Source organism: Paraburkholderia sp. EG304 (assembly GCF_046543485.1).
Taxonomy (GTDB): domain Bacteria; phylum Pseudomonadota; class Gammaproteobacteria; order Burkholderiales; family Burkholderiaceae; genus Paraburkholderia; species Paraburkholderia youngii.
Genome location: NZ_JBKGUA010000015.1, coordinates 115,344 through 172,617, shown reverse-complemented (window position 1 = coordinate 172,617; position 57,274 = coordinate 115,344). Strand labels below are relative to the sequence as shown.

52 protein-coding genes and 1 tRNA gene (2 of these 53 only partly in view) are annotated in these 57,274 nt (G+C 63.0%); 21 read left to right on the top strand and 32 right to left on the bottom strand.

The features are described 5' to 3' along the window. Together ACLFKU_RS19700 and ACLFKU_RS19695 are read left to right on the top strand one after the other, a co-directional pair. On the top strand, positions 1-1,046 hold the 3' portion of the coding sequence (locus ACLFKU_RS19700; RefSeq protein ID WP_410850197.1) for an aminotransferase class V-fold PLP-dependent enzyme. Its footprint begins 151 nt before the window's first position; only the last 1,046 of its 1,197 coding nucleotides appear in the window; its start codon lies off the left edge, out of view; it ends in the stop codon at positions 1,044-1,046. 73 nt (positions 1,047-1,119) lie between these two features. Further along, on the top strand, positions 1,120-2,139 hold the full coding sequence (locus tag ACLFKU_RS19695; protein ID WP_410850196.1) for a D-cysteine desulfhydrase family protein: 1,020 nt from the start codon (positions 1,120-1,122) through the stop codon (positions 2,137-2,139). Positions 2,140-2,250: 111 nt separating this feature from the next. Here ACLFKU_RS19695 and ACLFKU_RS19690 read toward each other — a convergent pair. Continuing rightward, positions 2,251-2,335: transfer RNA gene (locus ACLFKU_RS19690), tRNA-Leu, on the bottom strand. Between the two features lie 195 nt (positions 2,336-2,530). On the opposite strand from ACLFKU_RS19690, the gene yfcF reads away from it, so the two are divergent. Next, complete coding sequence (yfcF, locus tag ACLFKU_RS19685; RefSeq protein WP_410850195.1) at positions 2,531-3,163, top strand: glutathione transferase; 633 nt, start codon at positions 2,531-2,533, stop codon at positions 3,161-3,163. Between the two features lie 107 nt (positions 3,164-3,270). On the opposite strand, the gene ACLFKU_RS19680 is transcribed toward yfcF, so the two are convergent. After that, positions 3,271-3,429 (bottom strand): hypothetical protein, encoded by a 159-nt coding sequence (locus ACLFKU_RS19680; protein WP_368583052.1) that lies wholly within the window; start codon positions 3,427-3,429, stop codon positions 3,271-3,273. Positions 3,430-3,756: 327 nt separating this feature from the next. Between ACLFKU_RS19680 and ACLFKU_RS19675 the strand changes: the two genes are divergently transcribed. Next, a complete protein-coding gene (locus tag ACLFKU_RS19675) occupies positions 3,757-4,482 on the top strand; it encodes a cytochrome c oxidase assembly protein (RefSeq protein ID WP_410850194.1) in 726 nt (241 codons plus the stop codon). Continuing rightward, positions 4,479-4,991, top strand: coding sequence for a CopD family protein (locus tag ACLFKU_RS19670; protein WP_368583056.1), 513 nt, complete (start codon positions 4,479-4,481; stop codon positions 4,989-4,991). The genes ACLFKU_RS19675 and ACLFKU_RS19670 overlap by 4 nt, the downstream gene beginning before the upstream one ends. Here the strand turns inward: ACLFKU_RS19670 and ACLFKU_RS19665 are convergent. Beyond that, positions 4,955-5,467, bottom strand: coding sequence for a DUF2231 domain-containing protein (locus tag ACLFKU_RS19665; protein ID WP_368583058.1), 513 nt, complete (start codon positions 5,465-5,467; stop codon positions 4,955-4,957). The two genes, ACLFKU_RS19670 and ACLFKU_RS19665, sit on opposite strands and share 37 nt — an antisense overlap. 51 nt (positions 5,468-5,518) lie before the next feature. Between ACLFKU_RS19665 and coxB the strand changes: the two genes are divergently transcribed. The 5 genes from coxB (at position 5,519) to ACLFKU_RS19640 (ending at position 10,754) form a co-directional block, all read left to right on the top strand. Further along, entirely contained in the window at positions 5,519-6,205 is a 687-nt protein-coding gene (coxB, locus tag ACLFKU_RS19660) for a cytochrome c oxidase subunit II (RefSeq protein ID WP_410850193.1), read from the top strand. Continuing rightward, positions 6,202-8,739, top strand: a complete 2,538-nt coding sequence (ctaD, locus tag ACLFKU_RS19655; protein ID WP_410850192.1) for a cytochrome c oxidase subunit I — start codon at positions 6,202-6,204, stop codon at positions 8,737-8,739. Before coxB ends, ctaD begins: the two co-directional genes overlap by 4 nt. Next, positions 8,736-9,071, top strand: a complete 336-nt coding sequence (locus ACLFKU_RS19650; RefSeq protein WP_368583064.1) for a hypothetical protein — start codon at positions 8,736-8,738, stop codon at positions 9,069-9,071. The genes ctaD and ACLFKU_RS19650 overlap by 4 nt, the downstream gene beginning before the upstream one ends. Positions 9,072-9,264: 193 nt before the next feature. Further along, complete coding sequence (locus tag ACLFKU_RS19645) at positions 9,265-10,035, top strand: tetratricopeptide repeat protein (protein WP_368583066.1); 771 nt, start codon at positions 9,265-9,267, stop codon at positions 10,033-10,035. 20 nt (positions 10,036-10,055) lie between these two features. Beyond that, positions 10,056-10,754, top strand: a complete 699-nt coding sequence (locus ACLFKU_RS19640; protein WP_410850191.1) for a hypothetical protein — start codon at positions 10,056-10,058, stop codon at positions 10,752-10,754. Between the two features lie 413 nt (positions 10,755-11,167). On the opposite strand, the gene ACLFKU_RS19635 is transcribed toward ACLFKU_RS19640, so the two are convergent. Further along, positions 11,168-11,407, bottom strand: coding sequence for a hypothetical protein (locus ACLFKU_RS19635; protein WP_410850190.1), 240 nt, complete (start codon positions 11,405-11,407; stop codon positions 11,168-11,170). A gap of 25 nt (positions 11,408-11,432) precedes the next feature. Between ACLFKU_RS19635 and ACLFKU_RS19630 the strand changes: the two genes are divergently transcribed. Beyond that, entirely contained in the window at positions 11,433-13,211 is a 1,779-nt protein-coding gene (locus tag ACLFKU_RS19630) for an arabinofuranosidase catalytic domain-containing protein (protein ID WP_410850189.1), read from the top strand. A 267-nt stretch (positions 13,212-13,478) separates the two neighbouring features. After that, positions 13,479-13,862, top strand: a complete 384-nt coding sequence (locus tag ACLFKU_RS19625) for a hypothetical protein (protein WP_410850188.1) — start codon at positions 13,479-13,481, stop codon at positions 13,860-13,862. Positions 13,863-13,929: 67 nt separating this feature from the next. On the opposite strand, the gene ACLFKU_RS19620 is transcribed toward ACLFKU_RS19625, so the two are convergent. Then, positions 13,930-15,285 carry an MFS transporter gene (locus tag ACLFKU_RS19620; RefSeq protein WP_368583075.1) on the bottom strand — a complete coding sequence of 452 codons (1,356 nt, stop codon included), beginning with the start codon at positions 15,283-15,285 and terminating at the stop codon, positions 13,930-13,932. Between the two features lie 266 nt (positions 15,286-15,551). Here ACLFKU_RS19620 and ACLFKU_RS19615 point away from each other — a divergent pair, with 266 nt between their 5' ends. After that, positions 15,552-16,664, top strand: coding sequence for a poly(3-hydroxybutyrate) depolymerase (locus ACLFKU_RS19615; protein ID WP_410850187.1), 1,113 nt, complete (start codon positions 15,552-15,554; stop codon positions 16,662-16,664). Between the two features lie 27 nt (positions 16,665-16,691). Here ACLFKU_RS19615 and eutA read toward each other — a convergent pair whose 3' ends face one another. From eutA to ehuA, 5 genes are all read right to left on the bottom strand, one after another. After that, entirely contained in the window at positions 16,692-17,465 is a 774-nt protein-coding gene (gene eutA, locus ACLFKU_RS19610; protein WP_410850186.1) for an ectoine utilization protein EutA, read from the bottom strand. A gap of 3 nt (positions 17,466-17,468) precedes the next feature. Next, positions 17,469-18,128 (bottom strand): ectoine/hydroxyectoine ABC transporter permease subunit EhuD, encoded by a 660-nt coding sequence (gene ehuD / locus ACLFKU_RS19605; RefSeq protein WP_410850185.1) that lies wholly within the window; start codon positions 18,126-18,128, stop codon positions 17,469-17,471. 4 nt (positions 18,129-18,132) lie between these two features. After that, a complete protein-coding gene (gene ehuC / locus ACLFKU_RS19600) occupies positions 18,133-18,792 on the bottom strand; it encodes an ectoine/hydroxyectoine ABC transporter permease subunit EhuC (protein WP_410850184.1) in 660 nt (219 codons plus the stop codon). Positions 18,793-18,866: 74 nt separating this feature from the next. Next, positions 18,867-19,709 (bottom strand): ectoine/hydroxyectoine ABC transporter substrate-binding protein EhuB, encoded by an 843-nt coding sequence (gene ehuB, locus ACLFKU_RS19595; RefSeq protein WP_410850183.1) that lies wholly within the window; start codon positions 19,707-19,709, stop codon positions 18,867-18,869. A gap of 83 nt (positions 19,710-19,792) precedes the next feature. After that, positions 19,793-20,695 (bottom strand): ectoine/hydroxyectoine ABC transporter ATP-binding protein EhuA, encoded by a 903-nt coding sequence (ehuA, locus tag ACLFKU_RS19590; protein ID WP_368583085.1) that lies wholly within the window; start codon positions 20,693-20,695, stop codon positions 19,793-19,795. A 332-nt stretch (positions 20,696-21,027) separates the two neighbouring features. Between ehuA and doeA the strand changes: the two genes are divergently transcribed. The 5 genes from doeA (at position 21,028) to ACLFKU_RS19565 (ending at position 26,211) form a co-directional block, all read left to right on the top strand. Continuing rightward, entirely contained in the window at positions 21,028-22,248 is a 1,221-nt protein-coding gene (gene doeA / locus ACLFKU_RS19585) for an ectoine hydrolase DoeA (protein WP_410850182.1), read from the top strand. 65 nt (positions 22,249-22,313) lie between these two features. Beyond that, the gene (locus ACLFKU_RS19580) at positions 22,314-23,405 is read left to right on the top strand and encodes an alcohol dehydrogenase family protein (RefSeq protein WP_410850181.1); all 1,092 of its coding nucleotides are present in this window, start codon (positions 22,314-22,316) and stop codon (positions 23,403-23,405) included. 224 nt (positions 23,406-23,629) lie between these two features. Further along, positions 23,630-24,079: a hypothetical protein gene (locus ACLFKU_RS19575; RefSeq protein WP_410850180.1), complete on the top strand. Its 450-nt coding sequence runs from the start codon at positions 23,630-23,632 to the stop codon at positions 24,077-24,079. After that, a complete protein-coding gene (locus tag ACLFKU_RS19570; RefSeq protein WP_410842404.1) occupies positions 24,072-24,635 on the top strand; it encodes a paar repeat-containing protein in 564 nt (187 codons plus the stop codon). The genes ACLFKU_RS19575 and ACLFKU_RS19570 overlap by 8 nt, the downstream gene beginning before the upstream one ends. Positions 24,636-25,806: 1,171 nt before the next feature. Continuing rightward, positions 25,807-26,211, top strand: a complete 405-nt coding sequence (locus ACLFKU_RS19565; RefSeq protein ID WP_368583093.1) for a hypothetical protein — start codon at positions 25,807-25,809, stop codon at positions 26,209-26,211. A 56-nt stretch (positions 26,212-26,267) separates the two neighbouring features. Here ACLFKU_RS19565 and ACLFKU_RS19560 read toward each other — a convergent pair whose 3' ends face one another. The 13 genes from ACLFKU_RS19560 to ACLFKU_RS19500 all read right to left on the bottom strand — a co-directional run bounded on the left by ACLFKU_RS19560 (position 26,268) and on the right by ACLFKU_RS19500 (position 45,357). After that, a complete protein-coding gene (locus tag ACLFKU_RS19560; RefSeq protein WP_018433302.1) occupies positions 26,268-27,665 on the bottom strand; it encodes an aspartate aminotransferase family protein in 1,398 nt (465 codons plus the stop codon). A 44-nt stretch (positions 27,666-27,709) separates the two neighbouring features. Beyond that, a complete protein-coding gene (locus tag ACLFKU_RS19555; protein ID WP_410850179.1) occupies positions 27,710-29,233 on the bottom strand; it encodes an NAD-dependent succinate-semialdehyde dehydrogenase in 1,524 nt (507 codons plus the stop codon). Between the two features lie 168 nt (positions 29,234-29,401). Then, a complete protein-coding gene (locus ACLFKU_RS19550; RefSeq protein WP_368583099.1) occupies positions 29,402-29,893 on the bottom strand; it encodes an Lrp/AsnC family transcriptional regulator in 492 nt (163 codons plus the stop codon). 7 nt (positions 29,894-29,900) lie between these two features. Further along, positions 29,901-30,926, bottom strand: coding sequence for a N(2)-acetyl-L-2,4-diaminobutanoate deacetylase DoeB (gene doeB, locus ACLFKU_RS19545; RefSeq protein ID WP_410850178.1), 1,026 nt, complete (start codon positions 30,924-30,926; stop codon positions 29,901-29,903). 53 nt (positions 30,927-30,979) lie between these two features. Further along, positions 30,980-31,984, bottom strand: a complete 1,005-nt coding sequence (locus tag ACLFKU_RS19540; protein ID WP_410850177.1) for a cyclodeaminase — start codon at positions 31,982-31,984, stop codon at positions 30,980-30,982. Continuing rightward, positions 31,981-33,018, bottom strand: coding sequence for a hydroxyectoine utilization dehydratase EutB (eutB, locus tag ACLFKU_RS19535; protein ID WP_410850176.1), 1,038 nt, complete (start codon positions 33,016-33,018; stop codon positions 31,981-31,983). The genes ACLFKU_RS19540 and eutB overlap by 4 nt, the downstream gene beginning before the upstream one ends. Positions 33,019-33,200: 182 nt before the next feature. Further along, the gene (locus ACLFKU_RS19530) at positions 33,201-34,598 is read right to left on the bottom strand and encodes a PLP-dependent aminotransferase family protein (protein ID WP_176106902.1); all 1,398 of its coding nucleotides are present in this window, start codon (positions 34,596-34,598) and stop codon (positions 33,201-33,203) included. Positions 34,599-34,795: 197 nt separating this feature from the next. Beyond that, positions 34,796-35,332, bottom strand: coding sequence for a chromate transporter (locus ACLFKU_RS19525; protein WP_410850175.1), 537 nt, complete (start codon positions 35,330-35,332; stop codon positions 34,796-34,798). Positions 35,333-35,375: 43 nt separating this feature from the next. Beyond that, positions 35,376-35,999 (bottom strand): chromate transporter, encoded by a 624-nt coding sequence (locus ACLFKU_RS19520; RefSeq protein ID WP_368583109.1) that lies wholly within the window; start codon positions 35,997-35,999, stop codon positions 35,376-35,378. Positions 36,000-36,008: 9 nt separating this feature from the next. Beyond that, positions 36,009-37,622 carry an efflux transporter outer membrane subunit gene (locus tag ACLFKU_RS19515; RefSeq protein ID WP_410850174.1) on the bottom strand — a complete coding sequence of 538 codons (1,614 nt, stop codon included), beginning with the start codon at positions 37,620-37,622 and terminating at the stop codon, positions 36,009-36,011. Then, positions 37,619-40,933: an efflux RND transporter permease subunit gene (locus ACLFKU_RS19510; protein WP_410850173.1), complete on the bottom strand. Its 3,315-nt coding sequence runs from the start codon at positions 40,931-40,933 to the stop codon at positions 37,619-37,621. Before ACLFKU_RS19510 ends, ACLFKU_RS19515 begins: the two co-directional genes overlap by 4 nt. Beyond that, on the bottom strand, positions 40,930-44,070 hold the full coding sequence (locus tag ACLFKU_RS19505; RefSeq protein WP_410850172.1) for an efflux RND transporter permease subunit: 3,141 nt from the start codon (positions 44,068-44,070) through the stop codon (positions 40,930-40,932). The genes ACLFKU_RS19510 and ACLFKU_RS19505 overlap by 4 nt, the downstream gene beginning before the upstream one ends. 15 nt (positions 44,071-44,085) lie before the next feature. Continuing rightward, the gene (locus ACLFKU_RS19500) at positions 44,086-45,357 is read right to left on the bottom strand and encodes an efflux RND transporter periplasmic adaptor subunit (RefSeq protein ID WP_410850171.1); all 1,272 of its coding nucleotides are present in this window, start codon (positions 45,355-45,357) and stop codon (positions 44,086-44,088) included. Positions 45,358-45,798: 441 nt separating this feature from the next. Here ACLFKU_RS19500 and ACLFKU_RS19495 point away from each other — a divergent pair, with 441 nt between their 5' ends. After that, positions 45,799-46,689, top strand: coding sequence for a 2OG-Fe(II) oxygenase (locus tag ACLFKU_RS19495; RefSeq protein WP_410850170.1), 891 nt, complete (start codon positions 45,799-45,801; stop codon positions 46,687-46,689). Positions 46,690-46,820: 131 nt separating this feature from the next. Here ACLFKU_RS19495 and ACLFKU_RS19490 read toward each other — a convergent pair whose 3' ends face one another. The 8 genes from ACLFKU_RS19490 to ACLFKU_RS19455 form a co-directional block, all read right to left on the bottom strand. After that, positions 46,821-47,828, bottom strand: a complete 1,008-nt coding sequence (locus ACLFKU_RS19490) for a response regulator (protein ID WP_410850169.1) — start codon at positions 47,826-47,828, stop codon at positions 46,821-46,823. Continuing rightward, a complete protein-coding gene (locus tag ACLFKU_RS19485) occupies positions 47,828-48,952 on the bottom strand; it encodes an ATP-binding protein (RefSeq protein WP_368583121.1) in 1,125 nt (374 codons plus the stop codon). Before ACLFKU_RS19485 ends, ACLFKU_RS19490 begins: the two co-directional genes overlap by 1 nt. Before the next feature lie 8 nt (positions 48,953-48,960). After that, positions 48,961-50,316 (bottom strand): sensor histidine kinase, encoded by a 1,356-nt coding sequence (locus ACLFKU_RS19480; RefSeq protein WP_410850168.1) that lies wholly within the window; start codon positions 50,314-50,316, stop codon positions 48,961-48,963. Positions 50,317-50,338: 22 nt separating this feature from the next. Beyond that, a complete protein-coding gene (locus ACLFKU_RS19475) occupies positions 50,339-51,730 on the bottom strand; it encodes a class I SAM-dependent methyltransferase (protein WP_368583123.1) in 1,392 nt (463 codons plus the stop codon). Between the two features lie 575 nt (positions 51,731-52,305). Then, positions 52,306-52,713: a DUF2000 domain-containing protein gene (locus ACLFKU_RS19470; RefSeq protein WP_013092622.1), complete on the bottom strand. Its 408-nt coding sequence runs from the start codon at positions 52,711-52,713 to the stop codon at positions 52,306-52,308. Positions 52,714-52,757: 44 nt separating this feature from the next. Next, entirely contained in the window at positions 52,758-53,603 is an 846-nt protein-coding gene (locus ACLFKU_RS19465; protein ID WP_368583124.1) for an AraC family transcriptional regulator, read from the bottom strand. A 115-nt stretch (positions 53,604-53,718) separates the two neighbouring features. Continuing rightward, on the bottom strand, positions 53,719-54,246 hold the full coding sequence (locus ACLFKU_RS19460; RefSeq protein ID WP_410850167.1) for a hypothetical protein: 528 nt from the start codon (positions 54,244-54,246) through the stop codon (positions 53,719-53,721). A gap of 83 nt (positions 54,247-54,329) precedes the next feature. Then, a complete protein-coding gene (locus ACLFKU_RS19455; RefSeq protein WP_368583126.1) occupies positions 54,330-54,926 on the bottom strand; it encodes an isochorismatase family cysteine hydrolase in 597 nt (198 codons plus the stop codon). Positions 54,927-55,101: 175 nt separating this feature from the next. Between ACLFKU_RS19455 and ACLFKU_RS19450 the strand changes: the two genes are divergently transcribed. Beyond that, a complete protein-coding gene (locus ACLFKU_RS19450; RefSeq protein WP_368583127.1) occupies positions 55,102-56,097 on the top strand; it encodes an aldo/keto reductase in 996 nt (331 codons plus the stop codon). Between the two features lie 93 nt (positions 56,098-56,190). Then, positions 56,191-56,589 carry a hypothetical protein gene (locus ACLFKU_RS19445; RefSeq protein ID WP_410850166.1) on the top strand — a complete coding sequence of 133 codons (399 nt, stop codon included), beginning with the start codon at positions 56,191-56,193 and terminating at the stop codon, positions 56,587-56,589. Between the two features lie 10 nt (positions 56,590-56,599). Here ACLFKU_RS19445 and ACLFKU_RS19440 read toward each other — a convergent pair whose 3' ends face one another. Then, positions 56,600-57,274, bottom strand: partial view of a DHA2 family efflux MFS transporter permease subunit gene (locus tag ACLFKU_RS19440; protein WP_410850165.1) — the final stretch only. 966 nt of this gene lie beyond the right edge of the window; only the last 675 of its 1,641 coding nucleotides appear in the window; its start codon lies beyond the right edge, outside the window — the gene reads right to left on this strand; the stop codon is at positions 56,600-56,602.

The following is a 57,274-nucleotide window of genomic DNA, read 5'->3' as shown; positions in this document are numbered from 1 at the left end:
CGATGGGACCCATGGAAGCAGGCGCGGCTGCCGGCGAACAGACCGAGCGGGCGCGCACGCTCGCCGCGCGACTGCTGAACGCTCAGCTAGCCGAGATCGCACTGACGACCGGCAACTCGTCGGGATGGGGCGCAGCTTTCGCGGCGTTGGGTCCGTGGCGCGAGGGGCAACGCATCCTCGTCGCGCGGCACGAATGGGGCGGCAATCTCGCGACGATGCGTCTTCTGGCGCAGCGCGCGGGCGCATCGATAGAGACGATTCCTTCCGATGCCAGCGGCAGGGTTGATCCTCGCGCACTCGAAGCGATGCTCGACGACCGGGTCCGACTGATTGCACTCACGTGGCTGCCGGCCAATGGCGGACTGATCAATCCGGCTGCCGCGATTGGGCAGGTAGCGCGCCGTCACGGCATTCCATATTTCATCGATGCGGCGCAGGCCATCGGGCAACTGCCGATCGACGTCGTCGAAGTCGGCTGCGATGTGCTGGCGGGCGTGGGCCGCAAGGCACTGCGCGGACCGCGCGGCACCGGGCTGTTATACGTCCGGCGGGATTTTCTGCCCCGCTTGACGCCGGCTTTCGTCGACACTTATTCCGCGCCGCTCGACGCCAATGGCGAACCGGTACTGCGCGACGATGCCGCGCGTCTCGAATCATCGGAAGCGTCGATTGCACTGCATTGCGGATTGGCGAATGCATTGGACGAAGCGCTGGAAATCGGCATCGACAACATCCGCGCGCAGATCGATCGGACCGCGCAGACATTGCGCGAGCGGTTGGCCGCGATGCCGGGCGTGTCCGTACTCGACCAGGGTGTCGAACGATCCGGTCTGGTGTCGTTCAACGTCGCCGGACTCGACGCCATGTCGGTGCGACGCGCATTGGCTGCGCAGGGCATCACGATCGGCTCGAATGGCGTCGCATATACACCGTTCGATATGACGATCAGAGGGCTGACGCAGATCGCGCGCGCATCGGTTAGCTATCTGACCACCGACGCCGAAGTTGATAAATTGCTGGCTGGAATACGGACGTTGACGCATTGAGTACTCCAAGCAAACTTTGCGTCGGTCAAGTGAATAGAAGCGTCTCTTTCAACCCTCTCGCCCGCCCACGACCATGAACTCCGCCTCATCGCACCGCCTCGATTTATCAAGGTTTCCGCGCCACGCGCTTCTCGAAGGTCCGACGCCAATTCAGCACCTTGCGCGTCTGAGCGCTCGCCTCGGCGGCGCGGACATCTACGTCAAACGAGAAGATCTGACGGGACTGGGTGGCGGCGGCAACAAGCTGCGCAAGCTCGAATTCCTGATTGGCGAAGCGCTCGCGTGTGGCGCGGACACCATCATTACCGTCGGCGCACGTCAATCGAACCATGCGCGCCTGACGGCGGCCGCGGCGGCTCGCGTCGGACTTCAATGCGAGCTGGTGCTGACGAGAGCCGTGCCCCGTTCCGATCACGACTACATGGAGAACGGCAACGTGCTGCTCGATGCGCTATTCGATGCGCGCGTACATGATCTTCCCGGCACGGCCAACGCACTGCAATTCGCCGAGGAACGCGCGAGCGAATTGCGAGCGCAGGGCCGTAACGTGTATGTGTGTCCGTTGGGTGGTTCGAGCCCGGTCGGCTGCCTCGGCTATGCAGACTGCGCCGCTGAAATCGTCGCGCAATCGCACGCGCAAAACGTGGCTTTCGATCGCATCGTGGTGCCGAACGGAAGCGGCGGCATGCATGCGGGACTGGTTGCGGGTTTTGTTGCGCTGGGCCTCGATCCGTCACGTCTTGCCGCATTCACGGTGTATGGGAATGCCGGCCATGCGCGCACGGTTACTTTGGAGAAAGCGAATCAGACGGTTCGACTGATCGATCGAAGCCTTAGCGTGAGTGATGACGCGATCTCGATCGACGAAGCGCAGCTTGGACCCGGCTATGGCATTCCGACCGATAACATGCGCGCTGCGGTTCGGTTGATGGCAGCGACGGAAGGTCTACTGCTTGATCCCGTGTATAGCGGCAAGGCATTTGCGGGTGTCGTCGAAAACGTGAATACGGGCAAGTATTCTGCGGGACAGAAGATTCTATTCGTGATGAGCGGCGGGCTTCCGGGGCTATTTGCCTATCGGAACGAGTTCTGAGCGATGAAAGTGAGCCGCAGAAGAAGCAGAGACAACGCGATGGTCTGGTACGGGCCGCCGTTGTCTGAAGAAAGCGCGAAGCGCTTGAAGATTCGAACCGACGATTCGAAATGGTGCCCAGGGCGGGATTTGAACCCACACGCCTTTCGGCGCTACCCCCTCAAGATAGTGCGTCTACCAATTTCGCCACCTGGGCAGAGGGGCGCCATTGTATCAGCTAAATTATTTTTTTGAAGCCCCTCGCGCGATTTTGTTCGGCGGCACCGTGTCGGCGTTAGGCTGCCTGCTGGCCTGCGAGATGACCAATCCGCATTGGTGAATCGCCACACGGCGGGCAACCGGCGGTTAGTATTCCAATCTCGACATCGTTGACTAACGAAACGGAGCCCGTATGCCACGAGACCGCCTCCAGCTGTACACGGACACCCAATTCGCGAGCCCCTACGCGATGTCCGTCTTCGTGACGCTTCACGAAAAGCGCTTGCCGTATGACCTTTCGACCATCGATCTCGCTAGCAAAGCGAATCTCGCCACCGACTACGCGACCCTTTCATTGACACGCCGTGTGCCGACGCTGATACACGAAGACTTCGCGCTATCCGAGTCGTCCGCGATCACCGAGTACCTCGACGAGACTTTCCCGGATACTCCGGTCTATCCGCAGGATCGGCGTCTGCGCGCGCGAGCGCGCCAGGTGCAGGCCTGGCTGCGCAGCGATCTGCTGCCGATTCGCGAGGAGCGTTCCACCGAAGTTATTTTCTACGGATCGCGCAGCGGCCCGCTTTCGTCGCGCGCACAGCAAGCGGCTCAAAAACTCTTCGCCGCCGCCGACGCATTGCTTCCAGCCGATTCGCCAAATCTGTTCGGCGAGTGGTGCATCGCCGATATGGACCTCGCATTGATGCTCAATCGCCTCGTGCTGAATGCCGATCCCGTTCCGCAGAAGCTCAAGGACTACGCCATGCAACAATGGCAGCGCGCAAGCGTGCAGCAGTGGGTCCAACTGGAGCGTCCAGCGCTATAACTCGATCGGCGTGGCTGCATGCCACGTCGAAAAACCGTCAATAGAAGTGGCAAAGATCTGCAACATATCTGAATAGAGAAGCATTAAAGATGCAGTAAAAGCGAATATTACATTCGTGTTTTATCAGACCGTCGCTTCTCCGCCATTGCCCGGTTTCGCGCCCGCTCCCTTTGCTGCCTCACGCGCAGGATGCTGACAACGATCAGCACGATCGCAAGCAATGACAATTCGATGATTGCGGGAATTCGAATGGGATCATGAAACATGGCGGGTCTCCGTCACATGATTTCATCATAGTATGCTGGGCAGACTGCGCGTGAAGTATTGCGCCGCACCATTGCAATCTTATCGCCGCCATTACATTAGCCTTTATCCCGCTGGCAAAAAACGAGTGCGAGCGACAAATTGAAAACATTCTGTCACGCAAAAACTTGCACGAATCAGATAGCCGTCCCTAAAACAGATTATTTGCGCTAGAGTACACAAGCGATCAGTTGGATCGTGAGCCGTCCCGACATTTCAAAGGTGTTATCTGTCACGCTTTTGCTTGCGTGTACTAAAGAAACACCTGGACTCGTTGAAGACATCGCGCCATGCCATATTTTCCTGTCGCCTACTGTGGTCCCGCGGCTGTCCCCGAAAGCCTGTGGTTGCGCTGGAATACGGACCCGCCATTGCTGATCGCGCTCGCGGCGCTCGCATGGGTCGTGGCAAGCGGCCGCTCGGCGAATGCACGGGCGGGATGGGGCGCCGTCGCGCTGATGGCTCTCGTGTTCGTGTCGCCGCTTTGCGCGTTGTCCTCGGCATTGTTCTCCGCGCGCGTCACTCATCACGTCATTCTGATCGCCGCAGTAGCGCCGCTGCTCGCCGTTGCGTTTCCGCTGCCGCGCCTCGCGCATCCGCCGCTCGTGCCGGTGGTCGCAGCGCATGCGGTGATCATCTGGCTGTGGCATGCGCCGGGACCTTATGCGTGGGGACTGTCGAGCGTGCCGGGCTACTGGCTGATGCAGATCAGTTTGCTTGGCAGTGCATGGCTCATGTGGCGCAGCATCTTATCGCCGTTGCTGCCGACCGGCCCCGCGCTGATGGCGCTCGTCGCGACCATCGGCCAGATGGGTTTGCTCGGCGCGCTGATCGTGTTCGCGCCGGTGCCGCTCTATGTCGCACACTTCGCGACCACCGCCGCATGGGGGCTCACGCCACTCGCCGACCAGCAACTCGCAGGACTGTTGATGTGGGTACTGGCGATGATCCCTTATCTCGCGGCAGGACTTTCACTCGTCTGGTCAAGCCTGCGCGTCAGAGAGCCGGCGCTGTGACGACCCTTCTGAAGTTCATTCATCTGGCCGCCATCGCGATCTGGTCGGCCGGTTTGCTCGTGCTGCCGTATCTGTTCCGGCAACGTCGCGGGCTCGCGGCCGGCACCGAGCTCGACCGGCTGCACCGCATCACGCGTCTCGTGTTCGTGGAACTGACCTCGCCCGCCGCTTTCGTCGCGATTGCGAGTGGCACCGCGCTGATTTTTCTGCAAGCTACCTTCGTTGAATGGTTCACCGCGAAGATGGTGTTCGTCGGCATCATGGCGATGCTGCACGTGCTGGCCGGGCTGGTATTGCACGATCTGTATCTGCCCGACGGCCGGTTCGGCCGTGCCTCGGCGATTGCGCTGACCATCGCTTATCTGGTCGTGATCGTCGCGATCATCTGGATCGTGCTGGCCAAGCCCCATATCGACTCGAACCTGCTGGCCCCGCATCTGTTCGAGCCCGGGGGACTTGGCCGCTGGCTGCATCACTCCTTTGGCGAAACGAGAATCCCCACGCCATGATCGAACACGAGCTTGCCCCCATGCCAGCCGGCGAAGCCCGTCATCACCGAGCTGAGCACCGACAGCACGAGCCCATGCGGCAGGATCTCATCGGGGTAGTAAAGGCGCACACCCCAGTTCGCGCCCGCGAGCGCGACGAGCGTCATCGCGGCGACCGCATGCGACCAGCTCGCTTCCTTCAGGCGGATGCCGCGCACCAGCAGCAGTTCGGCGGTACCGACCACGCTCGCGGCGACGCCGCTCCAGAACGCGAAGCCGGCGGCCCACAAGCCCGCGCGGATCCAGAACGGGTCGCCGGTCCACCAGTAGATCACGTCGATGCCCAAGGTCGCGACGACGAACGCGATCGGGAAATGCACCATCATCACGTGAATCGGATGACCGACGAGCGCCACCGCCGAGCCCTTGTCGAGCCGCAACAGCTCGAGCATCACTTCGCTTCGCGTCTCGTTTCCAGCATTACGTTTGTTTGCCATGGTGGCGTGCCCTCGCATCGAATGCCTGGTGCTGCAAACCATCATAGCTGCTTGCGTCTGGCGGTCCAAGCCGGATCGCTCGCCACGTTGTCCGGCTGCACGGGGCCGCTGTCGACGCTCGAACCATCGGGTCCGGCCGCCGCATCGATCGCCGGGCTATGGTGGGTGATGCTGGCCGGCGCCGCGATCCTGTTCGCGATGGTGCTCGTGCTGTTTCTGCTGACGGTGTTCCGGCCCGGCTGGGGCTCGCATGTGCCGCCCGCGCGCTGGATCGTGCTCGGCGGTCTCGTGCTGCCCGCGGTGATCCTGATTCCGTTGATCTGCTACGCGCTGTACGCGGGCGAGTTGTTGCTGCCGCTGCGTGCGCATGCGCCCCCGCGCATCGAGGCGATTGCGCAGCAATGGCGATGGACCTTCCGCTATCCGGAACTCGGCAACGTCGAAACCGACAACGTTCTGCATCTGCCCGCTCGCACGCCGGTCGACATCACCGTGACCAGCATGGACGTCGTGCACGCGTTCTGGATTCCGCGTTTCGCGGGCAAGATCGACGCCGTGCCGGGCCACCACAACCTGCTTCGGATCGAGGCCGACGAGCCCGGCCGGTACGCCGGACAATGCAACGAGTTTTGCGGCATCGGTCACGCGGGGATGCACTTCACCGTGATCGTCGATCGTCCGGAAGATTTTCCGGCTGCGGTCAAGAGCGCCGCCGCCAACGGGGAGGTGAAGAAATGAGTGTGCCCGTCGAGCCGCCAACACAGGGCATCACCGCGCTGCGGCTGCATCGCCAGCTTGCCGCGATCTGGGGCACCGGGCCGGGCGTACAGAAGCTCGCGGCGGTCAACCATACGATCCTCGGCATGCGCATGATGATCACGTCGTTCGTGTTCTTCGCGATCGCCGGGATTCTCGGCATGCTCACGCGTGTACAACTCGCGACACCGCATGCGGCCTTCATGGATGTCGAGACCTATAACCAGGTCTTCACGATGCATGGATCGATGATGCTGTTCCTGTTCGCGATCCCGATGGTCGAAAGCTTCGCGGTCTATCTGACGCCGAAGATTCTCGGCACGCGCGACTTCGCGTTTCCGCGCCTGACCGCTTACGGCTACTGGTGCTATCTGTTCGGCGGCACGATCCTGACCGTGTCGCTGATTCTGCGCAGCGCGCCCGACGGCGGCTGGTTCATGTACACGCCGCTCAGCTCCAATGTGTACACACCCGGGTTGAACGCCGACGTATGGCTGCTCGGCATCACGTTCGTCGAAATTTCGGCATTGTCACTCGCGATGGAGATCGTCGTGTCGATCCTGAAGATGCGCGCGCCGGGCATGTCGCTCGATCGGATGCCGATCTTCGCGTGGTACATCCTCGTCACGGCGATGATGATGATCGTCGCGTTTCCGCCGCTGATTCTCGGCTCGATCCTGCTCGAGGTGGAGCGCGCCTTCAACCTGCCGTTCTTCGATCCGACGCGTGGCGGCGATCCGCTGCTGTGGCAGCACCTGTTCTGGCTATTCGGCCACCCCGACGTCTACATCATCTTTCTGCCGATGGCCGGCGTGCTATCGACGATGATCCCCGTGTTCGCACGACGCCGCCTGATCGGCTATCGCGCGATCGTCGTCGCGATCATCGCGCTCGCGTTCCTGAGCTTCGGCATCTGGGTGCACCACATGTTCACGGTGGGCATTCCGCATCTGGCGCTCGCATTCTTCTCGGCGGGCTCGGCGATCGTCGCGGTGCCCACCGCGATCCAGTTCTTCGCGTGGCTCGCCACGCTGTCGCACGGCCGCCCGCGCTGGGATGTGCCAATGCTGTACATCTTCGGCTTCTTCTTCGTATTCACGTGCGGCGGGCTCACAGGCGTGATGCTCGCGATCGTGCCGTTCGACTGGCAGGCGCACGACACCTACTTCGTCGTCGCGCACATGCACTACGTGGTGGCCGGCGCGCTGGCGTTTCCGATGCTCGCCGCGTTCTATTACTGGCTGCCGCTGCTGACCGGGCGCACCGCCGTGCATAAGCTTTCCGTGCCGGCGTTCTGGCTCGTGTTCATCGGCTTCAACATGACGTTCTTCATGATGCACCTGACCGGCCTGCTCGGAATGCCGCGGCGCATCTTCACATATAGCGGCGACGAAGGCTGGAACGGGCTCAATCTGCTGTCGTCGGTGGGCAGCTTCGTGATGACGATCGGCTTTGCGCTCGTCGTGATCGACATCATCGTGCAATTGCGTTTCGGCCAACGGGTGCGGCGCAACCCGTGGCAATCGACCACGCTCGAATGGGCGATGCCGATTCCGCCCGCGCCGTATGCGTTCGCGTCGATCCCACACATCGACGCCGAATCCGAAAAGGTCCCGCCCGGCCAGCTGGCTACCTCGCTCGCGCGCGGGGAAGGCTATCTCGGCTTCACGCGCAACGGCTGGCAGGAGGCGCTAGGCGTGCATATGACTTCGGGCGTGCCCGAGCAGCTGATCGTGCTGCCGAACTCGACGTATCTGCCACTCGCCACCGCACTCGTGACCGCGGCGGCGGTGCTCGCAATGCTGTTCAAGTTCTATCTGCTGTCGGTTGCATTCGCGTTCGCGACGTTCGGTCTCTTCATCTACGCAGGCCAGAGCGCGGGGCACGCGCGCGATTACGGCGCGCTGTCAGTCGGGCGCGGCGTCAGCGTCCCGCCGCATACCGAGGTGGCCGGTGCGCCGTCATGGCTTTCGATGATCTGCGCGCTGGTCGCGGACGGCACGCTGTTCACGTCGCTGGTCTTCGGCACGTTCTATCTGTGGATCGCCGCGCCGAACTGGCCAGCCGCGGTCGCGCCGCATCCGAACCGTCTGCTCGCACTTGTCGCAGTCGTCGCGCTCGCGGTGGCCGCAGCCGCCACGCGTGGCTCGTTACGCGCGGCCGCCGCCGAACGCAAACCGCACGGCACGATCGGGCTCTCCGCGATCGCGCTGATCGTCGCGCTCGTCGCCTGCGTGATGCTGATCGACGGCGTGACACCGAATCCGCGCGAGCATGCGCTCGGCGCGACGGCCGCGGCGCTACTCACGTATATCGCGGTTCACGCGGGCGTCGGGCTGCTGTTCCTGATCAGCAACGCGCTGCGCGTCGGCGCGGGCTTCGTTTCCGCGCGGCGCCTGACCGATCTGCGCCTCACGCGCCTGTGGGTCGATTACACGCTAGCGACGGGCATCATCGCGCTCGGACTCGTGCTCGCGTTGCCGAGCCTCGTCGCCATGCTGGGAGCCAGACCATGAATGCGCGTCCGCTTTCGCCACGTCGGTTGTGGTGGCTCGCTGTCGGCTTCACGATCTGGTGTCTCGCGTTCGTGATCCTGTATGCGCTGCATGCGATCGGCTGCGCGTTCGCGTGGCCGGCCGGCCCGCTGCGCGCGAGTCTTGCGATCATTCTGCTGCTGCATTTGGTCGCACTCGGCTGGCTATGGCGCTATCGCGCCGTGACCCGCGACCCTGGACCCGAACGCATCAGCTCGTTCATGCATACCGTCGTCGTCTGGACCCTGATCGCGGCGCTGGTCGCGAGCGTGATCACCTTCGGGCCCGCGCTGCTGCTCACCACCTGCGTCTGAACGTGGACTGAAAAGGGCGAGTGCGGCTGCGAACCGGGTAAGGACGAGCACCGAGGCAGTCCGCTCGTGCTACTGTACGGCGGCAAGACCTGGGACTCGTTGACGCTCGGCGAACTGAATGTGCCGCGCATCCGCTACCATTCCGAGCGCTATAGTTTCGTCGCTTTTCTTCATGCTCGAAGATTGAATCGATATGCCCTACTTCTTTGGAATTGGACTTCACGTTTTCATTGCGATCTTTTTCGCTATTCACGCGATGCGCAATAACCAGGGCATCTACTGGCTATTCATTCTGTTTGCCTTTCCGCTGCTCGGCAGCGTCGTGTACTTCTTCGCGATCTATCTGCCGGGTCTGCGCCATACGCGCGGCGCGCGAGTGGCCACGCAGGCGATCACCCAATTCGTCGATCCGAATCGCGCGCTGCGTGAAGCACGCGCCGCTTTCGAGCGCTCGCCGACCGTGCAGCATCGGATGCGGCTCGGCGAGGCCTTGCTCGCGGCCGGCAATCCGCGTGAAGCACTCGAACATTTTCAGGCCGCGGCGAATGGCCCCTTTGCGAACGATCCAGCGCTACTGATAGGTCTCGCGCGCTCGCAGTTCGCGCTCGGCAACTACACGGCCGCCGATACAATATTGGCGAATCTGTTCTCGATCAATCCGCACGCGCGCAATCAGGGCGAGCCGGCGCTGCTGTACGCGCGCACGCTGGCTGCGCTGAACGCACCGGGTGCGCGAGCGGCATTCGAACACTCGCTGACCTGCGCAACCGATGTCGCGCCGCGCTGCCTGTTCGCCGACTGGCTCGCCGCGCAACCGGAAGACGCGGACCGCCGCCGCGCCGGTGCGCTCTACGCGGAAATCGTGCAGGACGCCAAACATTGGCCGCGCCACGCGCGCGAACACAATCGCGAGTGGCTGCAGCGGGCGCAGGCCGCGTTGGCAGCCGGTGCGGCTCGAACGTGAGCATGCCGAGGAGAACATCGATGCGACGCGCAACCCGGTCTTTCGCTTTGGCGCTGTATGCCGCGATGGCGGCGACGGCTTTCGGTAGCGGCGGCGCGTCGACTTCCGCGCAGGCCGCTGGCACCGGCAAGCCGTTCAAATGGCCCGCCTCGTTCGTCGTGCTCGGCGATGGCTATCCGCACTCGGGCGATGTCTGCCGGCGGCTCGGCGAGTCGGCCGCGACCGCGAACTATCTCGATCATATGGCGATGCTGGTCGGTTGCCCCGGTCCGCGCGACAGCGCCGCCGTGCGCGCGATCGTCGAGCACCAGCGGCGCGCGCGCGTGGTCGGCGCAGCGGATGGCGTGACGCTGATTTCGATTTCCACGGAAGGCGCTCAGACCAGCTCGCAGAATGGCCACGTACCCGCGAAGGAATCGGCGATCAGCGCGAGCGGCACGCTGCCGTGCGAGCGCGGCAACGGACAGACCAGAACGATGTGCAAGTTCGGCGTCGTGCATCACAGCGATCGATCGACAACGGTCGTGGTCTACTGGCCCGACGGCGTGACGCGAGCCATTTTCTTCGGCGTAAACGGCCGCGTGATGGGCACAGCCGCGTCCGCGAGCGATCAGCCGACGCCCGGCGACACGCTGACGCGCAAACATGCCGGCATCAATCTGATTTCGGTCGGTAACGAACGCTATGAAATCGAGGACACAGTTCTGTCCGGCGGTTGACTTGCATTGAAGTACATCGGCGCAAGCCATGCGCGGGTGAAGTCCTGATTCGCCGCGCGTCACTTTCACTTCTATTCCCCTCGCTTCACGGCGTCGCGCTGATTCGACACGGCGGGCGCAATCACGTCATCGCGACAGCACGCCGCGTGTCGCACGGGTCAAAAAATATTAGTAATAATTCCGTAAAGTCCCGCACGTATGCGCAATGCGTATGCCGCATACAGCCTAGATTCTTTCATTCTACCGATGCTCGCATGCGGGATTACCCCATGCAAGCAAATCGATATTCTTGACTAATATTATTACCTGCCAGGTTCGACGCCAGCCCCACGGGCTTCCTTGCGAAGCAACCAACACCATAACGACTCTTTATCCCGATCCGTACGCCTAAGTATTTCCAACCAATCAGCGGTTCAACAGGAGGAGGTCATGATGTCGAGAAGAATAGGATTAGTGGCGGTCTGGCTGGCGATGGCCGTCGGACTCGCCGCGTGCAATGGCGACAATAGCGGCGTATCGACATCGCCGGTGGCGAACGCAGCCATGTCGAACGCGGCGGTATCCAGCAACGCATCGCAATCGAATTCGAACGCATCGGCGAACAACAACTCGACGACTCCCCCACTGCCCTGCGACGCCGCCGCGACTGCCAACACGCCCTGCTCCGCCGCGCACAGCGTGACCCGGCTACTGACCAAGAACTACACCGGCCCGCTGTTCCAGATTCAACGCGCGTCCGACAACACGACGCTCGACGTCTATCCGTACACCAACAGCACGCTGAAGGGCGGCGACCGCTCGCTGGTCGGCTCGGCGAATGTGCAGAGCGCGCAAGCCTTCTGCAACAACACGACCTGCTCGGTTACCTACATCTACGATCAGATAGATCTGGTCGCGCCGCTGAAAAACGGCGCGTTCGGCAACGTCCCGGCGACGCTGACGCTGAACCAGGACGGCACTGAATCGCTGACGGTACAGAACGGCAGCAAGACCACCACCGTGCCGGTCCTCAACGGCTTCGCGACGATCACGCTGCCCGGCACCGCCGGCACCCTGACCGTGCAACTGCTGCAACCGCCGAGCGCGTTGACCGCACAGGCGCCGACGCAGCAACTGACGATCGGCAACGACTTGCCCGCGCTCCCCGGCACACCGGCCAGGCTCGGGTTCGTCACGACGAACGGCGTGCAGATTGCTGCTCTCGGCACGCTCGCCGGGCAGGCCTATCGGAAACGCTTCGGCACGGTGAACCAGTCGATCGGCGATAGCGAAATCGCCGAGTACATGGTCGCTGGCGCGCACTACAGCCAATCGTCGACCTGCTGCGGCACCTACGGCAACATGGAAAGCAGCGCGAATCCGAGCACCTATGCGCACGGCGAAATCGAAGGCGAAATGTTCGCGCTCGCGTTCTCGAACGGCAACGCGGCCGTATTCGGCTATTGCGACGGCGACTCGATTCAGCCGTCGAACGTGAAGGACCCGGTGTGCAATGCGCTCGATACAAACTGGCCGGGTGTGGATGCCGAAGCCGGCGTCTATCTGTACGGCCCGCAGCAGCCGGCGAATGAGAAGTTCGTCACGGTGCTATCGAAGTACTCGCCGGTCAACGCGTTGAATCTATTTGCGGTCAAAGGCGGCTCCGCTTCGCAAAGCGTTTTGACAGCGCTGTACGATCAGGCTCCGCCTGAAGCGCTGATCTTCGGCAACGATGCCGGTCACGCATTCAACGGCCAATGGCAAGGCGGTCTGTCGCTCGGCGAAGGCGGTGATGGCAGCGCCGCGCCGATCCAGTTCTTCGAAGGCGCGATCATCACGAAGGCGACGTCCGATACGACCGACAACGCGATCCAGTCCAGCATCGCCAGCTTCTACGGACCGCCGGCCGACGCAGCCGCGTCGGCCTGCTATGCGAACAACCTGATCAATTCGCCACTCAGTCTCGCGACGCCGGATGCGTGGTTCCAGTCGAACGGCGGCACCGCCGTGCCCGCGACCGACATCTCCGGCGTCAATCGTGGCGCCGCGACGGTCACGAGCACGAATGGTTCGTCCGTGTCGAACATCCACGAAGTGATCCGGGTACAGGGCGGCCAGTCGTACACGTTCACCGACTATGTGCTCGCCACCACCAACGCAACGGTGTTCCCCGGCGGCTCGATCCAGACCGACGACCCGAGCGGCACCGAGTTCGGCTGGGTACTGAACACGAACACCGGCGCGATCGTGCGCGGCACGTGGGGCGCGGGACAAGCAACGGCGCTAAGCGCGGTGAAATCCGGCAACTGGTGGAAAGTGACGATGACGCTGACCGCACCGGCGGGATCGAACAATGCACAGGTGTTCATCGATCCGCCGACGTCGAACAGCGCAGGCGTGCGCTCGCAACAGCCCGCGTATCTGAGCGCGACGCACTACTGCCCGAGCCTCGCGATCCTGAGCGGCGCGAAGTCGTAAGCATGAACAGTGCGACGCAGTTATCGGTGATTCGTTGACGCGTCGCGCGATCGAAGGCACACTCGCTCTCCATGCAAGCCCTCACGACCCACCCGATCGCAAAGCATCATCATGCGCATGCCCGCGTGGGACTGCCTGTGGGGACTCGCGTACGCATACGCCGCTAGACATCATTCGCAGCGACATGCGCCACAAAGCCCCGCCGGCAACGACGGGGCTTTTTGTTTTTCACGACCTTATCCGCTCATCGAACGAAGGATTGCCGCCATGACACAGGAAGCACAGACACCTGCCGTATCGAAGAACTTTGCGACGCCCGTCGATCTTTACCGCGCCCTTGCACGCGTATGGGCCGGCGATACGTCGAGCCCGACCCACGCTTGGTTGTCGACGAATCCGGCACAGAATCATTGCAGCGTGACGTCTCTGATCGTGCAGGACTGCTTCGGTGGCGAGATTCTGACGACGCGAACGTCCGGCGGCACACACTTCTACAACCTGATCGACGGCAAGAGATGGGATCTGACCGTCAGTCAGTTTGCCGAGCCGATTCCATTCGACGATACGCTTTCGAGTCGCGAGGCGGCGTTCGCGGATACGTCGCGTGAGAAATATGAACTGCTGAAGTCGAGGCTCGCGAAAGCCAGCTGAAATAAACGCTCAATCGAACATGCGTGGCCAAACCGCGTCGATATGCGGCTGGCCGCGCTAGCTGACTTCAACCTACCACTTCCTGCTTCCCCGGAATGCCCTGTCCGCGCAACGAACATCCGCGCGTTTCAGGCACGAAGACGAGCGCAATCGCACCAACGACGCACGCCGCCATCATGTAGTAGGCAGGCACCAGCGCATTGCCCGTATGCGCGACCAGCCATTCGTTCGCCATCGGCGCGGTACCGCCGAAGATCGACGTCGACACGTTATACGCAATCGCCATCCCCGCGTAACGGACCTGCGTGGGGAACATTGCGGGGAACATCGCCGAGATGCTGGCCAATTGCGGCACGTACAACAGCCCGAGCACCGCAAAGCCGATGAACGCGCCGGTTACGCTCAGCTTCATCAGCAGGAACATCGGAATCGCCGCGACGAACAGGCCGACCAACGAAAACCACCACACGTTCTTGCGTCCGACGCGATCCGAGAACGTGCCCGCAAACGGCAGGAACACCATCATCGCGAGCATGCCGATCAGCGGCACGAGCAGGGACATGTTGTCGCTCATGCCTAGCTGCTTCTGCATGAAGGTCGGCATATAGGCGAGCAGCACGTAGTTGACGACATTCAAAGCAACCACGAGCCCGCCGAGCTGGATCAGAGGTCTCCAATAGTCGCTCAGCAACGCCTTCAGCGTGACGCAGCTATGCTGCTCCTTGTGCATCGTTTCTTCGAGCTCGCGAAAGACCGGCGTGTCTTCGAGCTTGGAGCGCAGATAGAAGCCGATCAGGCCGAGCGGTGCCGCAATCAGAAACGGCAAACGCCATCCCCATGCATGCATCGCCGTGTTGCCGAGTACGACCGAGCAACCGAGCATCAGAAACGCGCCGAGCGAGAACCCCGACAGCGTCGCGAATTCGAGGAAGCTGCCGCAAAAGCCGCGCTTCTTGTCGGGCGCGTATTCGGCCATGAAAGTCGCCGCGCCGCCATATTCGCCCCCCGTCGAAAAGCCCTGGATCATTCGCAGCACGACGAGGATCGCCGGTGCCCACCAGCCAATGCTCGCGTAAGTCGGCACGAGTCCGACCAGCAGCGTTGCCACTGACATCAGGATGATCGTCAACGCGAGCACGTGCTTGCGGCCGAGGCGATCGCCGAGCGGCCCCCAGAACAGGCCGCCTAACGGACGCACGAGAAACGAAATGGCGAACGTCGCGAGTGCGAACAACGTAGCCTGCGAAGTGCTGCCGGGGAACAACGCGGCCGAAATGTAGCTGAGGCCATAGGCGTAGATACCGTAGTCAAACCACTCGGTTGCATTGCCGAGCGCCGATGCGGCGATCGCGCGCCGCAGCAAGCTGCGCGCTTGCGCTTGCGGTTGCGCGCTCTGCGCGGTCCATGAATGTGCGTAATGCATGTCTCCTCCTGGGATGTCTCTATGCGACACAGGCAACGTCGCCCGAATCCACGATACCGGCGGCACACTTCTGCAACGATGTTCTAGGACGATGCAGGCATCGGGGTTTTCCATAAAGCCCGCACTGGATGCGGTAATCCGTACGTGTGCGTTGGGGATGAGTCGCGCACGATCGGGAAAAACAACACGAGTCGGGTGCTATGACGCTTTAATATTTCGAGCCGTCGTTCGTTCTACCGATAAGCATTCGAGTGCGAGGCCACCCGGTGAAAGCAGCGCTCCGCATATGTGTCACCGCTTTGTCGATGCCGTCGGCAGGCTGTTACGCCGAAGCAGCCAGCTATCCGCCATTGCCGGCGCTCAACATCGATATCTCGCAGACCTCCGTCTCCGGCCTCTCGGCGGGAGGGTTCATGGCGGTGCAACTGGCGCTCGCGTACTCGTCGATCATCAAGGGCGTGGGCGTCGTTGCGGCCGGTCCGTACTATTGCTCGCAAAACAGCCTTCTGATCGCCACGACCCGGTGTTCATGCACCATCCGACCGGCGAGCGCCTGCCGGGTCTCGCCTGACAGCACCAATGTGCCGCGGCTCGTCTCGATGGCCAGGACGTTTTCCGCCAATCGCCTGATTGACGATATCTCCACGATCGCGGGCCAACGAATCGTCACGATATCGGGAGCGAAAGATGCGACCGTGCCTACGCCCATCGTCGCTCAGTTGCAGGCGTTCTATGCGGCGCTCGGCGTGCCGGAACAAAACATGACTCGAATCGGCATCGCCGATGCGGGCCACACGATGCCCACCCTCGACTACGGCGTGGCCTGCGCGAAAAGCGAATCGCCGTTCATCGGCAAGTGCAACGTCGATGGCGCGAAGCAGATACTGGGCTGGATCTACGGACCTGCTCCGCTCGCGCCGCCTGCCGCGGCAACGCCACCGGGACGCTTCATCCGCTTCGATCAGAGCCGTTATCTACCGGCCAACCGGCCAGCGAGCTTTTTTCGCAGGACGGGCATGGACACCACCGGATGGCTGTATGTACCGGGCACATGCGATGCGGGTGCGCCGTGCCGGCTGCACGTTGCGCTGCACGGCTGTCGGCAGGGTCAGGCCTATGTCCCGCTCGGCTCACCGACCGGCCTCTCCTACGGCACCACGTTCGTCCGGCACGCGGGCTATACGCAGTGGGCGGACAACAACCGTATCGTCGTGCTATATCCGCAGGCGGTATCGATTCCAATAACCAACCCGAACGGATGCTGGGACTGGTGGGGATATACCGGCCGACATTTCGCCGATCAGCAAGGCGTTCAGATGCGCGCGATCCGCAACATGATCGAACGGCTCACGTCGGGAACGTCGGGCGCAAGCCACTGAGTGGCTGAAAGCCCGACGTCATTCGCATCAGCGCATCAGCAACGGCAGCGTCATCAAACGCCCCTGCTCCGGCCTCGCGTCGTTCTCGCCGCACAGCCGCAAACACATCCATGCGGTCGCGAGATTGCTGCTCACCACCGGCTTGCCCGTAGCCTCTTCGATTCGCGCGATGATCCGCGCGGCTCGCACCGCGGTGCACGAGATAAACAGCGCGTCGGAGTCCCGCGCCGTCGCCTCGCGCGCAAAGGCGACGATATCGTCGTGCGAAATCCGTGCCATCTCCCGGTCGTCGGTCAAACCGACGCATGAGAAGCGATCGATCGCGAAGCCTTGCGCGGCGAAGTACTCCGCCATTGGCCCGCTCGTTTCGGCCGTGTACGGCGTCAGCACGCTGATACGCCGCGCGCCGAGCGTGTCGAGCGCAGTGACCGCGGCCGCCGTTGGAGTGACCACTCTGGCCGATGGCTTCGCCGCATGAATAGCGCTCTCGATCTGCGCATCACCGATCATCACGGACGCCGACGTGCACGAATACATTACGACGTCGAGCGTTTCGTCGGGCAGAATCAGCGCCGCGCCCGCGGTCAGTGACGGTTGCATCGCGCGCAGATTGTCGGGCGTGACCGGGTTCGCATACGGCACGCGATTCACGTAAATGCCGATATGCTCGTTCGCAACGAGTGCCGCGAAATCCGGCTCGGTGGTGTGATCGGTCGCGAGAATCACGAGGCCGATACGTTTGTCGAAAGCGCGTTCGACCAGATGCGGCGCTCGCTCGAATTGCCGAATAGTTATTTGCATCGTTCAATGCCCCGGAGCCGGAAACCGCTTTTCAAGTACGCGCACAAAGGCTACCGCAATCAGGCTGATGATCAGGAACAGCACCCCGACCAGCGTCATCGGCTCCAGATAGCGGTAGTCCGTATTCGCGATGATCTTCGCCTGATTCATCAATTCGAGGACCGTGATCGCCGACAGCAACGGCGTTTCCTTGAACATCGAGATCAGGTAATTGGCGAGCGCGGGCACCATCGGCGGCACCGCTTCGGGCAGGATCACGTGCTGCCAGGTTTGCGCGGGGCTCAGATTGCAGGCCTTTGCGGCTTCCCATTGCCCGCGCGGAATACTTTCGATGCCGGCACGATAGACCTCGGCCGCATATGTCGCGTAATGCACGCCAATTGCGAGCACACCGGCCGCGAGCGCCGGCATCCGGATGCCGATGTCGGGCAGCACGTAGAACACGAAATACAGCTGCACGAGCAGCGGCGTGCCGCGAATAAAGCCCGCAACCGCCGACGTGCCGCGCGACACCACGCGATTCGGCGCCAGCCGCAAAATGGAAATCACCATGCCGACCACGGCCGCCACCACCGCGCCCAGCAATGTAGCGAGCACGGTGATCTCCAGGCCTTGCAGCAGGATCGGCAGAATCTCGCGCACGAAGCTCCAGTCCCATTCCATTCGTCTATCTCCTGATGCGGTCGAGACCGAAACTCATCCGGCTTTCCAGCTTGCGCATACCGAACGAAATCAGACAGGCCATGCCGAAGTACAGCGCGAGAATCGTCGCGAACGGGATCAACGTATTGCCGGTTTGCGAGCGCACCACTTGCGCCTGGAAGGTCATGTCGCCGAGCGAAATCAGCGATACGACGGCCGTGCCCTTCAGCAGCTCGATCGCGTTGTTGCCGAAGGTGGGCAGCATCAGCGGCAACGCTTGCGGCAGGATCACGTGCCGCATGCGCTGATAGCGGGAAAGATTCAAAGCGATGCACGCGCTGCGCTGCTCATGGCCGATCGCGGCGACCGCGCCGCGCACCACTTCGGCGCCGTACGCGCCGACATTCAGCCCAAGCGCGAGCACGCCGGCCTGCAGCGGCGTCAGCGTGAGGCCGGCCATCGGTAACACGAAGTACGCCCAGAACAGCTGCACGAATATCGACGTGCCGCGAAAGAACTCGATATACGACGTGGCCAACGCGCGCACCACGAAGAAGCGCGACAGGCGCCCGAGCCCCGCGACGAACGCCATGGCGAGCGCGAGTACCGCGCCCATCAGCGTTAGTTCGACGGTTGTCCGCGCCCCCTGCAAAATCAGCTGCAAATAACCGGACCAGTGGTTCATCGACGCACCTCGCGCGCAATGTATCGGAGGCCATGCGCGCGACCGTGCCGCGCGCATGGCGTGCTATCGCGGCCTCAGTTCTTCGCCGTGCACAGTTGTTCGCGGCTCGCCGACATCGCCGCCTTCGCCGAGAAGCCATAGGGCTCGACGATCTTCGCGAACTCGCCGGAATCCTTCATCTTCTTCAGCTCGACATCGAACGCATCGCGCAGCGCGGTGTCCTGCTTGCGAAACGCGACGCCGTCGCATTGCACCGGCGTGTTCTGCACCGGCGCGATCGAATCGAGGTTCGGGTCTTTCGCCTTTGAAAGCAGATCGGTGATCGAAAGAAGCGGCAACGCGAATACGTCGATGCGGCCGTCCTGCAGCATCTTCAGACCGCTTTGCCCGTCCGGCACGATGATCACGCGATCGGTCGGAATGTTCGCGGCGGTCGCGAGCTTCTGCTCGGTCGTGCCGCCTTCCACACCGATCACCGCTTTCGGATCTTTCGCGATTTCCTCGTAGGTCTTGATGCTCTTCGTATTGCCTTTCTTGACCGCGAACGCTTCGACCGCGCACAGCACCGGCTGCGAATAGGCGACGGCAGCGCAACGCTGCGGCGTCATGAACAGCCCCGCCGCAATCGCGTCATGCCGCCCGGCCGCGAGACCCGGAATCATCGCGCCATACTCGGAGACCGACGCGACGACGTCGTTGACGCCCAGCTTCTTGAACCCGGCGCGCGCGACATCGGGCGCCGCGCCCGTCACTTTGCCGTCGGCGCCGACTGCGGTGAACGGCGGCTCGTTCGCGATCGCGATGCGCGCGAACCCTTGCTGGCGCAGCTGCGTGAGCTTGTCGTCGGCGGCATATGCGAGGCTCGCGAGCGTCAGCAGAGACAACCCTCCCGCAATCAGAATCCCCTTCAGTTTCATGATCTCTGGCTCCTATGGCGTAGTGGTATGACGTAGTAGTGGGTGATGTGCAGCATGGGAAAAACAATCTGTTGCGGCTCGGCTCAGATTCGATGCCCCGCGGCGAGGATCTTGCGCAGGAAGGTCTGGGTCCGTTCGTGCGTGGGATGCGTGAAGATGTCCTCGGGCTTGCCTTCCTCGACGATCCTGCCGCGATCGAAAAACAGCACGCGGTCGGCGAAATCGTGCGCGAAGCCCATTTCGTGCGTGACGAGCAGCATCGTCATATCGGTTTCGCGCGCGAGCCGTTGCATCACGTTCAGGACTTCCTCGACGAGTTCGGGGTCGAGCGCGGACGTCACTTCGTCGAACAGCATGATTCGCGGCGCGAGCGCGAGCGCCCGCGCGATCGCCACGCGCTGCTTCTGCCCGCCCGACAGTTGTGCGGGACGGCTTTTCGCCTTGTCGGCCATGCCGACCATGTCGAGCAGTTCCAGCGCGCGCTTCTCCGCCGACTCGCGGCTCTCGCCCTTCGTCAGCATCGGCGCGAGCGTCACGTTGTCGAGCACGCTCTTGTGCGGAAACAGATTGAAGTGCTGAAACACCATGCCGATCTTCTCGCGCATCTTCTGCAGATGCCTTTCGTTCGCGGGCACCATCTGGCCGCCACGCGGCATATGAAACAGTTGTTCGCCGTCCACCTCGATATGGCCGCCGTCGATCGTCTCGAGCGTCATCAGGATGCGCAGGATCGTCGTCTTGCCCGATCCCGACGGACCGATCAGCGCCAGCTTCTCGCCGGGCATCACGTCGAGCGATAGTTCGTCGAGCACGGTCAGCGCGCCATATCGTTTCGTGATCCGGTCGAGTCGGATCAACGGCTTATTCGCTGGGCTTTGGTCGCGGCGCGCCTGAGTGTTTGCGGGCGTCGCCGTACGCTCCGAGGAAAGACTTGCCGGGGCGATGCCTGAAGCGCTCAATAGATCGGTAACTCGCGCAGTGTTCATATCGATTCGATCCCGTTCGTCGTACGTGATTTGAGTCAATGGAATGCGGCTGCGGCGCCGGAAATGCCAGTGATGCGAACCAGAATACGCAGCCATATTTGCAAACCAGATTGCTCTAGAACAATTCTTTTTTCCGCGCGGACCAAGGCGAGCGAAGGGTGCACTGCAACAAGACCACAAGCATGCTTCGATAACGTCACCAACATTGAACTAGCACATTCGGAGGCGTTTTTTCGCGGCATTAGACTGCGGCGAGAAATACCCGTGGCGCCGCATTCACGTGCACCGCGCGCCACTTCCCGCAACGACGTCACGCTCAGAGAGAGGGGAAGATGTCAGATACGACGCAACAGGAATCGCGAATTGAGGTGCCCGTCGTGCGCCTGCCGTTCGAACGCGACGAATATGCCGCGCGTCTTGCCAAGACGCGCAACGCGATGCAGGCGGCCGGCATCGAGCTATTGATCGTGTCGGACCCGACCAATATGGCCTGGCTCACCGGCTATGACGGCTGGTCGTTTTACGTGCATCAGTGCGTGCTGCTAGCGCTCGATGGCGAGCCGGTCTGGTTCGGCCGCGGTCAGGACGCGAATGGTGCAAAGCGCACCGTCTTCATGCAGCACGATCAGATCGTTGGCTATCCGGATCACTATGTGCAATCCACCGCGCGGCATCCGATGGACTATCTCGCGCGCGACGTGATCGCGGCGCGCGGCTGGGCCAACGCGAAGATCGGCGTCGAAATGGACAACTACTATTTCAGCGCCGCCGCTTATCGCTCGCTCGTCGCGCATCTGCCGGACGCGAAATGGCAGGACGCCACCGGCCTCGTCAACTGGCAGCGCGCGGTCAAATCGCTACGCGAGATCGAGTACATGCGCGTGGCCGCGCGCATCGTCGAGAAGATGCACGCGCATATCGTCGAGCGAATCGAGCCGGGCATGCGCAAGAATGACCTTGTCGCGGAGATCTACTCGGCAGGCATTACCGGCATCGACGGTCATGGCGGCGACTATCCGGCGATCGTGCCGCTGCTGCCGACCGGCGCCGACGCGGCCGCGCCGCATCTGACCTGGGACGACACGCCGTTCGCGAAGGACGCCGGCACGTTCTTCGAAATCGCCGGCTGCTTCAAGCGCTATCACTGCCCGCAGTCGCGCACCGTGTATCTGGGAAAACCGCCGAAGCATTTCATCGAGGGCGAGCGCGCGGTGGTCGAAGGAATCGAGGCCGGGCTTGCCGCGGCGAAACCGGGCAATACCTGCGAGGACATCGCCAATGCGTTTTTCGCGGTGCTGCATAAATACGGCATCGAGAAGAACAGCCGTTGTGGCTATCCGATCGGCGCGAGCTATCCGCCCGACTGGGGCGAGCGCACGATGAGCCTGCGTCCCGGGGACAAGACCGTCCTCGAACCCGGCATGACGTTCCACTTCATGCCGGGCCTGTGGCTCGACGACTGGGGCCTCGAAATCACCGAGAGCATCCTGATCACCAGGACCGGTGTCGAGACCTTCTGCCGGACGCCACGCAAGCTGTTCGTCAAACCGTAATCGCACGGGCGTCGTGCCCGCATCGACTCGCGAAGCACGATGCCCGTCCCGACAAGAGGGGAACCATGCTTCCGAAAACGATGAAGGCCGTCGTGCTGACCGGGCACGGCGGTCTCGACAAACTGGTCTATCGCGACGACGTGCCGGTGCCGTCCTGCGCGGCCGGCGAGGTACTGATCGATGTGACCGCCTGCGGTCTCAACAATACCGACGTGTGGGTCCGCCAGGGCGCCTACGGCACCGACGACGACCCACAAGCGGTCTCGACGTGGCGACGCGGCCGCTCGACGCTGACGTTTCCGCGCATTCAGGGCGCGGATATCGTCGGACGCGTGGTCGCGGTGGGTCGCGGCGTCAGCGATGCGCGTATCGGCGAGCGCGTGATCGTCGACGCGTCGATCTACAACCGCGACGACGACAGCCTCGCCGATATCGACTACATCGGTCACGGCCGCGACGGCGGCTACGCCGAATACACGGCCGTGCCCGCGGAAAACGCACATCGCGTCGACTCCACGTATTCCGACGCCGAGCTCGCGACGTTCTGGTGCGCTTATCACACCGGCGAGCAGATGATCGAGCGTGCAGCCGTGAAGCGCGGCGAAGCGGTGCTGATTACCGGTGCGTCCGGCGGCGTCGGCTCGGCCATCATCCAGCTATGCCGCGCGCGCGGCGCAATTCCGTATGCGGTGGTCAGCAAGGGCAAGGAAGAAGCGGTGCTCGCGCTCGGCGCGCAAAGCGTGACGCTGCGCGACAGCGGCGACTTCATCGCGGACGTCGAACGGATGACCGGCGGCCGGCCCGTCGACGTGGTTGCGGATCTGGTTGGCGGGGCGCTGTTCGGCAAGCTGTTGAACCTGCTGCGGCCAGAGGGACGATATACGACCGCGGGCGCGATCGCCGGGCCGGTCGTGCAACTCGACTTGCGCACGATGTATCTGAAGCAATTGCAGTTGAATGGATCGTCGCAGGGCACGCGCGGCGCGTTCAGACGCGTGCTCGACTATATTCAGAGCGGTACGATTCGGCCGGTTCTCGCGGCGACTTATCCGCTGTCGAAGTTTCATGAGGCGCAGACGCGGTTTATGGAAAAGCGCTTCGTGGGGAATATCGTTGTTGTTCCGGATCGGCATTACGGCGACGAAGCTTCGCATTAACTCTCATTGCGATTAAAGCACTGGCCGATGCATTACGGCCCTTCCCAGCTCTAGCCGCATACTGTCACCCTCCGAGCCCGCCTCTCATGGCGGGCTTTCTTTTTCGCGCGTAGCAGTCGTCGTCAATGTTTTTCAAGACAGTCTTATCTCGATTTAAAGCTGTTGACGTGGTTCGTTTCGATGGGTAAGTATCCGACATCGCCTGGAAATTCATGAGGAATCCAATGAAGAAGGAGATTCGGGAAGGCACTGTAAAGCAGACCCAAGACCAGGAGGTCTGTGACCTTTGTCGCATTACCTATCCGATCTACGCCAACTTCCCGCCGATGCCGTCGGCACAGGCTTTCAATGCAGAAACCGGAGAGTTCTTTCCCTTTGACCGGCTGCGTTCGCTATCAACCGGTTATGACATGGCTAAAGCGCTAGGTTACGCATGGGCGTGTGATTGTCGCGGACGCACCCCAGTCACCAGGCGTATCAACTACAACGAGCAATTCCAACTCCTCGACACTCACACAGGTAAGCCTTTAGCAAGCGTTGAATATGCGATCGAACGGGCAAGCGGCGATATAGAACATGGCATGACCGACGCGAGCGGCTATACGCACCGTCTTTCCATGACCAGTTCGGCTGAAGAAATCAATATCTATTGCAACGGGGCGAAACATGCCTAAGACCGTAATCTCCCCGTCGGGTAAGCATCTCAACCATGCCGCGCGAAGAATGACGACGAGTACCGCCGACAGCGCCGCGAAACAGGTTCGCGTTGCGTCACGACAGAAGACGCGCCTCGAAGAGAACGAGGAATATTTTAAAGATGCCAACGTCAAGGCGTTCCTCTATATGATTGGGAAATCTGAAGGCGGCGACTATCACGCGAAGTACGGGTGGTATCCGGGAAATACGACGTGGACCTTTACCGACGAATCAACTCACCCGGGGCCGGGTAAAGATGGACACACTACCGCTGCCGGTCTGTACCAGATTAACAGAGCCGCGTGGACCGAACATGGCAAGAAGGCGATGGGTCTCGACGATTTTTCCCCGCACACTCAGGACCTTATCGCGGTTGAAGACGTTCGCGTCCACAATGTAATTGACTCGGTGATGGCCGGGAACATTAAGCATGCCATTGAGAAGCTAAAGCCTCATGAATGGGTGTCCTTTCAGGTTCATGACTTTACGACTCTGAAGGCTTGGTTTATTGCGGGCGGTGGGACACCAAAATGAAAAATACTGCTATCGCGCTACTACTCGCAGGCCTTACGGCTGGTCATACAGTTGCCTCAGAAATCTTGTTCGAGAATCGAACTGAAGACCCAACGAGCGGATGGGATCACGTCACTCATGCGTTCGCAAGCGCATTGATGAAACATGAAGAGCGAGCGCAGGATTTAACTGGCTATGCACAAGCGAGCGAGATACCGAAGGACCCAAGCACAAGGCTCGTATGGAAGACCGTCCCAATTAGCCTTAGGGGGCGGGAAATCCGATTCGTGCGGCCCACCTTGGACCCATATTTCGCACCTTTCTATGGCGCCCATCAATTCCAGCACTGGCTTGTTTCTAACGGGCGTATCCTGCATGAAGGAAACGCTGATGTTTTTCAGATCTTGCAAGTGGAGCATGATGGAATGCGAGACATCGCAGAGACGGCTTGTACGGCGATAACGTGTTACACAACCCAGTTTCGCTTCAATCAAAGAAGCGGTCGCTACGAAGCAGCATCTTGCCGAGCAAGCACAATTTCCAGCGGTTCTGATGCGGGTCCATGTACCTATAGCCGTCAGTGACAAGGCGGCGCGAAGCCGCCGCCATCCGAGGAGGAGCGTGCCAATGCATCGTCACAACGCTGTCGGCTCTCGCCGGGTCAAATTTTCTGGGCTATGAAATGAAAAGACTGCTTCCGCTCCTGTTGTGTCTCCCGCTGACTACTTTCGCGCTAGATGGTACGGGTTCAGTCGATTTTGATTCATCTATCATGCCGCTATTAAATCAGAGCGCAGACTTAAGAGAACTCGTTCTCTGCAACTTCGATATCGTCAGCGATCCAATGGGAACGCGAATTGGAGACGTTCAATCGAAAGCTTTAGGGGGTTCCAGAATCGGGCCTTATTCGATGTGGGCAAACTGGCGCGGGAATTCAGGTTCAAAACCAGTAGTTCTGACGATAAACACGCGGATAGATTTCATCGACTCGCGCGGCAGGAAGGTCAATGGAAATTTGCCTAAGGCAGTCCGCATTGAAGAGCATATCAATAGCGTGACGGTAGGACCTGCGGAACAAGGGCAACCGGAGTCCGTTCCGGGAGGACTAAAGCACGGCATAGATTTAAAGGCATGCTCTTCCAGATCTTCTAGATCTTGAATCGTGAATAAAAGGATCTGTGCTCAAAGATTTATGGCTACGCTCGTCGGAGCGCTATTGATTCCGACCGCTTATGCGGATGGATCGGTCAGTTTTCACGGCGACATTGTTCCAATGCTCAAGGCGCGCGCTGAATTGGAACAGTTCATAACTGAAAACTTTTCAGTTACGGATACGGGATGGGGAAACAGGATAGGTAGCGCGACAATGCCGCATATGGGCGGCGCTCGGATGGGACCGTATAAATTTCAAGCCGTGTGGCATAGCTCCCACGGTGACGTCCCAGTTACGTTGATAATCGACACGAAGATCCGATTTCTCGACAGACACCGGCACGAAATCGTGGGCGGTGATCTGCGCGAAACACGATCGGTCAGCGAAACCTTGGATTCTATCGAAATTGAACCGCCTGACATCAATTCCGCCCGAAGTAAATAAAAGCCCCGACCACCTACCACATCCCAGCAGCCGGGGCTTTCTCACACCTCAGTTCATCAAAGCGAAGCAGCCGGCGCAAACACCTGCGACGCCACCTCATCCACCGCCTCGCGCGTCAGCTTCACAATCTCGTCCACATCACTGCGCGATGTCACCAGCGGCGGCGCAAAGCCGAGAATGTCGCCATGCGGCATCGCCCGCGCGATCAGTCCACGCTGCATCGCCGCAGCCGACACCCGCGGCCCGACCTTCAGCGCCGCATCGAACGGCGTGCGAAGATCCTTGTCGGCCATGAACTCCAGCGCGGCCAGCATGCCCTCGCCGCGCACTTCGCCGACGAGCGGATGTGAGTCGAACGCCGCATGCAATTGCTGGAGCAGATAAGCGCCGGTTTGCGCCGCATTCTGCGTCAGGTTCTCGCGCTCCAGAATGTCGAGGTTGGCGAGCGCCGCGGCCGCACAGATCGGATGGCCCGAATACGTCCAGCCATGCCCCAGCGCGCCCGATTCCTGCGATGCCTTATCGATCACATCCCACACGCCTTCGCTGACGATCACGCCCGACAGCGGCGCATACGCACTCGTCAAACCCTTCGCGACGGTGATCAGATCCGGCTGAATGCCGTAGTGCTGCGCGCCCATCTTCGAGCCGAGCCGGCCGAAACCGCACACCACCTCGTCGCAGATCAGCAGAATGTCGTGCTTCTTCAGGACCTGCTGGATCGCGGGCCAGTAACCGGCCGGCGGCGGTACGATGCCGCCCGTGCCCATCACCGGTTCGCCGATGAAGGCCGCGATCGTATCGGCGCCTTCACGCGCGATCAGCTTTTCGAGTTCGTCGACGCAATACGCGACGAACTGCGTTTCGTTCATGCCCGCCGGCGCGCGACGATACCAGTGCGGACACACGGTGTGCTTGACGCGCTCGACCGGCAGATCGAAGAACTGATGGAAGCTCGGCAAGCCCGTGAGACTGCCGGTGACGATACCCGAGCCGTGATAGCCGCGGTCGCGCGAAATGATCTTCTTCTTGTTCGGGCGGCCCTTCACGTTGTTGTAGTACCAGACGAGCTTGATCTGCGTTTCGTTCGCGTCCGAACCCGACAGGCCGTAGTACACCTTCTTCATGCCCTTCGGCGACCAGTCGATGATGCGCGACGACAGCTCGATGATCGTATCGGTCGAGTGGCCGACATAGGTGTGGTAATAAGCGAGCTTCTTCGCCTGCTCGTAAATCGCGTCCGCCACTTCGGTGCGGCCGTAGCCGATGTTCACGCAGTAAAGGCCGGCAAATGCATCGATAAACGACTTGCCTTGATGGTCCTCGATACGGATGCCTTTCGCGCCGGTCACGATCCGGCCCGGCAGTGCGCCGCTCGCGTGATCGTGCGCGTGCGTCGACGGATGCATGAAGTGCGCGCGATCGGCGCTCAGCAGTTGATCGAATTTAGTCATGGGTCGCTCCTTCGTGTGATGTCTCGATGAATGAATCAGTAGGTTCAGGCCGTTGCGTCCGTCGCCATCGCGTGTGCCGCGGCACGAGCGGGGGCGCTGTCGCTGACCGGCAAGCCGAGCTGGCCAAGGCAGAAATAACGTGTCTCGACGAACGGCTCGAAGCCTTCGACGCCGCCTTCGCGTCCAAGCCCCGACGACTTGATGCCGCCGAACGGAATCGGCGCGCCGGTAAACTTCGCGCCGTTGATGGACACCATTGCGAAGTCGAGCCGGCGGATCAGTTGAAACACGGTGTTCAGATCTTTCGCGCAGACGTAGGCGGCGAGTCCGTACTCGGTGTCGTTCGCGCGTTCGACCACTTCGTCGAGCGAATCGAACGGCGAGACCGCCGAGATCGGCGCGAAGTTCTCTTCGTCATAAATGCGCATGCCGGGCGCAGCATCGGCCACCACGGTCGGCTCGAAGAACCAGCCGCCGCGCTCGTGCGCCGCGCCGCCTACCGTGATGCGCGCACCTTTCTCACGCGCGTCGGCGACGCGCTGCACGGTCGAGTCGAACGCGGCCTGGTGCATCAGCGGGCCCACATCCACGTGCGGGTCGAATGCGCTGCCCACTTTCAACGCCTTCACGGCATCGCTGTATCGCGCAACGAATGCTTCATACAAAGGACGCGCGACGAAAATCCGGTTCGCCGCGCAGCAGTCCTGGCCCGAGGTCTGGAACTTCGCCGCGACCGCGACGCGCACGGCCTGTGCGAGGTCCGCATCTTCCGTCACGATGAAAGGCGCGTTGCCGCCCAGTTCTAGCGCGGTCTTCTTGATGCCTGCCTGCGCGGCCGTTTGCATCACCAGCGCACCGACGCGCGTCGAACCGGTGAAGCTGACCGAGCGCACGCGGCTATCCGAAACCAGCGTTTCCATCGCCATTTGCGGCTCGCCGAGCACGACGTTGAACACGCCCGCCGGAAAGCCCGCTTCTTCGGCGAGTTGCGCGAGCGCGAGCGCGGAGAACGGCGTCTCGTGCGCGGGCTTTGCGACCACCGTGCAACCTGCGGCGAGCGCGGCAGCGGCCTTGCGCGTGAGCATCGCGCACGGGAAATTCCACGGCGTGATCAGTGCGGCGACACCGACCGGCTCGATGATCGTGCCAAGATGCGCGCCATCGATATGCGTCGGAATCGTGCGTCCATTCAAACGCCGCACTTCATGCGCGAACCATTCGACGAAGCTCGCGCCATACGCGATTTCGCCGCGCGCTTCGGCAAGCGGCTTGCCCTGTTCGAGCGACAGAATCGCAGCGAGATCCTGCTGATGACGCAGGATCAGCTCATGCCAGCGCAATAGCAGCGCCGAACGTTTGGCGACCGGCACCCAGCGCCACGTGTCGAACGCGCGCTGCGCGGCATCGACCGCTGCGGTAATCTGCGCCGCATCGAGCATCGGCACATGGCCGAGTACTTCCTGATTCGCGGGATTCTGCACTGCGACGCTCGCGGCGCTCGCGCTATGAACCCAGCGTCCATCCACGTAGCACAGCGATTTGAATAGGACCGGATGACCCAGCAACATGACGACCTCCTGTGTGCGATGTTTCTGCTATCACTGTAGGTCCTGAGGCACTGCGGATTTTTTTGTTGTCGCGGTTGGAAGACCGCGTTTTTTCTGCAATTCGCCGTGTGATTGATGTTTTTTCGGGCGGGACTTTTGACCGTGTTTCGACCGCATTTACCGCGCCATTCAACCGTTCTCGCCAATCGATTGTTCCGCCCAATCAGGCAGTCCTTCGGCGCCGCTTTTCACTACCTTCGTGACGATATAGGTGAAGTACTTTTCGATGCCCAATTCGTCGGTGAGCAACGCATCGATGAAGCGCTGATAGTGGTCGATATCGCGCGACAGCACGTGCATCACATAGTCGACGCCGCCGCCCGTCGCGAGGCATTGCACGACTTCCGGCGCGGCCGCGATGCGCTCCTCGAAGCGCCGCATGTCCGGCGCGGTATGACGCGCGAGTGTGACCTCGACCACCACGCGGCTGCCCTTGAACGCGCGCACCCAATCGATATCCGCGCGATACCCGCGAATCACGCCCTCTTCTTCGAGGCGCTTCACGCGCTCCCATGCCGGCGAAATCGACAGATTGATTTCCTCGGCGAGGCGCGACTTCGTGATGCGTCCGTCGCGCGCGAGAATGCGCAGAATCGCGAGATCGTAGCGGTCGAATTTCATCGCGCGTTCAGACCGTTACCGGTATGCCACGTTCGAGCACGTCGGCGACCACCGCAACCGTATCGCCGATCCGCACGAGCCCCGGAAAATGCCGCGCGGCCAGCATGCCCGCGCGTCGCGCGCGATATTCGACCGGCGCGGCGCCGGTGCGATTCGCATCGTAGACCCGCGCGATCACCTCGCCGTTATCGACCATCTCGCCGAGGTCCTTGCACAATTCGAGCAGACCATCGTGCTCGCTCGTCGTGTAGCAGGTGCCATCGGGCATATCGAGCAGCGTGGTCGTGCGTGGTGCGTGACGGCTCGATTCATCCTGCGCGATGATGCCCGCATGCTGCAGAAAGCCGCGCACACCACGCTCGGTGATCGCCACGCTCTGCACCGTTGCCGTGCCCCCGCCGCCAAGCTCGGTCGACACGAACACCTTGCCGGCTTCCTCGACGGCCGTGTCGTAAAGGCCGACGCTATCGAGTTCGAGCATTCGCATCGAGTACGGCGCGCCGAACGCGCGCATCGCCGCTTCGCAGCGGGCCTGCTGCGTCGCATCGGGCAGTACGTGAATCGCGGCGAACGGCACGAAGTCGAGCGTGCGGCCACCCGCGTGCAGATCGAGCACATAGTCGGCGAGCGGCAGCAGATAGCGCTGAAAATAATCGGCGATCTTCTCGGTCACGGTGCCGTCCGGCTTGCCCGGAAAACTGCGATTCAGATTGCCGCGATCGATCGGCGACGTGCGCGTGCCCGCGCGAAACGCCGGGAAATTCATGAAGGGCACGATGATCACGCGCCCGCGTACGTCTCTCGCCTTCAAGGTGGCGGCGAGCTTCGACAGCGCGATCGGCCCTTCGTATTCGTCGCCGTGGTTGCCGCCCGTTAGCAGTGCGGTCGGTCCCTCGCCGTTACGGATCACGGTGATGGGGATCATCTCCGCGCCCCACGCGGAGACGTCGTGAGAATGAGGCAGCTTCAGGAAACCATGCTGTTCGCCGTCGGCGTTGAAATCGACCGTCGGTTGAATCGGGGATGCCCGCATCTGTGCTACTCCTTCGTGAGCCGCTTGTGCGGCGTTTTACCGTTGATCGCGCGTCATTGCAGCGGCGCGCCGTTGCCAAATGTCGTTCCCGCCTTCGCGGCACGCGCGCGCTGCAAGGCGAGCGCGGCAATCGCGGTGTCCTGCGCGCCGGTTCCGGTCAGATCGCAGATCGTCACGTCGGCGTCGCTCGTGCGGCCCGCCGCCTGTTTCGCGATCACCTGACCCAATTCGACGATCGCCGCATCGGCACGCATCGTGCCCGCGGCGAGCGCGTGATGCAGTTCGCCGAGCACGCGCGTTTGCTGCGCGCGGTCGCACACGTAGCGCGCTGCCGCGAGCGCCGCCGGCGCGATTTCGTTCTTGTGTTCGGCGTCCGAGCCCATCGCGGTGATGTGCAGGCCCGGATGCAGATCGGCGGCTTCGATGAGCGGCGTGCGGCTCGGCGTCGTCGTGATCGCGACGTCCGCTTCGGCGAGCGCGTCGTGAACGCTGGCCGCGACGTCGCAGCGCACGCCGAGCGTGTTGTTCACTTCGGCGGAGAAACGTAGCGCGCTCGCCGCGTCGCGCGCCCACACGCGTACGTGTTCGACGCGGCGCACCAGCATCAGGGCCCGCAATTGCAGGCGCGCCTGCTCGCCCGCGCCGATCACCGCGACGCGCGGCGTGTGCGCTTTCGCGAGCCAGCGCGCCGCGACCGCGCCGGCGGCCGCCGTGCGTATCGCGGTCAGATAGCCGTTGTCGAGCAGCACCGCTTCGGTCAATCCGGTCTTCGCCGACAGCACCAGCATCAGGCCGTTCAGGCTCGGCAAACCAAGCGACGGGTTATCGAAAAAGCCCGGACTCACCTTGATCGCGAAGCTGTCGAGGCGCGGCAACCATGCGGTCTTCACGTCGACTTCGCCGTTATGCGCGGGCAGATCGAGCCGCAGGATCGGCGGCATCGCAACCGCTTCGGTCGCGAGCGCGACAAAGGCCGCTTCGATCTGGTCGATGGCCGCGAGATCGAGCGGCACGAGTTTGCGAAGCTCGGCTTCGCCAAGGAGCGTGATCGAGGTCATGATGCCGATGCGGTATGTGGGTTCTGTGACGGTAGGGCTTGCGAGTTTTCGTTGCCGACGATCCGCCGATGCAGATCCATATCGATGTTCGCGCCCGTCACGACGAGCACGAGCGGCCCGCGCGCGATGCGCTCAGCGGGCAGCGCGCGATCGAGCACCGCGGCAATCCCCACCGCCGCCGCGCCTTCGACGACGAGCCGTTCCTGCCGATACGCATGCGCGATACCGCGCGCGATCGACGCCTCATCCAGCAGCACGGTTTCATCGATCAGATCGCGCGTCAGCGCATACGTGTAGCGGTTTTCGAGTCCGATACCACCGCCGAGCGAATCGGCGAGCGTATCGACTTCCTCGACCAGCACCGGCTGACCGACCGCTAGACTCGCGTGCATCGCGGCGCCGCGCGCCATCGTCACGCCGGTCAAACCGATCGTGGCACTCGTGCTTTTCGCGGCGAGCGCGATGCCTGCAAACAGCCCGCCGCCGGACAACGGCACGACGATGTTCGCGACATCGGGCAACGCCTCGACGATTTCGAGCCCGATCGTCCCTTGTCCGGCGATCACGCGCGGGTCGTCGAATGGCGGGACGTAGGCATAACCTTCTTCGCGCGCGAGTCGCAATGCTTCGTGCTCCGCCTCGTCCTGGCTTTGGCCGGTAATCCGTACATGCGCGCCGAGTGCGCGCACCGCATCGACCTTGTTGGCGGGCACGAGGCGCGACAGACACACGGTTGCGTCGATACCCATCGCGCGCGCCGCATGCGCGACCGCGCGGCCATGATTACCGGTCGATGCGGTCACCACGCGAGTGCAGCCTTCGTCGGCCAGTTGCGCGAGCGCATTGGTCGCGCCGCGCAGCTTGAAGCTGCCGGTCGGCTGCACGGTTTCGAGCTTCAGATAGACCGGCGTGCCGGCGTGCGCCGACAGGCTCGGTGATTCGACGAGCGGCGTACGGCACACGCGGCCGTCGATACGGCTGCGCGCGCGGTAAATGTCGGCTAACGACAGATCGGCTGACGGTGGAACGGACATGCGCGAGGCCCTGCATCAAAGTGGTCGATTCGCTATTCGATGCGGGCACGGCTGTCGCAGATAAACGCAGTGATTCGCGGCCGCATCGCTTTCCATGCAGCCCAGTCTAGTGTTCTAAAAAAGGATTTTTATTGTCCTAGTTCATTTCGGTCAGCGCGCACGCAATTCGCGCACCCGTGCGATCAGGTGAAATCGTGCACCTGCGGGTATTGCTCGAACACATCGTGCATCGTTTCGAGCGCGGCTTTATAGGTGTCTTCGCTAACCTCGGCGCCGACGCAAACGCGCACCGCATTAGGCCGGTCCGCGTCGCGCACGAGGAATGGATCGGGCGACGTCACCGCGATGTCGCGGTTGCGCAGCTCGCGCACCAGCCGGTCGGTGCGCCAGTGATCGGGCACCCGCAACCATGCCGACAGCGCCTGCGGGTGCGCGCCCAGGACATATTTACCGAGCGTCTGCTGCAATTGCGCCTGACGCCGCCCGAGCCGTTCACGCTGAATTTCGACGAGCCGCGCGGCCGTGCCGTCGACGATCCAGCGCGTGGCGATCTCAGCCATCGGCGGCGTCGCCATCCAGCTGCTCACGCGCAGCACGCTCTCGGCGCGCAGTGCGAGCCGGCGTGGCGTCGTCATATAGCCGATGCGCAAACCGGCCATCACCGACTTCGTCAAGCTCGTGCAATAGAACGAGAGATCTGGAATGAGGCTCGAAATCGGCGTGGAATGTTTGGCGGGCAACGGGCCGTAGACGTCGTCCTCGATCACGTAGACGCCATAGCGTTCGGCGATTTTCGCAATCGCGCGACGCCGCGAATCGGGCATCAACGCGACGGTCGGATTGTTCAGCGTCGGCGTGCAGACGAGCGCCGAGATACGCTCGCTGTCGCACATCTCCTCGAAGTGTTCGGGGTGTATGCCGTACTCGTCGATTTCGAGGCCCTTCAGCGTGAAGCCGAGCACGTTGGCCGAACCTATCACGCCGTGATCCGTCAGGCTTTCGCACAGCACGGTATCGCCCGGGCCCACCAGCGAAGCGAGCGCGAGAAAGATGCCGTGCGCGGCGCCATTCGTGACGAGCAGCGTATCGGCCGAAGCCGGCATGCCGAGCGACGCGAGCCACGCAATGCCCGCCTGGCGATGATGCTCGAAGCCCGCGATCGGCCGGAACGCGCGAATCCACGGCTGATCGTCGAGCGTCGACAGCGTCGCGCAGACCTTGCGCCACATCGCATCGTGCTCGGACGTGTGAATGATGCGCGCGATCGAAAAGTCGACCACCGAGCGCTCGGCCGTATCGAGCATGTAGCTCGACATCGTTTCGGTGACGCGCGCCGCGACGAAGCTGCCGCGCCCCACCTCGCAGCGGATCAGCCCTTGCCGCTCCAGTTCCTTGTACGCATTGGTCACGGTCTGCACGCTGATCGCGAGTTCGGCGGCGACGTCGCGCTGCGGCGGCAGGCGCGCGCCCGGCGGCAGCGACGTATTCTCGATGTCGCCGGCAATCGCCTTGACCAGCCGCTTGTATTTCGATTCCACGCCGTGCACCGCGCGCACGGCCTCGCGCCATTGCTCGATCACCGTTGCTCCTCCGTTTATCGCGACGCCGGCTCCGTTCGAAGTCGTGTCGTCTTGCCTGATCTCCCATAGTGAGGCAAAAACGGGGCAGAAAATAATTGTCCTAGAGCAATTGGGGCGAAAAAATGTGGGGCTGGATAGCGAAGTTGTCTCGTGTGGGTCCGATCAGAGTTTCACGCGCACCGTCGCCACACCGCGCGCTACAGCAACCCCACAAAATGCACCAGCACGAACACGATCGCCCCTCCCGCGATCAGCACCAATGCATTGATACGCGTCCTCATCACGAGCACCGTCGCGATGGCCGCGGTGAGCCACGCAATCCATCCGCCTTCGAGGTCTTTGATCAGCACATAAACGGCCGCGAGAATCAGCCCTGCGGCCACGGGGCGCAATCCAGCCTGCAACGCATTCAGCCAGCGTGCGCCTTCGTGCCGATTCCAGATGTGCACGACGCCATACATCAGAAACACAGTCGAACCGAATAGCGCGACGGTCGCGACGAGCGCGCCGCCGACGCCGCCGACCTGATAGCCGATCAGCGTCGCGAGCAATGAGCCGGGACCGGGCGCGAGCCGCGCGATCGCGAAGTCGCTGAGAAATTGCGCATGGGTCATCCAGTGATGCACGTCGACGACCTGGCGCTGCACTTCGGGGATGATCCCCTGCCCGCCACCGACGGTGACGACCGACAACGGCGCGAAAACCGAAAACAGCGCGATAAGAGTTCTGAGCACAGCGGAATCTTTAGTGAGTTTGACTTGTGACGACCAAAGCCGATCAGGGCTCGCGCGCCTCGCGCACGTATTCATAGCCAACGCTCAACGCGCCGGCGATCAGCACGGTCCACACCAGCGACACGCGAAACACCGCGGCGGCCGCGAACGTCGCGAGCAGCACCAGATAGGGAAACGCGCGGCGCGGCAGCCGGCGCGCGGCGGTGATCGCCATCGACAGCGACAGCCCGATCGCACCGGCCGCGGCGCCGGCGAGCGCGATATGCGTGAGCGGAAACGACGCGATCGCCGAGAAGAACGCGCCGAGCAGAATGATCACGACGGCCGCCGGAAAAATGATGCCGCAGAATCCCGCGACGGCGCCGCGCCAGCCGAGCAGCCGGTAGCCGATCCAGATCGCCAGATTCTTCACGTTGACGCCGGGCAGAGCCTGCGACAACGCGAGGCCGTTGAGAAATTCGTCTTCGCTCATCCAGTGCCGGTCGTGCACGAACTCGCGCATGAACCAGCCGCTCAGGCCGCCGCCGAAACTCGTCAGACCGATGCGAGCGAAGATCAGAAAGAGGCCCAGCGAGGTCACTTCGCGAGGCGGTGTTTGGCGTGGCGCGTCGCCTTCATGTGTCGATACCGGGTCGCCGACGTGGTGCCCGTGGATGCCTTTGGCCAATGCTCGTCCCTAGTCGTTTTGGTCGTGCCGCGCTTGCCGCGCACCCGGCATGATAGCCGCAGACGTCGCCGGTGACGTAGCCGATGGAACAGACGCGGCCGCAGGCGAGGAAGCTGCTAAAGCAGCCGCCGGATGCCGCGGATCATGCAGCTCATCCGCCGACCACCCGCCGCCCAGATCGCCAAACAACGACGCCGCGTGCAGCAAGCGCGATTCCTGCACGTTCAGCGCAGTCTGCCGCGTGGTCAGTTGCGTCGCTTGCGCGGTCGCGACCGTGGTGTAATCGACGGTGCCCGCCTGGTACTCGTTGAACGCGATCTCCGCGCCACGGTCCGCGTCGCGCACCGCCGTTTCGAGCACGACCGCCTGCTCGGCGAGAATGCGCAGGCCGGACAGATCGTCCTCGACGTTCTGGAACGCGCCCAGCACCGTGCCGCGATAGTTGGCAACGGCCGAGTCGTAGGCCGCCTTCGCCGCGTCGACGTCGGCGCTGCGCAGGCCGCCGTCGAACAGCGTCTGGGTCGCGCTGCCGCCCAGCGACCACACGTAATTCGCGACCTTCAGCAGACCGGACAGCGGCGACTGCGTGAAACCCGCCGCGGCCGAGAGCGAGATGTCCGGGTAATACGCAGCCACCTGGACGCCGATCGCCGCATTCTGCGCGGCCATCTTGCGCTCGGCGGCGGCGATGTCGGGCCGGCGTTCGAGCAGCGTCGACGGCACGCCGACCGGCACCGACGGCAGCGCCGGCATCGCGGTGCTATGCGTGATCGACAGCTCCTCCGGGTTCTTGCCGACCAGCACCGCAATCGCATGGGCTTGCTGCGCGCGCGCGACGCCGAGCGCGATCAGATTGGACTTCGCGGTATTCAACTGGCTGCGCGCGGTGATCACGTCGCTCGGCGGAATCGTGCCTGCGCGATCCTGCTCGGTAACGACGTCGAGAGCATGCTGATACGCGACGACCGTTTGCTGCAGCAGGTCGATGTTCGCGTCGCTGGTGCGCAATTCGATGATCGCGGTGGCGAGCGCGACCTGCTCGGAGAGCGTCGCATTCGCGAGCGTCGCTTCGCTCGACTGCGCGCTCGCGGCGTTTTCCTCGACGGTGCGGCGTACCTGGCCCCACAGGTCCGGCGCCCAGCTCACGTTGCCTTCCAGCGAACCCGAATTGACGATGCGCGTCGACGTACCATTGACGAAGCTTCCCGCTGCACTGACCGAACCGCTGCCCGCGCGCTCGCGCGTCGCCGAGCCGGTCGCGCCGATCGTCGGGAACAGCGCCGCATGCGCGGCGCGCACTTCGGCGAGCGCTTGCTGGTAGTTCGCGTAGTCCGCGCGCACGGTCTGGTTCGACACCGCGACCAGCGGTTCGAGTTCGTCGATCAGCGGATCGTTGAATGAGGTCCACCACGTGCCCTTCGGGCCGGTCGCGTTCGGCTCGGCCTGGGTCCAGCCCGGTAGCTCCGAGTACGTGGCGGGCACGCTGACCTGCGGCCGGTGATAGTCCGGGCCGACCATGCAGCCTGAGTTGAACAGCGCGAGCAGCGCGACGGCGAGCGTCGCGACGCCCGGCAACCCGGCGCTCGGCCCCGTCATTCGTTGAGAAGAAATCTTCATCGTCATGCCTTCGTATCCGGTTGTCCCGGCGTCGCGTCGCGGTTCCAGCGCAGCCCCGCGGACCATCTGACCAGCCGTGCGCGCAGACGGTCGAGATACAGATAAATCACCGGCGTCGTATAGAGCGTGAACATCTGGCTGAGGACCAGCCCGCCCATCACGGTGATACCGAGCGGCTGGCGCAGCGAGCCGCCCTGGCCGATGCCGATTGCGAGCGGCACCGCGCCGAGCACGGCCGCGAACGTCGTCATCATGATCGGCCGCAGACGGATCAGCGCGGCCGCGTGGATCGCGTCGCGCGCGGGCATCCGCTCCTGGCGCTGCAACTGGATCGCGACGTCGACCATCATGATGCCGTTCTTCTTGACGATGCCGATCAGCAGGATGATGCCGATCATCGCGATCACCGAGAACGGCGTGCCGAAGATCAGCAGCGCGAGCGTTGCGCCGATGCCCGCGGACGGCAGCGTCGACAGGATCGTCAGCGGGTGGATCGAGCTTTCGTACAGCACGCCGAGCACGATGTAGACGACGCCTAGCGCCGCGAGAATCAGCAGCGGCACCACGCCCATCGATTGCGAATAGGCCGCCGCCGCGCCCGCGAACGAGCCGTGAATGCTCGCGGGCATGCCGATGTCGCGGATCGTTTCGTTGATCGCGGCGCCGGCCTGGCTCAGCGACCCGCCGGCCGGCAGATTGAACGAGATCGTCGCGGCGACGAGCCCGCTCTGGTGGTTCACCTGCGTCGACGTATGGCTGTTTTTGTACGACGTCAGCACCGAAAGCGGCACCATCGTTTCGGCCGCCGTACTATCCGCGCTGCCGGTCGAGCTGCCGCCCTTGCTGTTGGCGATGCTGTTGTTGGTCGCGTTCGACTGCGCGTCCGAGTTGCGCGAATTCGTGTTCGACGATGCGCTGGCCGTGGTCGCGCTAGTCGCCGCGGACACCGTGCCGTGCGGCATCTGCGTCGCGGCCGTGCCGGTCGGATTGCCCGCGGACGTGCTCAGATAGATCTGGCTCAGCGTCTCTGGATACTGCCAGTACTCGGGCGCGACTTCCATCACGACGAAGTACTGGTTCAATGGGTTATAGATCGTCGACACGGTGCGCTGGCCGAATGCGTCGTACAGCACATTGTCGATCTGGTTCGGCGCGAAGCCAAAGCGCGCGGCGGTTGCACGATTGATCGTCAGGTAGGTTTGCAGGCCGTTCTGCTGCAAGTCGGAGTTCACGTCGAGCAGCCGCCCGCGCTCCTTCGACAACGCGGCGACGAGCTTCGGCGTCCACGCGAACAATGCGGCGGAATCGTCGCTCGTCAGCGTGTACTGGTACTCGGCCGCCGATTGCCGCCCGCCGATGCGCAAATCCTGCTGCGCCTGCAGAAAGAGCCGCGCGCCCGACACTTCGTCGAGCTTCGGACGCAGGCGGTTCACGACCTGGGTGGCCGTCGCGTGGCGCTGCGACAGCGGCTTCAACTCGATGAACACGTTCGCGGTATTGAGCGCGCGCCCACCGGTAAAGCCCGCGACCGACTGAACCGCCGGATCTCTCTGCACGATCGACTGTAACTGCGCGAGCTTCTTCTGCATCGCCGTAAACGAGATGCTCTGGTCGGCGATGATCTGCCCGATCACGATGCCGGTGTCCTGCTCGGGAAAGAAGGTGGCGGGCACCAGCTTCAGCATGAACACGTTGCCGACCAGCAGCGCGAACAGCAGCAGGATCACCAGCAGCGAATGATCGAGCACGGCCGTCAGCGAGCGTGCGTAGGCATCCTTGAAGCGATCGAACTGCCGCTCCACCCACTGCGCCCAGCGCGCTTTCGAATGACCGGCGTTGTCGCGGCTCAGCACGTACGCGCACATTGCGGGAGTGACCGTCAGCGAGATCACCAGCGAGATCAGGATCGCGATCGACAGCGTGATCGCGAACTCATGAAACATCAGTCCGACGATGCCCGGAAACAGAATGATCGGCAGAAACACCGCGATCAGCGACAGGCTCATCGAAATCACCGTGAAGCCGACTTCGCCCGCGCCCTTCACCGCGGCCTCTTTCGGACTTAGCCCCAGCTCCATGTGCCGCACGACGTTTTCGAGCACGACGACCGCGTCGTCGACGACGAAGCCGGTGCCGATGGTCAGCGCCATCAGCGACAGGTTGTCGATGCTATAGCCGAGCAGATACATCGGCCCGAAAGTACCGACGATCGACAGCGGCAACGCGACCGCCGGAATCAGCGTCGCGCGCGGCGACTGCAGGAAGATGAACACGACGCCGACCACCAGCAGCACCGCGATGAACAGTGTGCGCTCGGTATCGCCGACCGACGACGTGACCGACTGCGAGCGATCGATCGCGACTTCCACGTGCACGCTGCTCGGCAGCGTCGCTTCGATCGCCGGCAGCACGTTGCGGATCTGCTGCACGGTGCGGACCACGTTGCTGCCCGGCATCGGATAGACGATCACGAGAATCGCCGACTTTCCGTTGAAGAGCCCCGCATTGCGGATGTTTTCGTTCGAGTCGCGCACTTGGGCGACGTCGCGCAACTTCACCGGCGCGCCGTCGCGATACGCGACCACCAGATCGCGATACGGCGCCGCGTGCGTGATCTGATCGTTCGACGTGACAACGTAGCGCCGATCGCCGACGTCGATATGCCCCTTCGCGCTGTCGGCGTTGGCCGCGCTGATCGCCGCGCGCACGTCTTCCATGCCGATGCCGTAGCTATTGAGCTTGCCCGGCTGCAACTCGACGCGCACGCTCGGCAACGCGCCGCCGCCGAGCGTGATCTGGCCGACGCCCTGCACCTGCGACAACTGCTGCTGGATCACCGAATCGGCGGAGTCGTAGAGCTGCGCTTTGGTCAGCGTGTCCGAGGTCAGCGACAGCACCACGATCGGCGCGTCGGCCGGGTTGTACTGGCGGTAGCTCGGATTGCTGCGCAGCGTGGTGGGCAGATCGGCGCGCGCGGCCTGGATCGCCGCCTCGACGTCGCGCGCGGCGCCATTGATGTCGCGTTTCAATCCGAACTCGACGATGATCATCGACGAGCCGACGTAGCTGATCGAGGTCAGCTCCTCGACATCGGCGATCGTCGCGAGCCGCCGCTCGAGCGGTTCGGCCACCGTCGACGCCATGATGTTCGGGCTCGCGCCGGCCATGTTGGCCTGCACGACGATCACCGGAAACGCGATGTTCGGCAGCGGCGCGACCGGCATGCGGAAATAGGCGAGCGTGCCGGAGATCAGGATCGCGATCGCGAGCAGCGTCGTCGCGACCGGTCGCCGGATGAAGATCGCCGGGATGTTCACCGCGTGCCCTCCGCGCCGCCTTCCGGCGGGCGCCCGCCGTTGCGCTTAGCGCGCTCGGCGCGCCAGCGGTTCACGCGCGTAGCCATCCGGTCGAAGAACAGATAGATCACCGGCGTCGTGAACAGCGTCAGCACCTGGCTCAGCGTCAGACCGCCGATGATCGCGAGACCGAGCGGGCGGCGCAGTTCCGAACCGGTGCCGGTGCCGAGCAGCATCGGCAGTGCGCCGAGCATCGCGGCGAGCGTCGTCATCAGGATCGGGCGGAAACGCAGCAGCGACGCCTCGAAGATCGCCTCGCGCGGCGCCTTGCCGTGATTGCGTTCGGCGTCGAGCGCGAAGTCCACCATCATGATCGCGTTCTTCTTGACGATGCCGATCAGCAGCACGATACCGATGATGCCGATCACGTCGAGATCCATCCCCGCGAGCATCAGCGACAGCAATGCGCCGATGCCGGCCGACGGCAGCGTCGACAGGATCGTGACCGGATGGATGAAGCTCTCGTATAGCACGCCGAGCACGATATACACGGCAACGAGCGCGGCGATCAGCAGATAGACCTCGCTCGATAGCGAATCCTCGAACGCCGCGGTCGCGCCTTGCAGCGACGAGGTGATCGACGGCGGCAGGTCGATCGCCTGCTCGGCCTCGCGAATATCCTTGACCGCGGTGCTCAGCGACGCGCCCTTCGCGAGATTGAACGACACCGTCACCGACGGAAACTGCGCGAGGTGACTGATCACGAGCGGCGCCTTCCTGATCTCGATCTTCGCGATGCCGGACAGCGGCACCTGACCCGTGCTGCTGGTCTGGCTCGGCAGATAGAGATTGCCGATCGATTGCACGGTCGGCATCGACTCCGGCTTCGCAACCAGAATCACGCGGTACTGGCTCGACTGCTCGAAGATCGTCGACACGATGCGCTGGCCGAGCGCGTCGTACAGCGCGTTGTCGATCGTCGCGGGCGTGATGCCGAAGCGCGCGGCCAATTGCCGGTTCACTTCGACATTCACGCTGAGGCCGTCGGTATTGAGATCGCTCTGCACGTCGGACAATGACGGAATCTGCTTCAGACGCGCGACGAGTTCCGGCACGTACTTCTGGAACGCTTGCTGGCTCGGTCCGCGCAACACGAAGCTGTACTGGTTCGGCGACACGGTCGTGTCGAGCGTCAGGTCCTGCTCGGGCTGCATGAAAAGCTTCACGCCCGGCACATGCGCGACTTCCTGCGCGAGCCGGCGCGCGATTTCCTGTGCGTTGTCTGAACGCTGATCCTTGTCGCGCAGATTGATCAGGAAGCGGCCGTTGTTCAGCGTCGCGTTGGTGCCGTCGATGCCGACGTACGACGTCAGCGACAACACGTCCGGGTCCTTCAGGACCGCATCGGCGAGCGCGCTCTGCCGCTTCACCATCGCCGCGTACGACACCGAGTTGTCGGCGACGCTGATGCCCTGAATCACGCCGACGTCCTGCACCGGAAACAGGCCCTTCGGAATCACCACGTACAGGATGGCGGTCAGCACGACGGTGGCGACTGCGACCATCAGCGTCAGCGTCTGATGGTCGAGCACCCAGCGCAGGCCACGCTCGTAGGCGGCAAGCGTCTTGTCGAACAGGCGCTCGCTGATGCGCTCGAAACGGCTCGGATGCCGCTCGGCCTGCGCGCGCAGCATCCGCGCGCACAGCATCGGCACCACCGTCAGCGACACGACCGCCGAAATCACGATCGTAACCGCGAGCGTCACCGCGAACTCGCTGAACAGGCGCCCGATCACGCCGCCCATGAACAGCAGCGGAATCAGCACCGCGATCAGCGAAATGGTCAGCGACAGAATCGTGAAGCCGATCTGCCCCGCGCCTTCGAGCGCGGCTTCGAGCGGCGACATGCCCTCTTCCAGATAGCGCACGATGTTCTCGATCATCACGATCGAGTCGTCGACGACGAAGCCGGTCGCGATGATCAACGCCATCAGCGACAGGTTGTCGATCGAATAGTTGAGCTGGTACATCACCGCGAGTGTGCCGATCAGCGAGACCGGCACCGAGATGCTCGGAATCACGGTGGCGGGCACGTTGCGCAGGAACACGAAGATCACCGCGACGACCAGCACGATCGCGAGAATCAGCTCGAACGCGGCGTCCGCGACCGACGCGCGAATCACGCCGGTACTGTCCGACACCACCGTCACTTTCATGCCGGCCGGCAGCGTCGATTCGAGCTGCGGCAGCACCTTCATGATCTGATTGACCGTCTGGATGACGTTCGCGCCGGGCTGGCGCTGCACGTTCAGGACGATCGCGGGCGAGCCGTTGTACCAGGCGCCGCGCTCGACGTCCTGCGCGGCCTGGCTCACGCGCGCCACATCGCGCATGTAGACCGGCGAGCCGTTCTGATACGCGATCACCGTGTCCAGATAGTCCTTCGGGTCGGTGATCTGATCGTTGCCGTTGATCGTGTAGTCGAGATCGGGGCCGTCGAAATTGCCCTTCGGCTGGCTCACGTTCACGTAGCTGAGCAGCGTGCGCAGATCGTCGATATTGAGGCCGTAGGCGGCGAGCTTGTGCGGGTCGGCTTCTACGCGGATCGCGGGCACGTTGCCGCCGCTCGTCGTCACGACGCCGACGCCTGACACCTCCGAGATCTTCGTGCCGAGGCGGTTGTTGGCAACGTCTTCCAACTGCGTCAGCGACATCGACTTCGACGTGACCGCGAGCGTCAGAATGGGCTGGTCAGCGGGATTGACCTTCGCGTAGGTCGGCGGCGCCGGCAGGCCCGATGGCAGATAGCTGTTCGCCGCGTTGATCGCCTGCTGCACGTTCTGCTCGGCGATGTCGAGGTTCAGCGACAGATCGAACTGCAGCGTGATCACCGACGCGCCGTCCGAGCTGTACGAGGTCATCTGCTGCAGGCCCGGAATCTCGCCGAGCTGCACTTCGAGCGGCGCGGTCACGGTGGTCGCCATCACCGTCGGGCTCGCGCCCGGGTAGAAGGTCTGCACCTGAATCGTCGGATAGTCGACGTTCGGCAGCGACGACACCGGCAGCACGCGCATCGCGATCAGACCGATGAGCACGAGCGCGATCATCAACAGCAGCGTCGCGACCGGGCGAAGAATGAACAGGCGGGAAATGTTCATCGGCGCGGCGGCCCGTTACGACGAAGCGGCTTCTGACGCGGCCGGCGCAGGCGCGGCCGGCGCGCTCGACGCCGGCGCTGCTTCGGACGCCGCGGCGGGCGCCTTCGGGCCGTTGCCGGCCGCGCCGCTTGCCGCGGCGGCGGACTTCGGATGCGCCGGCTGGATCTTCGCGCCGTCATTCAGACGATCCGTCCCGTCCGTCACGACCTGGTTGCCGGCCGCGAGACCCGACTCGATCACCGTATTCCTGCCGTCGCTCGGGCCCAGCTTGACCTTGTGCACGGACACCGTGCTGTCCGGATTGACCAGATAGACGAAGTCGCCCGGCGCGCCGGACTGCACCGCGGCGCTCGGCACGAGCACCGCGTTCTGCATCGTGTCGACGAGCAGCTTCACGTTGACGAACTCGTTGGGGAACAGCGCCTCGTCGTCGTTCGCGAAGGTCGCGCGCAACGTGACGGTGCCGGTCGCGGTCGCCATCTGGTTGCTGACCGCGTACAGCGTGCCGGTTGCGATCTCGCGCGAGTTGTCGCTCGAATACGCGGTGACCGGCAGCTTCGCGCCGGTGGACAGACGCTGCACGATCGACGCGAGCGAATCCTGCGGCACCGTGAACTGCACCGTGGTCGGCTTCACGGTCGTGATGACGACGATGCCCGTCGTCGACGACGCGGTCACGTAATTGCCCGGATCGACGAGCCGCAAGCCGACCTTGCCCGCGATCGGCGCGGTGATGCGGCAATACGCGAGGTCGAGATCGAATTGGGCGATGTTGGCGAGATCGACCTTCACCGCCGCTTCGTCCTGCTGCACGAGGAACTGCTGATCCGCGTAGGTCTGCTGCGCAATCGACTTGCGCTCGTTCAACTGCGTATAGCGCTCGAGATCGGCGCGCGCCTGCGCGAGCAAAGCGCGGTCTTTCGCGAGCGTCGCCTCCGCCTGCTGCTTGCTGATCTGATACTGGCGCGGATCGATCTGCGCGAGGAACTGTCCTTTTTGCACCTCCTGGCCTTCGTGATAGCCGACCTCGGTCAGATAGCCGCTCAGCTGCGGCAGCACGGTCACCGTCGCGATCGGAATGACGGTGCCGAGTTCGCTCAATGTGACCGGCATCGAACCGAGCGTCGCCTGCGCGACGGTGACGACGATTGCCGCGTTCTCGCGCGCCGGCTTCTTGCGCGTCAGCAGATGTACCACGACGAGCGCGACCAGCACGAGCAGGACAACCGAGAAGATGACGAGCCCGCGTCGCGAGCGCTTTGGCGGCGGGGACACGGTTTCGCTCATGTTGATCTCCGGAAACGGATATTGGTGTCGAGCTTCGGCAGGAAGCTCGCCTTCTGACGGGACTGCGCAAAAGTGACACGGTTCGCGCGCGTTGTCATCAGTCGAAGCCCTCGGGTCCTGCTGTTATGAAGACGTAAGAAACCAGGACGCGGCTTCGGTGTGGGGCATGCGTGAATGTAGCCGGCTTGCGCCGGGCTTGAGTTACAGGGGTGCAACATGTTGGCGGGTGAAAGGATCGGGGTGTCGATCACGCGGCGCGCGGGCGGCGGACATCCGCATCGGCCGAGGGTTGAGCGCGGCACGGCATCGCAACATGCGATAACAGACGACAGCCAAATGAAAACCGGCCCGTCCGTGCAGAATCGTCACATTCGTCCGATATGATCGCGAGCCAACGTTGCGCGCGCCGCGACTGTCACGACACCCCACTACCTCACCCCGATGTCCATCACCGTCAATTTCCCCGCCGAAGTCCGCGACTGGATTGCCGCCAATCTTTCGCGCGGCGTCGCGCCGCAAGCGATCGTCAACGAACTGGTGAGCCGCAACAACGCGGCCGAGCTGGCCGCGGCGATGGTCGAGGCGGTCGCGTCGGCATTCGTGCACGGCATGGCGTTGCCCGGCGACAAGCTCGAAGTCGGCGGCGCGCCGCTCAGCTACCAGCCCGAGCCGCTGCGCGTACCCGACGGTCCGCTGATCCAGCTCGGCGAGCGCAAGGTGCGCGTGCTGTCGCGGCTGCAGCGGCCGGCCGCCGTGCACCTCGCCAACTTCCTGAGTGCCGACGAATGCGAGCAGTTGATCGCGCTCGCACAGCCGCGGCTCGACCGCTCGGCCGTCGTCGATCCGGTGACCGGCCGCGATGTGATCGCCGCTCATCGCAGCAGTCACGGGATGTTTTTCCGTTTGGGCGAGACGCCGCTGATCGCGCGCATCGAGGCACGCATCGCGGAACTGACGGCGACGCCGGTCGAGAACGGCGAGGGCCTGCAGATGCTGCACTATGAGGAAGGCGCGGAGTCGACGCCGCACGTCGACTATCTGATGACGGGCAATGCAGCGAATCGCGAGTCGATCGCGCGCAGCGGCCAGCGCATGGGCACGCTGCTGATGTATCTGAAGGACGTGGAAGGCGGCGGTGAGACGGTGTTTCCGCAGCTCGGGTGGTCGGTGGTACCGCAGCGCGGGCATGCGCTCTACTTCGAGTACGGCAACCGCTACGGGATGTGCGATCCGAGCTCGCTGCACGCGAGCACGCCGCTGCGCAGCGGCGACAAGTGGGTGGCGACCAAGTGGATTCGGACGCGGCGGTTTGTGCCGCGCATTCAGGCTTGAGAAGGATCGACCGAAGTCCGAACGGCTCGCGCGAGCCTTGGTCAGCTTCGCGCTGCTAGCCGAGGCAGGCTGCAGCGCGAAGCCAGTGCGAGTAGGGGCACGTCAGACGCCGCGCCCTCGAAGCAAGCTGATCAGAACTGCTCGATCCACGTGGCGAGGCGGTCAGCGGCGAACTCGCTACCGCGTTGCGCCGGCCGGAACGCGATCGCATTGCCTTCGCGTGCCGGCTGCAATGCACCGTCAGTGCCGTCGAGCCACAGCAGGCTCGCCAGCCATGCCGCGTGTCCGCTCGACACCGCGTTGTTGCCCGGCTCCGCGAGAAACTCCGCGAGCGTGGCCGGCTGGTCGCACACGAGACCATCGCCTGCGCGGCGCACATTGATGCCAGCCTCGGAAAACGCCCCGGCCAGCGCCGTCAGCGCGTCGCTCGCGGTCACGTTCGCGCCGCCGTGCCGGTTGCGCAGCGTGGCGAGATGCGCCGCGACGGCATGACCGAACGCGCCGCTGCGGGCACTCTCGGCCGCGATCAGGTCGGAATAGTCCTGCAGCAGCCAGTCCGGCTCGGAGTTCGGCACTTCGGCGAGCACCGCCGCCGCAAGATACGTCTCGACCGGCTGGAAGCGCTCGGGCCCGATCAGCGTAGCCGACAGCGAACGCACCAGACCAATCCGCGTGGCGACCACCTGCTTTTGCAGCACGCCCAGCTTCTCGCGCACCAGCGTGTCGCGCTCCTTGCGCAGCTCGGCCAGTTCGAGCGCCTGCTTCAGCTCCATGCGCAGCGCCGTGATGTCCCACGGCTTCTTGATGTAGCGATGGATATGGCCGAGGTTGACGGCCGCGACGGTCTGATCGATTTCCGAATACGCGGTGGTCAGAATCCGCACGACATGCGGAAAGCGCTCGCTCGCATAGCGCAGCAGCTCGTTGCCGAACTCGCCAGGCATGCGCTGGTCGGAGACGAGGACGCCGACCCGGTCGCCGTGCTCGTCGAGCAGCGCCTTGCCCTCTTCCACCGAGCCGCCAGTCAGGACCGGCGCCAGGCTTCCGATGGCACGCTGGAAGTACTTTACGGCAGTAGCTTCGTCATCGACGAAGATGATCGCCGGCGCCAACTCCTCTGTGGCTTTTGGTTCGTTCATCAACAACTCCTGTGCGTTTGACCTTTGATATGGGGGAAATCCAGCACTACGGTGGTGCCTCCCCCCGACGTGGACTCGATCCTGAGTCCGCCGCCACAGGACTGCATGACACGGTTGCATAGAATCAGGCCCAAGCCGTTCCCCCCGGATTTCGCGTGCGTTGTAATTGGGTCCGTCAACAGGCGGTCTTTGATCTCGGGCGGAATTCCGGGCCCGTTGTCACAGATGCCGATGCTCGGGTGGGGTTCCGTTGTTACGGTAAAGCGCACCGACGGCGACGGCACATCCGCGAGCGCGCGCAACGCGTTCGACAGCAGCGACGACAGCACGAGCGCCACGCAATTCGGCTGCGTGAGCACGGCAAAGTCGCTTTCGACGTCGACCTGCACCCACGAGCGCTGCGCGGTCGTAAACGGATACGTATCGAGCAACGCCGAGATCAGCCCATGCGCGGTGCTCTCGATACGCGCCTCATCGCCCTCCTGTTGCCGGCGCCGCCCGTTGTGCACCGAGCGCCAGAACGACGACACCACCGCCATGCAGTACTGCGCGCTCTCGCGCATCGATTTCGCGGCGCCGAGAATTTCGCCTTCGGCATCGCGCTCCGCGTCGGTGCGATCTTCGATGCTGTGCGCGTTCAACGCGATCGCCGCGAGCGGCGTGTTCAGTTCGTGCGCGATGAACGCGAGGGTTTCGTCGATCGCGATCAGACGCTGATTCTGCATCGCGCGTTCGTGGTAACGATCGAACGCCAGTTGCAGCGTATCGCGCACCGCCGCCGGCTTGAGCGGCTTTTCGAGGATGCGGAACACTTCGCCGGTATTGACCGTCTGCAACAGCATCTCGACGTCGGCATAAGCAGTGACCAGAATCCGCACGATGTGCGGATATTCCAGCGCCACCTGGCGCAACAGTTCGCCGCCGTCGCGCCCCGGCATGCGGAAGTCCGTGACCAGCACCGCGATGCGCGCACTGTCCTGCTCGAGAATAGCGATGGCCTCGTCGCTGCTGGTCGCGAGCAGGACCTCGTAATCGGCACCGACGGTGCGCGCGAAATATTTGCACGCCAACTCTTCGTCATCGACGTAGAGAAGAGTGGGCTGTGTCTGTCGGATGTCGTTCATGGTGTTTCTCAGGGTGCGGGCGACAGATCGAAACTGAACGCAGCCCAACTTCCCAGCTCGCTCTCAGCAAACAGCAGGCCGCCATGGCGCTCGATCACCGCATAGCTGATCGACAATCCGAGGCCCAGGCCCTGTCCCACTTCGCGGGTGGTAAAGAACGGTTCGAACACGCGCGCGATATTCTCCGGCGCGATGCCCGGCCCATTGTCTTTTACCGTCACGTGCAGGCGCTCTTCCGTCCATCTGACGTTGACGTGAATCGCCGGCGCGGGCGTGCCCGCCTTGCGCATCGCCAGCACCGCGTTCGACAGCAGGTTGATCAGCACGCCGATGATGGCCGCCTCGTCGCCCTGCACCAGCGTATCCGCGGGCAGCTCGCGCGTTACGGTGACGCCGCGCAATTCATGCCCGACGAGCCGGATCGCCGAATCGAGCGCTTTTTCGAACAGGAACGGCGTGCCCAGCTCCGCCTCGGCGCCGGGCTTGCGATACGCGAACGTCTTCAGGTCCGACACGATGTGCTGGATGCGCTGCATGCCCTGCCGCGCATCGACCAGGCATTCCTGCAGCGTCGGCTCCTTCTTCGCGATCGGCTCCTCCAGCGCAACCTCGATCGCCATCAGGCAGAAGTTCACCGGGTTGTTCACTTCATGCAGCAGGCCCGCCGCGAGCGTACCGATCGCCGCCATTTTTTCCTGCTGCAGCAGTTGGCCCTTGATGTCGAGCAACTGCCGATTGATCACTTCGAGCTCGGCGTTCTTCGCGGAGACCTCCGCGTTTTTCTCGGACACCTCGGCCTTCAGGCGAAACAGCATGAAGCGCACGCGTTCGTTGAAGAACGTGTAGACCGCACTCGCGGCCGCGGCGAACAGAAGCAGCAGAACATTGACGGTCATCGTGCCGAGCGGCACACCGCCATGCGGAGGCAACAGGCAGGCCAGCAGATACAGCAAGCAGGACAGCACGCCGAACACGAGGTTTTGCCACAAGCCGAATGGCAACGCAATCCCGGACGCGAAGATGGCCAGATTCAGGCCCATGTAGTAGGGCGACAGAACACCGTCGGTGCGCCAGATCATCCATGAAATCATCGCCTGCGGCAGCAGCAGCCAGGACAGCGTCAGCCATGGAGTAAGCCGTCGCCCCATGTCGGTGTCGAGCAAGGCGACGATACCGCCGATCATCAACGACACCAGCAGTCGCGCGAGCGCGAACGACGTCTGATACTGCGGATACTGCGCGTAATCCAGCCCCACGCCCAGCAGCACGAGCGCAATCGCGGTGCACGCGCCGCCCCGGCTGAACGTGACGCGAAAGTCGGCCAGCTCGGTTTGATAGCCGCTCTGCAGGGGACTGGTAGTCATGGACAGGGATGTCGACACGGTTTCAGAGGATCGTTGCTTCCGCGAACACATTCACCCCGGTCTCGTCGACGTAGAGCTTCTGGTCAGTGGAGTTGGGGGGAAGCAGCGAGCTCATGCCGCTCTCGTTCCGATAGATCAGGTACCACTCGAGCAGATGCTCCATCCCGTACTTCTCCGGATTCGCGGAATGGACGTTGGTGACCAGCAAGTGGCCGCCGGGTCGGGTGCGAGCGGCAAAGTAACTGAGCAGACGTGCGCAGACCTTGTCCGACAGATAGTCGAACAGACCGGCGCAGTACACCGCGTCGAATTCGCGCGCGGACGGGTCCGTTGAAATCTTACGCTTGAGCAGGTCATGCACCGACTGATGCACCATTTGCACCGAGACCTTATGACCCGCGGCGTGTGCCGAGCTGTCGATCGCGTCCTTCGTAAAAGCGAGCGTTTCCTCGCTGAAGTCGACCAGCTCGAACGACAGCAGCTCCGGATGCGGATACTCACGCACGAAGCGCTGGATCTCGAAAGCGGGCCCGCAACCGACGTTGAGGATGCGGAACGGTCTGCCGGCCGCGCGCGCCGCCTCGGCCTGCCGCGTCAGAAAGTCGATCAGCAGCTTGATGCGGTTGCGGTGCGCGGTTGCGACCGCCGCCTGCAGGAACGCCGTATTGACGATCTGGAAGTAAGTGGTCGGCCCCTGTTGCGGATCGCTGAGGATCTGATTGACCATCTCGTAGTCGCCGGCATAGCCGAGCGGCTTCGTGAAGGTGCGGTAGACGAACGGCGCGCGCAGCAGCAACGGATGCAGCGCTGATTGCGCGTACGTGCGATGCACGGGTGCGATCTCCGCGTCGACGCGCTCGGCCTCTTCCTCGAGACGGTCGAGATAGAACTTGATCTTGAGCATGATCGGCGTGGCGAGCTCGTAGAACAGGTCCTCGCGCAGCCTGCCGCCTTCGCTCTTCGGCAAGCTCTCGGTCAGGTCGACCTGCTCCACCCAGCGCGACACTTCCGACAGGAACGCGCGCATCTCGTTCACGACGATCTGATAGTCGCGGCGGATATTGAAGCGCGCGTCCCAGTCGCTAATAAAGAGTTCTGCTTCCCGGCCGACCGACTTCGCTTCATTGGGCAGAACGCTCAGCTCGCGCCATTCGTCGATGAGTGCCAGTGAAACCACCGCGGTCAGACCGGTGTTCACCAGACTCACCACCACCGCCTTGCCGAGATAGGCATTCTTGGTGCCCATGCGCACGCTCAGCTCGCTTAAGACCTCGCTGACCTGCACGATGGAATAGGGGTTATAGACCTCCATGACCAAAGACTTTCTCTGGAGGTTAATGATCGTCCCACGCACATGCTCGCGCTGCGAGTTGCGGAAGCTGACCACCGGGTCGATTTGCGTTTGAGAGTACACGGTATTAGTACCTGAGGAATCCGGGAACGCAGCAGGGTGTTGGAGAAGTCCAGTGAATGGCTGCCGCACGCACGACACCAGCGACAAGTCGTGGACGCGTTTCAAACCAAAATTGAGCCGGAAACACCAAAGCCCTTTGCCAGAATGGCTCCAGCGGCTTGCAGTGTAACATCAACAGATTCAATTCTCACTGAGGTTAAATTCATGTTGAAACGTATACGCAAGGTTTTCTTGCGAGCATGTCCATGCTATAGAAAGCCGTTTTTGCAAAGAATAGTTTGAAACGAGTTGGCGACCGCATTGGCGCAATCGCCGACAATTCGTTTCCCGACAAAGACTTGCAATCGCATTACCACGACGGCGACACGATCCGCTATAGAGGGGGTGCGTTACTTGCGCCTTTCCGATCTATGCCCGTTGGATAGACCGGCGCTTTGACGCAATACCGCTTCGAGACTCGAAACGATGTGAAATGAAGCGGCAATTGATGCCTTGTGCATTCGCCGAATAAGCTTTTTTTGTTTTAACGCAATTCACGTCCGGCGCGGCAAACGTTTCTCTTTTCACTCGTCGACTCATTCGTGCAAGGCCAAACCTTTCACGGCCTTGTCGACGGCTTTCTTCGGTCCGTGCAGCGCAAGACCGACGAGGTCGAGATTCGCCGCGTCCTCGGCGCGAAACACTGCGCGGTTCGCCGCGTCATGCCCCGTCGAAAACATCGCGTGCACATACGGCACGATTCTGAGCTCGCGCGACAGCGCCTGCCGATGCGCACCTTGCAGACCGGAGCGGTCGGCGGCGAACACCATCATCGGCTGGCCGAGCATGCGGCCGTAGCGGTGCCCGGCGGCATCCTCGTAGGGCTCGCCCAGCGCATCGGGCGCCGCGGCCGCGACGCCGGTCGCGAGAAACGCGACCACATTGAGCTTCTGCCAGACCGCGAGATCGCTGCGCACGATCAGCGCCACTTTGGTATCGAACATGACGACTCCTCGTTGAGCCGCTCATGATCGACGATGCGGCGCAATCAGTCTGGAACGTTTGTGCACATCTGCCGGTACGCGGCTGGCGTCATCCGGTACGCGCGACGGAACCAGCGGCCGAGATGGCTCTGGTCGGCGAAGCCGACTTCGGCCGCGACCTGAGCGGGCGTGCGCCCGGCCGCGAGCAGGCGCCGCGCGGCGCGCAGGCGCAGGCGCACCAGATACGCGTGCGGCGACGTGCCGAACGCGCGCTGAAACAGACGCGTCAACCTGAACCGGTCGATGCCGGCAAGTTCGGCGAGTTCGTCGAGCCCGAGATTGCCGTCCATCTGTTCGTGCAACAGCTCGCGCACCCGCGCGATCGCGGGCGACGCGGCGGCGTCGCCGGTGAGCGGCGCGTCGCGCAACTGTGCGCCGAGTCGCAGCAGCAGACGATCGAGCGCCTGGTCGCGCGCGAGCCGGCCCTCGTTGCCGTGAATCGCGACGAACGCCTGGCGGATCGCATCGACGAGCGCACGGTCATCGACGAGCGTATGGCCGAACGCCGCTTCGACGCCGGCCAGCCCCGGCAAGTCGAGCCGGCGCGCCGCGCGCTCGACCCAGGCTTGCGGCAGATACAGCATCGCGTACGTGAAGCCGCCCGCCTCGGGCGCGTGGCCGTCATGCAGTGCGCCGGGCTCGATCAGGATCGCGCGGCCCGGCACGCTCGTGTGCAACGACCGATGACACTGGAAGCGTTGCACGCCCTGCTCGGTGTAGCCGATCAACATGTCGTCGTGATCGTGCGGATCGTACGCATGGCCGCTGAAATGCGCGCGCAGACTTTCGATGCCGGTTTCGGCATCGCGGCAGGCGGTTAGCCAGTTGGCGGGATCGGGTGGAGTGAGCATGGGTTTGCGCTGGCCGGCCGCGGGCGATGCGGCCAGCGGATAGTGTACGGCAGCGTGGGAATCGGGATCGAGGCTCGCCAGCGCCAGGCGCTTGCGAAGCGAGCCGCGCCCGGGTTCACGGCTTCTTCGAGCGCGGCGGCCGGGCGTTGACGAACGGGTTGTAGCCGTGCGGGCTCGCGGGCCGATCCGGTTGTTGGTTCGCGCGGCGGCGCTTGCCGGATGGTTCGTTGCCGGACAATTGCGCAAGCAGTTCTTGCGATTCCGCTGCCGTTTCCGTCCGCGTTTCCGTCTGCGTTTCCGCTTCCGTTTCATCCGCCGGCGGTACGGCTTTTCTACCGCGTCTCGCGGGCTTCGGTTCGGCTTGCGTGGCGACGCCCGCGATGTGTTCGATCACGGACATGAAGGATGCCGATGCCGATCGAAGCGGCTGTCCGGGCAGCATCGTCAGCGCGACGATTTCGTGCAGTAAACGGCCATCTACGGAACGGCCCTGCACGGTGCCACGCCAGTCGACATTCGCTTGGGCGAAAGCGCCGACGACACGTTCGAGCACGGCCGGCGATAGCACCCCGCCGTCGTAGAGGCGGATGACGACGCTCTCGAAAATCTGAAACGAGCTGATGTCCGATGCTTTCGGCGCCACGGTTTGTCGCCTGGTGGGTTGGTCTTGCGGTTTCGATCAGCAAATCACATGCCGAGGCGACGGGTCGAGTCGTCGGTATCGGTCTACGCGAGCAGCAGTAAAGCGTCCGCCAGTGACAGCACCGTGGTGCGTGAATCGAATGCGGTTGCAAACAGATGTTCATGGACCACCTGGTCCGGGTCGTAGCAGCAATCCTTGACCGTGTACAGGCGGAAGTCGGCGTCGCTCGCGTACGCGACCGAGGAGAGCACGACTCCGGTCGACGCGATGCCGACCATGATCAGCGAATCGATACCTTGCGCGGAAAGTCTCGCCTCCAGATCAGTGCCGAAGAACACGCTCGCACGATGCGCGATGACGAGCGGTTCGTTGGCCTGCTGGCCCAACTCCGGCGCGGTCCGGTCTTCGAGGAACAGGCCAAGTCTTTTGATTCCCTGCCCATTCCTGTTCAACGGGCTGACTTCCGGATAGCCCGGACTGAACCGGAGATTGGCGAAATAGACGCTAACGCCTTTGGCGCGGGCCGCGTCGCATAACCTGCGCGTATTGGCGAGCAACGCCGGCGCGACCGATGGAAACAGTCCGAGAATGTCGGTCTGGTAGTGCATCACGATAAGCGCGGTTCCCGATGGCGTGATGGCCTCGTTCGCGATGTGGTCAGAACCTGCGTTGGTTGTCATTGCGCCACCTTTATTCCGGTTCCACGTCCTGTTGTCAGAGCGGCCGTTTCGATGCCGTGGCAATCATACGCCCCCCGTCCGCTTGCTACACTACGTACCAAGGTCGCCGGCACTCCCGCAAGGGTAATGAAGCACCTGCGACGTAACTTCGCAAATACAGAGGATGAGCATCCAAATGACGCTTTCGACGAGAAAATTTGGTCGTACCGGCTGGAATGTGTCTGAAATCGGTTTTGGGGCATGGGCGATCGGCGGCTCGTGGGGCAGCGTTGCGGAAGATGACGCCAAGGCCGCGCTGAACGCCGCGCTCGATAACGGTGTCACGTTCATCGACACCGCCGATGTCTACGGCGACGGTCGCTCGGAACGGATCATCCGGGACGTGCTGCGGCAACGAGGCGGCGAACGTCCCATCGTCGCCACGAAGCTCGGGCGCCGACTCGACCCGCATGTGACCAGCGGCTATCTGAACAAGCGCGAACTCGAAGCGTTCATCGACCGGAGCCGCGCGAACCTCGGCGTCGACACCCTCGACCTGGTGCAACTGCATTGCCCGCCGACCGAGGTCTACTACCGTCCCGAAGTGTTCGACGCGATGGACGACTTCGTCGCCGCCGGCAAGATCCGCTATTACGGCGTGTCGGTCGAAAAGGTCGAAGAAGCGCTGAAGGCGATCGAATATCCGAATGTGGTTTCGGTGCAGATCATCTACAACATGTTCCGTCAGCGTCCCGCCGATCTGTTCTTCAGGCAGGCGCAAAAGAAAGACGTTGCGGTGATCGCGCGAGTGCCTCTGGCGAGCGGCATGCTCACGGGCAAGCTGTCCGCGGAATCGGTTTTCGCGTCGGACGATCATCGGGCATTCAATCGGCATGGCGAGGCGTTCGATGTCGGCGAAACGTTCTCCGGCGTACCCTACGACGTCGCGTTGAAGGCGGTCGACGAACTGCGCGGCCTCGTACCCGTGGACGCCTCCATGGCGCAACTGGCCCTGCGCTGGATCCTGATGGAGGATGCCGTCTCCGTCATCATCCCTGGCAGTAAAAACGCGGCACAGGCGGCGTCGAACGTCTCGGCCGCGAACCTCGCGCCGCTGTCCGACGAGCTCATGCAGCGGGTCCGGGAAATCTATCAGCACCATATCGCGCCCCACGTCCACCAGCGCTGGTAAAGGCAACGCGGTGGCGGCTTCGCCGCGGGCGCATTCGACATGCCGCGGGCACTCGGAGTAAATTGTGCTGGCACCTCGACTCTGGAGAACCTCATGACAGACATCGCACTTGCACGCAAAGATGCTTGCCTCGCAGTGGTTCATGCGGTATTGACGGACTTGAGCGACGACAGCAATCTGATCGGCGCGGCGCTACGGGTTGCGGATTACCTCGTCGATGATCTCGAAGGCAAGATCACCGAGACCGACGCGATCCTGCTCGCCGTCACCGCGCTAACCAAGGTCAATCGCGCGATTCGCGAGTGGAACGACGTGGACGGCAACGCGATGGACGCGATGAGAGTCGCGGACTTCGTCATCGATGAACAAATGAACGGGTACGACAGCGCAACCATTCCGCATCAGCCTACTTCGTCAGCGGAAAGAATCGAGGCGCGAGCGGCCGCGGTGATCCGGCCGACGGGGTCGCCGGCACGGCCCGTTCACCACTGAGTTTCGACTTTCACTGCGGGCGTGCTACCGCCGCCCGATTCATCGGCTGGAGGGTGGCCATCGCCAGCCCCGCTCCGGCGAACGCACACGCGGCGCAGACGAGCGCGACGGCGCGCAGCGCGTCGGTCATCGAATCGGCTTGCGCACGCGCCACGGCTGCGTCGCGCGGCGCAGGCGAGGCGCCCGCTGGCGCTCCCGCTTGGTCGACCGGCGCCAGCAGTTGACCGCTCTGGCGCGCATCTTGCGGTACGTGCAGTTCGTCGAGGCGCGCCGATAGCGCCGCGTGATGCGACCACACGAAGACGATGCCGAGCACCGCAATCGCCAGCAAGCCCGCCACGCGCGCAACCGCGTTGTTGATGCCGGACGCCATGCCTGTGCGGTCGCTCGGCACCGCGCCCATCACGGTCGTGGTGAGCGGCGCGACGGTGATCGTCATGCCGAGCCCGAGCACGACGAGCGCGGGGAAAAATCCCGTCAAGTAGCTGCCGCGCACGAACGGCAGCGCCAGCAGCGTGAAGCCCATTCCGGCGACGGCCGGGCCAACGGTCAGCAGCGCGCGCGCACCGAAGCGGCTCGTCAGACCGCCGGTGAAGCGCGATAGCAATCCGATGATGAAAGGCACCGGCAACAGCGCCGCGCCCGCTTGGGTCGCGGTGAAGCCATGCGCGCGGATCAGCGTGAA

Bases quoted from the DNA above. Each gene is read 5' to 3' on its own strand.
- ACLFKU_RS19645 (WP_368583066.1), top strand. From the start codon at position 9,265: ATGCCCTACTTCTTTGGAATTGGACTTCACGTTTTCATTGCGATCTTT.
- ACLFKU_RS19515 (WP_410850174.1), bottom strand. From the start codon at position 37,622: ATGACGATGAAGATTTCTTCTCAACGAATGACGGGGCCGAGCGCCGGG.
- ACLFKU_RS19540 (WP_410850177.1), bottom strand. From the start codon at position 31,984: ATGACCTCGATCACGCTCCTTGGCGAAGCCGAGCTTCGCAAACTCGTG.
- eutB (WP_410850176.1), bottom strand. From the start codon at position 33,018: ATGTCCGTTCCACCGTCAGCCGATCTGTCGTTAGCCGACATTTACCGC.
- ACLFKU_RS19675 (WP_410850194.1), top strand. From the start codon at position 3,757: ATGCCATATTTTCCTGTCGCCTACTGTGGTCCCGCGGCTGTCCCCGAA.
- ACLFKU_RS19580 (WP_410850181.1), top strand. From the start codon at position 22,314: ATGCTTCCGAAAACGATGAAGGCCGTCGTGCTGACCGGGCACGGCGGT.
- ACLFKU_RS19500 (WP_410850171.1), bottom strand. From the start codon at position 45,357: ATGAGCGAAACCGTGTCCCCGCCGCCAAAGCGCTCGCGACGCGGGCTC.
- ACLFKU_RS19470 (WP_013092622.1), bottom strand. From the start codon at position 52,713: ATGTTCGATACCAAAGTGGCGCTGATCGTGCGCAGCGATCTCGCGGTC.
- ACLFKU_RS19625 (WP_410850188.1), top strand. From the start codon at position 13,479: ATGACACAGGAAGCACAGACACCTGCCGTATCGAAGAACTTTGCGACG.
- yfcF (WP_410850195.1), top strand. From the start codon at position 2,531: ATGCCACGAGACCGCCTCCAGCTGTACACGGACACCCAATTCGCGAGC.
- ACLFKU_RS19620 (WP_368583075.1), bottom strand. From the start codon at position 15,285: ATGCATTACGCACATTCATGGACCGCGCAGAGCGCGCAACCGCAAGCG.
- doeA (WP_410850182.1), top strand. From the start codon at position 21,028: ATGTCAGATACGACGCAACAGGAATCGCGAATTGAGGTGCCCGTCGTG.
- doeB (WP_410850178.1), bottom strand. From the start codon at position 30,926: ATGCGGGCATCCCCGATTCAACCGACGGTCGATTTCAACGCCGACGGC.
- ehuB (WP_410850183.1), bottom strand. From the start codon at position 19,709: ATGAAACTGAAGGGGATTCTGATTGCGGGAGGGTTGTCTCTGCTGACG.
- ehuC (WP_410850184.1), bottom strand. From the start codon at position 18,792: ATGAACCACTGGTCCGGTTATTTGCAGCTGATTTTGCAGGGGGCGCGG.
- ACLFKU_RS19560 (WP_018433302.1), bottom strand. From the start codon at position 27,665: ATGACTAAATTCGATCAACTGCTGAGCGCCGATCGCGCGCACTTCATG.
- ACLFKU_RS19450 (WP_368583127.1), top strand. From the start codon at position 55,102: ATGACGCTTTCGACGAGAAAATTTGGTCGTACCGGCTGGAATGTGTCT.
- ACLFKU_RS19695 (WP_410850196.1), top strand. From the start codon at position 1,120: ATGAACTCCGCCTCATCGCACCGCCTCGATTTATCAAGGTTTCCGCGC.
- ACLFKU_RS19505 (WP_410850172.1), bottom strand. From the start codon at position 44,070: ATGAACATTTCCCGCCTGTTCATTCTTCGCCCGGTCGCGACGCTGCTG.
- ACLFKU_RS19495 (WP_410850170.1), top strand. From the start codon at position 45,799: ATGTCCATCACCGTCAATTTCCCCGCCGAAGTCCGCGACTGGATTGCC.
- ctaD (WP_410850192.1), top strand. From the start codon at position 6,202: ATGAGTGTGCCCGTCGAGCCGCCAACACAGGGCATCACCGCGCTGCGG.
- ACLFKU_RS19565 (WP_368583093.1), top strand. From the start codon at position 25,807: ATGGCTACGCTCGTCGGAGCGCTATTGATTCCGACCGCTTATGCGGAT.
- ehuD (WP_410850185.1), bottom strand. From the start codon at position 18,128: ATGGAATGGGACTGGAGCTTCGTGCGCGAGATTCTGCCGATCCTGCTG.
- ACLFKU_RS19665 (WP_368583058.1), bottom strand. From the start codon at position 5,467: ATGGCAAACAAACGTAATGCTGGAAACGAGACGCGAAGCGAAGTGATG.
- ACLFKU_RS19575 (WP_410850180.1), top strand. From the start codon at position 23,630: ATGAAGAAGGAGATTCGGGAAGGCACTGTAAAGCAGACCCAAGACCAG.
- ACLFKU_RS19680 (WP_368583052.1), bottom strand. From the start codon at position 3,429: ATGTTTCATGATCCCATTCGAATTCCCGCAATCATCGAATTGTCATTG.
- eutA (WP_410850186.1), bottom strand. From the start codon at position 17,465: ATGCAAATAACTATTCGGCAATTCGAGCGAGCGCCGCATCTGGTCGAA.
- ACLFKU_RS19485 (WP_368583121.1), bottom strand. From the start codon at position 48,952: ATGAACGACATCCGACAGACACAGCCCACTCTTCTCTACGTCGATGAC.
- ACLFKU_RS19445 (WP_410850166.1), top strand. From the start codon at position 56,191: ATGACAGACATCGCACTTGCACGCAAAGATGCTTGCCTCGCAGTGGTT.
- ACLFKU_RS19465 (WP_368583124.1), bottom strand. From the start codon at position 53,603: ATGCTCACTCCACCCGATCCCGCCAACTGGCTAACCGCCTGCCGCGAT.
- ACLFKU_RS19455 (WP_368583126.1), bottom strand. From the start codon at position 54,926: ATGACAACCAACGCAGGTTCTGACCACATCGCGAACGAGGCCATCACG.
- ACLFKU_RS19550 (WP_368583099.1), bottom strand. From the start codon at position 29,893: ATGAAATTCGACCGCTACGATCTCGCGATTCTGCGCATTCTCGCGCGC.
- ACLFKU_RS19555 (WP_410850179.1), bottom strand. From the start codon at position 29,233: ATGTTGCTGGGTCATCCGGTCCTATTCAAATCGCTGTGCTACGTGGAT.
- ACLFKU_RS19570 (WP_410842404.1), top strand. From the start codon at position 24,072: ATGCCTAAGACCGTAATCTCCCCGTCGGGTAAGCATCTCAACCATGCC.
- ehuA (WP_368583085.1), bottom strand. From the start codon at position 20,695: ATGAACACTGCGCGAGTTACCGATCTATTGAGCGCTTCAGGCATCGCC.
- ACLFKU_RS19650 (WP_368583064.1), top strand. From the start codon at position 8,736: ATGAATGCGCGTCCGCTTTCGCCACGTCGGTTGTGGTGGCTCGCTGTC.
- ACLFKU_RS19490 (WP_410850169.1), bottom strand. From the start codon at position 47,828: ATGAACGAACCAAAAGCCACAGAGGAGTTGGCGCCGGCGATCATCTTC.
- ACLFKU_RS19640 (WP_410850191.1), top strand. From the start codon at position 10,056: ATGCGACGCGCAACCCGGTCTTTCGCTTTGGCGCTGTATGCCGCGATG.
- ACLFKU_RS19480 (WP_410850168.1), bottom strand. From the start codon at position 50,316: ATGACTACCAGTCCCCTGCAGAGCGGCTATCAAACCGAGCTGGCCGAC.